This is a genomic window from Candidatus Arthromitus sp. SFB-turkey (assembly GCF_001655775.1).
GTDB lineage: Bacteria > Bacillota > Clostridia > Clostridiales > Clostridiaceae > Dwaynesavagella > Dwaynesavagella gallinarum.
Genome location: NZ_LXFF01000009.1, coordinates 1 through 57,671 on the forward strand (window position 1 = coordinate 1; position 57,671 = coordinate 57,671).

The 57,671-nt window shown below is 24.8% G+C and carries 49 protein-coding genes and 1 pseudogene (1 of these 50 running past the window's edge); 13 read left to right on the forward strand and 37 right to left on the reverse strand.

Features of this window, described 5'->3' with window-relative positions; translation table 11 throughout:
* Window positions 1-157: 157 nt before the first annotated feature.
* The 7 genes from A6P36_RS01120 to A6P36_RS01150 form a co-directional block, all read right to left on the reverse strand.
* Window positions 158-1,141: an ABC transporter permease gene (locus A6P36_RS01120; RefSeq protein ID WP_242861605.1), complete on the reverse strand. Its 984-nt coding sequence runs from the start codon at window positions 1,139-1,141 to the stop codon at window positions 158-160.
* Between the two features lie 192 nt (window positions 1,142-1,333).
* The gene (locus A6P36_RS01125; RefSeq protein ID WP_066760371.1) at window positions 1,334-1,795 is read right to left on the reverse strand and encodes a DUF2383 domain-containing protein; all 462 of its coding nucleotides are present in this window, start codon (window positions 1,793-1,795) and stop codon (window positions 1,334-1,336) included.
* A 67-nt stretch (window positions 1,796-1,862) separates the two neighbouring features.
* Window positions 1,863-3,062 (reverse strand): ABC transporter permease, encoded by a 1,200-nt coding sequence (locus A6P36_RS01130; protein WP_066760372.1) that lies wholly within the window; start codon window positions 3,060-3,062, stop codon window positions 1,863-1,865.
* Between the two features lie 32 nt (window positions 3,063-3,094).
* The gene (locus tag A6P36_RS01135) at window positions 3,095-3,754 is read right to left on the reverse strand and encodes an ABC transporter ATP-binding protein (RefSeq protein ID WP_066760373.1); all 660 of its coding nucleotides are present in this window, start codon (window positions 3,752-3,754) and stop codon (window positions 3,095-3,097) included.
* Window positions 3,751-5,073: an efflux RND transporter periplasmic adaptor subunit gene (locus A6P36_RS01140; RefSeq protein WP_066760374.1), complete on the reverse strand. Its 1,323-nt coding sequence runs from the start codon at window positions 5,071-5,073 to the stop codon at window positions 3,751-3,753. The genes A6P36_RS01135 and A6P36_RS01140 overlap by 4 nt, the downstream gene beginning before the upstream one ends.
* 202 nt (window positions 5,074-5,275) lie before the next feature.
* Window positions 5,276-6,169, reverse strand: a complete 894-nt coding sequence (locus A6P36_RS01145) for a hypothetical protein (RefSeq protein ID WP_066760375.1) — start codon at window positions 6,167-6,169, stop codon at window positions 5,276-5,278.
* Between the two features lie 74 nt (window positions 6,170-6,243).
* Window positions 6,244-7,092 (reverse strand): YitT family protein, encoded by an 849-nt coding sequence (locus tag A6P36_RS01150; RefSeq protein ID WP_066760376.1) that lies wholly within the window; start codon window positions 7,090-7,092, stop codon window positions 6,244-6,246.
* Between the two features lie 151 nt (window positions 7,093-7,243).
* Between A6P36_RS01150 and A6P36_RS01155 the strand changes: the two genes are divergently transcribed.
* Window positions 7,244-7,603, forward strand: a complete 360-nt coding sequence (locus tag A6P36_RS01155) for a DUF1540 domain-containing protein (RefSeq protein ID WP_066760377.1) — start codon at window positions 7,244-7,246, stop codon at window positions 7,601-7,603.
* A 115-nt stretch (window positions 7,604-7,718) separates the two neighbouring features.
* Window positions 7,719-8,333 carry a hypothetical protein gene (locus A6P36_RS01160; RefSeq protein ID WP_066760378.1) on the forward strand — a complete coding sequence of 205 codons (615 nt, stop codon included), beginning with the start codon at window positions 7,719-7,721 and terminating at the stop codon, window positions 8,331-8,333.
* 23 nt (window positions 8,334-8,356) lie between these two features.
* Here A6P36_RS01160 and A6P36_RS01165 read toward each other — a convergent pair.
* Together A6P36_RS01165 and A6P36_RS01170 are read right to left on the reverse strand one after the other, a co-directional pair.
* Window positions 8,357-8,674, reverse strand: a pseudogene (locus A6P36_RS01165) (Spx/MgsR family RNA polymerase-binding regulatory protein); the annotation flags it as partial.
* Window positions 8,675-8,791: 117 nt separating this feature from the next.
* Window positions 8,792-9,532 (reverse strand): DUF3298 and DUF4163 domain-containing protein, encoded by a 741-nt coding sequence (locus A6P36_RS01170; protein WP_242861606.1) that lies wholly within the window; start codon window positions 9,530-9,532, stop codon window positions 8,792-8,794.
* Between the two features lie 247 nt (window positions 9,533-9,779).
* Here A6P36_RS01170 and A6P36_RS01175 point away from each other — a divergent pair, with 247 nt between their 5' ends.
* The 3 genes from A6P36_RS01175 to ispF are packed head-to-tail and all read left to right on the forward strand — an operon-like array spanning window position 9,780 to window position 12,018.
* Window positions 9,780-10,712: a hypothetical protein gene (locus A6P36_RS01175; protein WP_066760380.1), complete on the forward strand. Its 933-nt coding sequence runs from the start codon at window positions 9,780-9,782 to the stop codon at window positions 10,710-10,712.
* A gap of 53 nt (window positions 10,713-10,765) precedes the next feature.
* On the forward strand, window positions 10,766-11,503 hold the full coding sequence (locus A6P36_RS01180; protein WP_066760381.1) for a pseudouridine synthase: 738 nt from the start codon (window positions 10,766-10,768) through the stop codon (window positions 11,501-11,503).
* Between the two features lie 29 nt (window positions 11,504-11,532).
* Entirely contained in the window at window positions 11,533-12,018 is a 486-nt protein-coding gene (gene ispF / locus A6P36_RS01185) for a 2-C-methyl-D-erythritol 2,4-cyclodiphosphate synthase (RefSeq protein ID WP_066760382.1), read from the forward strand.
* Window positions 12,019-12,033: 15 nt separating this feature from the next.
* Here the strand turns inward: ispF and A6P36_RS01190 are convergent, their stop codons facing one another.
* The 4 genes from A6P36_RS01190 to A6P36_RS01205 form a co-directional block, all read right to left on the reverse strand.
* The gene (locus tag A6P36_RS01190) at window positions 12,034-13,338 is read right to left on the reverse strand and encodes a M18 family aminopeptidase (protein WP_066760383.1); all 1,305 of its coding nucleotides are present in this window, start codon (window positions 13,336-13,338) and stop codon (window positions 12,034-12,036) included.
* 21 nt (window positions 13,339-13,359) lie between these two features.
* Complete coding sequence (locus A6P36_RS01195; RefSeq protein WP_066760384.1) at window positions 13,360-14,499, reverse strand: hypothetical protein; 1,140 nt, start codon at window positions 14,497-14,499, stop codon at window positions 13,360-13,362.
* A 70-nt stretch (window positions 14,500-14,569) separates the two neighbouring features.
* Window positions 14,570-15,856 (reverse strand): diaminopimelate decarboxylase, encoded by a 1,287-nt coding sequence (lysA, locus tag A6P36_RS01200; protein ID WP_066760385.1) that lies wholly within the window; start codon window positions 15,854-15,856, stop codon window positions 14,570-14,572.
* Window positions 15,857-15,869: 13 nt separating this feature from the next.
* A complete protein-coding gene (locus tag A6P36_RS01205) occupies window positions 15,870-17,069 on the reverse strand; it encodes an aspartate kinase (RefSeq protein WP_066760386.1) in 1,200 nt (399 codons plus the stop codon).
* Window positions 17,070-17,219: 150 nt separating this feature from the next.
* Here A6P36_RS01205 and A6P36_RS01210 point away from each other — a divergent pair, with 150 nt between their 5' ends.
* Both A6P36_RS01210 and A6P36_RS01215 read left to right on the forward strand, forming a co-directional pair.
* A complete protein-coding gene (locus A6P36_RS01210; RefSeq protein WP_066760387.1) occupies window positions 17,220-18,395 on the forward strand; it encodes a cation diffusion facilitator family transporter in 1,176 nt (391 codons plus the stop codon).
* A 70-nt stretch (window positions 18,396-18,465) separates the two neighbouring features.
* Window positions 18,466-19,461: a hypothetical protein gene (locus tag A6P36_RS01215; protein WP_066760388.1), complete on the forward strand. Its 996-nt coding sequence runs from the start codon at window positions 18,466-18,468 to the stop codon at window positions 19,459-19,461.
* Window positions 19,462-19,468: 7 nt separating this feature from the next.
* On the opposite strand, the gene A6P36_RS01220 is transcribed toward A6P36_RS01215, so the two are convergent.
* From A6P36_RS01220 to ftsE, 23 genes are all read right to left on the reverse strand, one after another.
* Window positions 19,469-21,553 (reverse strand): HelD family protein, encoded by a 2,085-nt coding sequence (locus A6P36_RS01220; protein WP_066760389.1) that lies wholly within the window; start codon window positions 21,551-21,553, stop codon window positions 19,469-19,471.
* An 87-nt stretch (window positions 21,554-21,640) separates the two neighbouring features.
* On the reverse strand, window positions 21,641-22,216 hold the full coding sequence (gene lepB / locus A6P36_RS01225; RefSeq protein WP_066760441.1) for a signal peptidase I: 576 nt from the start codon (window positions 22,214-22,216) through the stop codon (window positions 21,641-21,643).
* Between the two features lie 213 nt (window positions 22,217-22,429).
* A complete protein-coding gene (locus tag A6P36_RS01230; RefSeq protein WP_066760390.1) occupies window positions 22,430-23,887 on the reverse strand; it encodes a hypothetical protein in 1,458 nt (485 codons plus the stop codon).
* Window positions 23,888-24,041: 154 nt separating this feature from the next.
* Window positions 24,042-25,412: a 23S rRNA (uracil(1939)-C(5))-methyltransferase RlmD gene (gene rlmD, locus A6P36_RS01235; protein WP_066760391.1), complete on the reverse strand. Its 1,371-nt coding sequence runs from the start codon at window positions 25,410-25,412 to the stop codon at window positions 24,042-24,044.
* A gap of 197 nt (window positions 25,413-25,609) precedes the next feature.
* On the reverse strand, window positions 25,610-27,031 hold the full coding sequence (gene pyk / locus A6P36_RS01240) for a pyruvate kinase (RefSeq protein ID WP_066760392.1): 1,422 nt from the start codon (window positions 27,029-27,031) through the stop codon (window positions 25,610-25,612).
* A gap of 19 nt (window positions 27,032-27,050) precedes the next feature.
* On the reverse strand, window positions 27,051-28,010 hold the full coding sequence (pfkA, locus tag A6P36_RS01245; protein WP_066760393.1) for a 6-phosphofructokinase: 960 nt from the start codon (window positions 28,008-28,010) through the stop codon (window positions 27,051-27,053).
* Between the two features lie 19 nt (window positions 28,011-28,029).
* On the reverse strand, window positions 28,030-31,572 hold the full coding sequence (locus A6P36_RS01250; protein ID WP_066760394.1) for a DNA polymerase III subunit alpha: 3,543 nt from the start codon (window positions 31,570-31,572) through the stop codon (window positions 28,030-28,032).
* A 96-nt stretch (window positions 31,573-31,668) separates the two neighbouring features.
* On the reverse strand, window positions 31,669-33,510 hold the full coding sequence (gene asnB, locus A6P36_RS01255) for an asparagine synthase (glutamine-hydrolyzing) (protein ID WP_066760395.1): 1,842 nt from the start codon (window positions 33,508-33,510) through the stop codon (window positions 31,669-31,671).
* A gap of 125 nt (window positions 33,511-33,635) precedes the next feature.
* Complete coding sequence (locus A6P36_RS01260) at window positions 33,636-34,529, reverse strand: hypothetical protein (RefSeq protein ID WP_066760396.1); 894 nt, start codon at window positions 34,527-34,529, stop codon at window positions 33,636-33,638.
* Between the two features lie 45 nt (window positions 34,530-34,574).
* Window positions 34,575-35,510 (reverse strand): DNA-binding protein WhiA, encoded by a 936-nt coding sequence (gene whiA / locus A6P36_RS01265; RefSeq protein ID WP_066760397.1) that lies wholly within the window; start codon window positions 35,508-35,510, stop codon window positions 34,575-34,577.
* A gap of 26 nt (window positions 35,511-35,536) precedes the next feature.
* Window positions 35,537-36,520, reverse strand: coding sequence for a gluconeogenesis factor YvcK family protein (locus A6P36_RS01270; RefSeq protein WP_066760398.1), 984 nt, complete (start codon window positions 36,518-36,520; stop codon window positions 35,537-35,539).
* A 22-nt stretch (window positions 36,521-36,542) separates the two neighbouring features.
* Window positions 36,543-37,409, reverse strand: a complete 867-nt coding sequence (gene rapZ, locus A6P36_RS01275; protein ID WP_066760399.1) for an RNase adapter RapZ — start codon at window positions 37,407-37,409, stop codon at window positions 36,543-36,545.
* 2 nt (window positions 37,410-37,411) lie between these two features.
* Window positions 37,412-38,338 carry a UDP-N-acetylmuramate dehydrogenase gene (murB, locus tag A6P36_RS01280; RefSeq protein WP_066760400.1) on the reverse strand — a complete coding sequence of 309 codons (927 nt, stop codon included), beginning with the start codon at window positions 38,336-38,338 and terminating at the stop codon, window positions 37,412-37,414.
* Window positions 38,339-38,358: 20 nt separating this feature from the next.
* A complete protein-coding gene (gene uvrC, locus A6P36_RS01285; RefSeq protein ID WP_066760401.1) occupies window positions 38,359-40,230 on the reverse strand; it encodes an excinuclease ABC subunit UvrC in 1,872 nt (623 codons plus the stop codon).
* 24 nt (window positions 40,231-40,254) lie between these two features.
* Complete coding sequence (locus tag A6P36_RS01290) at window positions 40,255-41,667, reverse strand: peptidoglycan D,D-transpeptidase FtsI family protein (protein ID WP_066760402.1); 1,413 nt, start codon at window positions 41,665-41,667, stop codon at window positions 40,255-40,257.
* Window positions 41,660-42,874, reverse strand: a complete 1,215-nt coding sequence (locus A6P36_RS01295; RefSeq protein ID WP_066760403.1) for an FtsW/RodA/SpoVE family cell cycle protein — start codon at window positions 42,872-42,874, stop codon at window positions 41,660-41,662. Before A6P36_RS01295 ends, A6P36_RS01290 begins: the two co-directional genes overlap by 8 nt.
* A 10-nt stretch (window positions 42,875-42,884) precedes the next feature.
* Window positions 42,885-43,319: a hypothetical protein gene (locus A6P36_RS01300; RefSeq protein ID WP_066760404.1), complete on the reverse strand. Its 435-nt coding sequence runs from the start codon at window positions 43,317-43,319 to the stop codon at window positions 42,885-42,887.
* Between the two features lie 21 nt (window positions 43,320-43,340).
* Window positions 43,341-46,157 (reverse strand): excinuclease ABC subunit UvrA, encoded by a 2,817-nt coding sequence (gene uvrA, locus A6P36_RS01305; protein WP_066760405.1) that lies wholly within the window; start codon window positions 46,155-46,157, stop codon window positions 43,341-43,343.
* Between the two features lie 15 nt (window positions 46,158-46,172).
* Window positions 46,173-48,149 carry an excinuclease ABC subunit UvrB gene (uvrB, locus tag A6P36_RS01310; protein WP_066760406.1) on the reverse strand — a complete coding sequence of 659 codons (1,977 nt, stop codon included), beginning with the start codon at window positions 48,147-48,149 and terminating at the stop codon, window positions 46,173-46,175.
* 29 nt (window positions 48,150-48,178) lie between these two features.
* Window positions 48,179-48,886: a hypothetical protein gene (locus A6P36_RS01315; RefSeq protein WP_066760407.1), complete on the reverse strand. Its 708-nt coding sequence runs from the start codon at window positions 48,884-48,886 to the stop codon at window positions 48,179-48,181.
* Window positions 48,886-50,178 carry a S41 family peptidase gene (locus A6P36_RS01320; RefSeq protein ID WP_082917531.1) on the reverse strand — a complete coding sequence of 431 codons (1,293 nt, stop codon included), beginning with the start codon at window positions 50,176-50,178 and terminating at the stop codon, window positions 48,886-48,888. The genes A6P36_RS01315 and A6P36_RS01320 overlap by 1 nt, the downstream gene beginning before the upstream one ends.
* Before the next feature lie 75 nt (window positions 50,179-50,253).
* Window positions 50,254-51,144, reverse strand: coding sequence for a permease-like cell division protein FtsX (gene ftsX, locus A6P36_RS01325; RefSeq protein ID WP_066760408.1), 891 nt, complete (start codon window positions 51,142-51,144; stop codon window positions 50,254-50,256).
* Window positions 51,144-51,821, reverse strand: a complete 678-nt coding sequence (gene ftsE, locus A6P36_RS01330) for a cell division ATP-binding protein FtsE (protein ID WP_066760409.1) — start codon at window positions 51,819-51,821, stop codon at window positions 51,144-51,146. Before ftsE ends, ftsX begins: the two co-directional genes overlap by 1 nt.
* 182 nt (window positions 51,822-52,003) lie before the next feature.
* On the opposite strand from ftsE, the gene A6P36_RS01335 reads away from it, so the two are divergent.
* From A6P36_RS01335 to bioA, 6 genes are read left to right on the forward strand one after another with little or no spacing between them, the layout of a single operon-like run.
* Window positions 52,004-52,480 (forward strand): hypothetical protein, encoded by a 477-nt coding sequence (locus A6P36_RS01335; protein ID WP_066760410.1) that lies wholly within the window; start codon window positions 52,004-52,006, stop codon window positions 52,478-52,480.
* 19 nt (window positions 52,481-52,499) lie between these two features.
* Window positions 52,500-53,261: a 6-carboxyhexanoate--CoA ligase gene (locus A6P36_RS01340; protein ID WP_066760411.1), complete on the forward strand. Its 762-nt coding sequence runs from the start codon at window positions 52,500-52,502 to the stop codon at window positions 53,259-53,261.
* Window positions 53,254-54,438 (forward strand): aminotransferase class I/II-fold pyridoxal phosphate-dependent enzyme, encoded by a 1,185-nt coding sequence (locus A6P36_RS01345; protein ID WP_066760412.1) that lies wholly within the window; start codon window positions 53,254-53,256, stop codon window positions 54,436-54,438. Before A6P36_RS01340 ends, A6P36_RS01345 begins: the two co-directional genes overlap by 8 nt.
* Window positions 54,435-55,421, forward strand: a complete 987-nt coding sequence (bioB, locus tag A6P36_RS01350) for a biotin synthase BioB (RefSeq protein WP_066760413.1) — start codon at window positions 54,435-54,437, stop codon at window positions 55,419-55,421. The genes A6P36_RS01345 and bioB overlap by 4 nt, the downstream gene beginning before the upstream one ends.
* Complete coding sequence (gene bioD, locus A6P36_RS01355) at window positions 55,418-56,083, forward strand: dethiobiotin synthase (RefSeq protein WP_066760414.1); 666 nt, start codon at window positions 55,418-55,420, stop codon at window positions 56,081-56,083. The genes bioB and bioD overlap by 4 nt, the downstream gene beginning before the upstream one ends.
* Before the next feature lie 12 nt (window positions 56,084-56,095).
* Window positions 56,096-57,439, forward strand: coding sequence for an adenosylmethionine--8-amino-7-oxononanoate transaminase (gene bioA, locus A6P36_RS01360; RefSeq protein WP_156507947.1), 1,344 nt, complete (start codon window positions 56,096-56,098; stop codon window positions 57,437-57,439).
* A 25-nt stretch (window positions 57,440-57,464) separates the two neighbouring features.
* Here bioA and A6P36_RS01365 read toward each other — a convergent pair whose 3' ends face one another.
* On the reverse strand, window positions 57,465-57,671 hold the 3' portion of the coding sequence (locus A6P36_RS01365) for an alpha-N-acetylglucosaminidase TIM-barrel domain-containing protein (protein ID WP_066760415.1). It continues 2,502 nt past the right edge of the window; only the last 207 of its 2,709 coding nucleotides appear in the window; its start codon lies off the right edge, out of view; its stop codon occupies window positions 57,465-57,467.

Genomic DNA, 57,671 nt, shown 5'->3' on the forward strand with positions numbered 1-57,671 from the left:
CAAAAATATTAATATCAAAAGAATACTGGTATGAAATTATAGTGAATGATAATAGTTCATCTTACAATTTAAAGGGATGGATAAAAGATCATGGAATAGAATTTATATATCCTAAACATCAAAACTTAACTAAATCTATAAATAATAAGTATATATTCTAAATATACTTATTATTTAGAATATATCTTTTATACATATATATAAAACCAATCAAAATCATAATAAACAATAATAAAATTAAAAAGAAGGTAACATTAAAAAATTCTTCACCTCTATAAACAAATTCATACCCCCTCATGACATCAAAAAATTTTCCATAAGACAAAAAAGAAACTCCTGAATATTTAGTAAATTTTAATCCTAACATTCCTAATAAAAAACTACCAATACTTATAACTCTAAAACAATCTGAATCACAAACCAAATCAATAATCCTCATAATTCCCACAACAAACAAAATGTATATACATTCAACTAAAAATGTATATATAAAAATTTTATAAAATGGCATTACCCCATCAAAAAACATATTTTCTAAATTACCATACTTAACTTTAAAATTATCGACAACTCGAACTGGATAAAACATATCTACTTTTCCATCTACAACTATCCAAATAATCAAATTTAAAATTTGTATTAAAACTACAGGTAATATAATTATAAAAGATGTCTTAAAAAATCCACTATAAACATGATTAATAGAATTCATCTTTATAAAACAAATACTCAGAATTATACAGGTAAGAAAAAATTGATGAATCCCACTGTTAAATATAAATGTAAAATATCTTATAAATAAACTTTCTACATAATCAATAGGTTTTTGTTTTAAATTATAATAAAAATTATATTCATCAATTTCATTTCTAAGTTTTAAATAATTTATATCTTTCTGAAATGTATAATCTCTGTCAGAAAAGTTATTAAAAAGCATCTCTTCTTTTTGCCTTATTAAATTCTTCAAATCAACTAACCAAAATTCTCCCTCTCTATTTACACTTTCAAGTATCTCTTCCTTCATTTCCTCTAAATATAATATTTCCCTATTATTTTCCTCAATATCTCCAAATGTCATATTTTTTATTAAATAATCATATTTAATCTGTATATTTTTATATTTATCCTGTATAAAATTCAAATTTTTTTTCTCACTATACCTTAAATTACCTATTCCATTAGTTAATAAAAAAATAAAATATGAAACAAACAAACACCATATGAAACTATTAACATTAAAACCTCTTCTCACCCATACTTCACCTTCTTAACCAAAAATAAAACGTAGTTATTTCTGACAAACTACATTTTATCAAAGACATTTTTCAAAATATCATGCTTCTAAAATATTCACCGCTTCCTTTAAATGACTTATATGATGTGAATATTCACTTACTATGGCATTCATTATATCCAGAGTCCTATTATCTATGTAATCTTTTTGTTCTTCTATAAATCTAAGAGCATTCTCCTTACCTATGGAAATAGATTTTATACAATGCTTTATAAGATCTTTATCTCCTTTTATCAAAAGATTCTTAACATTATTAAAAAGCTCTAAAATTTGACCTTCAATTCCAACAGAATGAGTTGGAAATGAACCAAAATCTTTAATTAAATTTTTTACATATATCTCATGTCTCTCATAAGACTTTAATATATGGTCAAGTTTACCTTTTGCAAAAGTATCTTTAACTTTCTCTCTATAAGAATTTACTATATCTTCTCCCATGTATATTCCCTCTAAAAAATTGTTTAATTCATTAACAATACCATTTTCATTACTGTTATGCATTATACAATCACCTATCCTCATCTATTTATGTATCAATATAGTTTATTTTCTCAATTAATTAATAATTTTATTCATATTTCAAAATATCTATAGGATCAATTCTACATGCTTTCATAGCTGAAAAGCTTCCAAAACATATTCCTATAAAAAAATAAATCAACAAAAATACAAAAATATCTAAAATATTTAATTTAAATTGTATATTAGTGAAAAATTTAAGAAAATTAAAAATTATACTACCAATAATTATCCCAATAATTCCTACTAATAAAGATAAAATACAAGACTCTACCACAAACTGCATAAAAATATCATATCTACTAGCACCTACAGATCTTCTTATTCCTATTTCTTTAGCTCTTGCACTTATATTAAAAGACATAAAATTCATAATATTTATTCCACTTAAAAAAATAAAAATATAAACTATAAATTTGACAACTTTTATAAAAATATTGCTCATATTTTTTATATGATTCTCTTGCTTTATAAAGTTTTCAATTTGATATACATCTTTTGAAATATTATTCTTAACTTTTAAAAAATTAATTATAGAATTAGATACATTATAAATATCTTCAGTATTTTTAATCGATACATACACATATTCAAAAAATGAATTCGTTTTAAATTTATGTATAAAATTATCTACTGGTATTATACAAAAAGAAGGCACATTAGAATTTTTTTTCCAAATATTAGAAGGATATTTCATAACTCCTATAACTTTATATTTATCTACAATTTTAGAGTCACCTATGTAAATTTCTCTTCCTAAAGAGTTTTCAACCCCAAATAATTTCATACTTGTAAAATTATCTATAATAATAACGTTTTCTTTATTTATACATTCATGTTTAGAAAAAAACCTTCCAAACATCATATCCATAATCATAAAATCTCTATAATCTTCAGTTCCACCTATTATGTAACATCCCAAATTCGTAAATTTATTACTAATAATTCCTTTAAAATAAACTTCTGGTGAAACAGACTCTATAGATAACTCTGAATATTTCAAAGATTTTATATCATCAAAATTTAAATAATATTTCTTATCTTTATTAAAATTTAAAGTATGCACTTTTATAAAATTGCTTCCTATTTTTTGATAATTATGCAAAAAAATATTTTTATCATATTTTAAAACACAAAACAAAATCACAAACAAACTAATTCCCATTATTATTCCAAACAATGCAATAAAATTTTTAAACATATTTTTAAAAATTATTTTAAGAGATAAATTAATATTATTAATAACCATAACTACCTCCTAATAATTTCATATAAATATCATCAAACAAGTATACCATCATTTAAATTTATAATTTTATTTACTTTTATAAAATCACTAACTTTATTCCCACTAACTATTACAGTAAAACCACTTCTATTCAAATCATAAAATATATTTAATATCTCTTGTGATGAACCTTCATCTAAAAATTTTGTAGGTTCATCTGCTAAAATAATTTTAGCGCCACCAACAAGTGCACGAGCTATACATATTTTTTGTCTACACTCTTTAGACACTTCATTTACATAACTATACTTATATTTCTCAAGCCCTATCATATCTAAACATTCTAGAACCCTTTTTTTCCGATCCTTTTTAAAATCACGTGAATATAAGAGTGGAAGCTCAACATTTTCAAATAAATTAAGTTCTGGTATCAACTTTGTATACTCAAACACAAATCCAAAGTTTTCATTTCTAAGCTTTGATAACTCAAAATCATTCATAGAAGATATATTTTTACTACCAAATATGTACTCTCCTTCATCATATTTATCTATACATCCTAAAACATTTAATAAAGTTGTTTTTCCACATCCTACTTCTCCAGATATTAAAACATAATCACCAAAATTAATATCAAAAGAAACATTATAAAGCGCTCTATATTTTAAATTTTTATTTATGTAAAATTTGCTAATATTTCTAAAACTTATCATTTCCCACCCACAACCTTTACTTTAGTTTTATCCGTTAATTCTTTAGGTGGATTTACAATAACATTTTCAGAAACATTCAATCCTTCAACAACTTGAATATAATTATTAGACACTCCTCCTGTTACAATATAATTTTTATACGCTACACCATCTTTTACAACAAAAACATAAGGCAAATTTTTTTCATCATAAAGTACACTTTCTATTGGAACTTTTAAAATATCTTTCGTATCTTCAAGTAAAATTTTTCCATCTAAATCAAAATCTATTTTTAATCTATCATTAGGATTTAAAATTTCAATTTCAGCCATCAAAGAATTATCTTTAAAATCTACACTATTTCCGAAATTTAAATAATCACTTGAATTAATTGCAAGCTCACTTATCTGTGAAATTTTCCCTGTATACATTCCTATAGGATCATTTATTACAACTTCCTGACCAACTTTAACTTTAGAAATATTTTGTTGAGAAATTAAAGAAATACCTTTAATATTTTGAGTATCTTGTAAAATAAGTATAATTGACCCCGGTTGAGAATAACTTCCCTCATTTATATTGATATCTGTAACAACACCATTAAAATCAGCTTCAACATCTTTATACATATCTAATTTTTCCTGAATATTTTTCAAATTATTTTCAGCTAAAGTTATTGAATTATCTAAAAGTTTTATTTGATCATCTGTAATTTCTGGAATCGCGTCTCTTTGTCTTTCTAACTCTGACAAAACTTTTTTAAACTCCTCTCCTTCTTTAACAAGCTTATCTATTTCATCACTATAATCTGATATAGTCAAACTACTTTTAGAAGACAAAATTTTACTATCTTCAAAAGATTCTTCTAACTCCGCAACAAAACTTTCATTATCTTCTTGTGCCTCTTTTATTCTATCTATTTCATCCTGTATATTTTGTTTTTGTTTTCTAAAATTTTCACTACTAATAACCATCTGATTTTTTTGAAGTATTGCATTTTCCAATTGAATTTGTGCTTGAGTATACTGAGATAACATATCATTATTATCAAATACTATAAGTTTCTGACCTTTTTCCACGTAATCTCCACGCTCTACATATATTTTTTTAACTCTTAGTTGATTTCCATAATATTCTTTGTAATTCTGAGATTTTATAATAACTTTCACATCTAAATTGTTTTGTATATTTCCAGCACTAACTTTAGATACTTTAACGCTAATACCACTGGAAGAACGTATTTTACTCAATACTCCTGATGATAAAAATACAATAGTTGCTCCCAAAATAACGATTATAATAACTATAAATAAACTGGAACTAGTTCTCCTAAAAATCACCTCTACTCCTCCTAACTATTATAGTTATTACCATATATACCATTTATTGTTTTCAATTAATTTTAGTATTATACTAATAACTTAATTATTTAAACTATATTAATAATTAAGCTTTAACTTAATATTTTGATATTTTATCCAAATACGTATAATTTATGTAAATATAAAATAAAAAGGATGTTATTACACATCCTTTTTTAAACTATATAATCTTTACATTACTTACTTTTTGAGAAATATCTATTATAGTTTTGTTCCTCTTCTTAAAACAATTACTAACATAAGAAATAATTGCAAAATTATTTTTCCTAATAAGTCTACAAAGAACACCAACTATTGTTAAATTCATATCTTTCCCTGCATCTAAATCGGGCAACTTAATAATAACTTTATTTTTATCCAAATACATATCCTTTGAACATAATCTACACCCATTTAAAAATATACTCTTTTCACATACTAAAATATTTTCAGGAAATATATCTTTAAACAAAATCTTTTGCGCTAAATTAGTTCCATTATTCAATAAATTAAAATTAAATAAAACATAAGCTCTTCCACATCTATTCAATAAATATGCTCTCTGGTTAATACAAATATTAGCATTCAATTCATCACACGCTTTTGTTAGATTATTAAAATTTTCAATATTATACATAATCTCTGATAATTTAAATCCATAATTCTCATCTATAAATAAATTATTTAAAGTATTACATCTACTACTCTCACTGTCCAATAAAGTTAATTTTAATAATCTATTTTCATCATTTGAATAAACTTCTGTAAAAAGCCCATTTGTATTAAAATCTGGATTAAAACCATTATTATCAAAATTAGCTGTTCCACTAACATAAGAATATCTTTTACCAACATTATCTAAAATTAAATTATTTGTTATACCATTATTGCAATTATGATTTCCAAACAACTTAATCCTCAACCTATAATAATCTGTATTACTACATGAATTACAATTTAAACTTCCTTGAATAAATTTATCAACATCATTACTGGAAAAAGAAACCAACTCCTCGTATGAAGGAATAAATTCTGTAGACATTTTATTTGTGTTAATATTATTTAATTTATCCATATTTTCATCCTCAAAAATAAAAATAAAATATATTTTATTTTTTACTATATGAATACACTAATAAAAAGTTACAATCAAACCTCAGAAAAACCATTTCCATACACACTTCTTGTTTCCATAACTGATAAAAACGCATTTGGATCAAGATAAGATATTTTATTTCTAAGTGCAACATATTGGTTTATATCTAAAACAGTGTAAAGTATATTTTGTTTTTCCTTAGTATAACATCCTTCAGATTCAATTGATGTAACCCCTCTATTTATAACATTCAAAATATATTCTTTTATTTGCTCTGGAGATTTGGTTATTATAAGTACCAAATATTTTTTATTAAATCCAAATATTAACTTATTTAAAACAACAGATGTTATATACATGGACATTAAAGAATAAAGAGCTTTAGATACATCTTTTAACAAAATAACCGAAAGAATAACTATACCAAGATTAACAATAAATGTTATATCTCCTATATTTACTGCTGGATTTTTTTTTCTTATTATAACTGCTAAAATATCTATCCCACCTGTTGAAGCTCTAACCTTAAACATCTGCGCATATCCGACAGCCGCTAAAACTCCTCCAAATATTCCTCTTAACAAAGTATCATTTATATTTAATGCGTCCTTAAATCCACTAGTTAAAAATAAAAACAATGATAATAATACACTACCTAAAATAGAATACAAGGTAAATTTTAAAGATAACTTAAAATAGCTAAGTATAAACAATGGAATATTTAAAATCAAATATAAAATACCCGCATTAAATCCTGTTACATATTCCACAAGAAATGAAATCCCCGTAAGTCCTCCACTTAAAAGTTTAGCATTAGATAAAAACAAATTAAGTCCCACAGCAATTAACATACTTGCAAAAAAAATAGTACATAATTCCAAAAATACAGTTTTAACCTTCATCAAAACTCTCCTACTTACTATAATTTTGAACTTTATTTTATCACATTAATTTGTATTTATATTATTAACTTTGTAAATAAAAATTAGAATATTATTTGAGAATAAGTTAATAATACTAAAAGGTTCATTTTTAAAATTAGGGGTGATAATTATGAATGGTCCTTTAACCTGCTCTGCAAACAATTGTGTTCACTACGCAAACAATTTATGTTCTGCAAATAAAATCCATATAAGCGGATTAAATGCTTCAATAACTCCAGATACTCATTGTTCAACATTCCAAGAAAAAAACCTAGAAAATTCTCTAAACTCTCTTTCAAATATAAATATAAATGGAGAAATTAAACAATTTTTCTCAAATTCTGGTATAGCAATGTATCCAGAAATAGAGTGCGATGCAAAAGCATGTAAATTTAATAATTCTGGTACATGCTCATCAAATAGTATAAACATAATAGGAAATGATGCTATGAATTCAAATTCCACTTATTGCAATACATTCTGCAAATAAAACAACATACCAAAAACGTATGTTGTTTTATTTTTACCAAAATATTTAAGAATAATTAACTACATTAAACAAACAATAAAATATATTATTAAAACAATAGAAGGAGCTAGGTATAATGAAAAAATTTATGTTATCAATATTAATTCCCTTATACATAATTTCAGTTTCTAGCGAAGCCCACTCTCTAAACAAAGGAAAAGTCAAAAATTCATGCGAAGTATGTATAGTTGATGATTCAAACACAAACGAAGAATCTTCAAACGAATGTAACAATAATGAAAATGATCAATTAATAAACCTTGAAAATTTTAAAAAAGTGTATTTAAAAATAATTGAAAACCTAAGTTTTAGAAATACACTTTGGGAACAATCTTCAAATTTCATTAAAATCTCAAACAAAGATGAAGTAGCATATTTATGGGCTAATGGAATTAGAGATAAAAATGGCACTTTATTATATCTAATATCAAATGACAATATAAAAACTCAATTAAAAAACTTATTTAAAGATAATACTTCTTGGGTTATAGAACACGATAAAAACATTATAGAATCTTTCGAAATATCAAAACCCAAAAAAATATCTAAAAATATTTACTCTTACGAAATAATTTATAAATCAATGCATGTAGATGGTTATTCTCAAATATTAAAGCAAGTTTTATCTGTTGAAAACGATGGAAACTCTTTTAAAATTTGTGAATTTTCAAATATAATTCCTCAAAATTAAAAAAATAAAGCTACTTTATAGCTTTATTTTTTTAATAAAAATTCTTCCCATTCCTTTTGCTTAAACCCAAAAAGTATAACTTTATCATCCATATATATAGGTCTTTTAATAAGCATCCCTTCTTTTGATAACATGTCGCAGCATTCATCAATAGATAAACTATCTATCTTATCTTTTAAATTATTTTCTTTATATATTTTTCCATTAACATTAAAAAATTTCTTTACATCAACATCATACTTTTGAATCCAAGCTTTAATTTCATCTTTACTTGGAGTATCAGATACAAGAGATCTAAAATCAACTTCTATATTATTATTTTTAAGCCAATCCTTAGCTTTTCGAACACTTGTTCACTTTGAATAATCCAAAAATAATCCTTTCAAAATTTTCACCTCTAATAATTTTATTTTCTACAATTATACACAATATAAATAAAAAAAGTAAGAGAAAATCTCTTACTTTAAATTATCAATAATTAACTCATCTTTAAAAACTGAATAAGGTATTTTAAATTCAGGAATACCTGCTGAATAAGGTGCTATTTCATACAATTGGAAAAATATAACAATATCATCTTTTGTTAAATAATACTGAACGTTATCCCCAATACCTTTAAAATCATCTATAAAATAATTTTCAGGACTTTCATTCATTTTATCTAAAATTATTTTATCTATTACTTCTTTATAATTTTTCTTACCTTCTTCATTAAAAATGTCTTCAATTTTTAAAACTTCTCCTGTATTTAAATCAAAATTATAATTTTTCACAAATGCCATAGGATGAGCTCCACCTGTAAACTGAATTAGTGTAACTCTTAGAGATAATATATTATCAACTATTTCATAATCAAAAGTAGACATTCCTTTATAGTTAAAAGACGGCGAAGTTTTTACAATTTCTTCTGGATATATATTAATAGACTCATTATAAATATCTTCTATATATTTCTTAAACTCGTAAATATCCCCTTTAATTAAAATGTTTATTTTATTTTGAACATGCTCATTTCCCATTTTAACTTCTGGATACTTAAAATCAAACTCAATTCTTTTATTATTTTCTTTTAAATTTAAAGTATTTACAACAATGCCTTTATTATTAACTTTAGCAAAAGAAAAATTTAACCCAAAACACAAAGTTAATAACATAAAAATTAAAATAAAACCCCCAAATTTAAAAATACTTAATTTCAATTCAATCCCCCCTAAATAAATTATGTTTATTAATATTTATATCCATTTTTAATCATTATAAACGATTTTTCAAGTATTTATTGAATATTTCAAAACAAATTTATTTTTAATTTTTAAAATCACAAACTCGTATAAAAATCAAAAATAAAAGTAAACTAAATAAATGGTTATTCTTTTATTTACATACATAATTAATAATTTTTCCCAAGATTTAACCATATATAGATTAAACAAAAGGAATTTATTTATGAATACTACTCAAACTTTAAATAAATGTAATTTAAAATGCAAAATAATAAAAGATATTTTTACATTTTTATCCCAAAGCATATACTTTAAAAATATAAATTTTAAACGTTTTAAAAATGTATCATCATACGAAAAATCAAAATGCTTAATTATATCTAAAAATTTATCCAATTACTTACGTCAAAATAAAATCAATAAAATAAATAATTCCACACTACTTTCAATAATAATAAATAATGCCAATAAAAATAATTTAAAAATCTATAAAAAGAATATAGAATTAATTAAATTTTACACAATACTATTTACAGAAAAAAGTTGTTCTCACTTAACTTTCTATTTATTTAACAACCTAAATAATTCCATAAACGAAGAAAATAAAGAATGTTTATCAATTATAATTGATAAAACTCCTAAACGTACAATTATACTTAATGAATATTTAGATATTATTACAAAAAAATATTCTAAAGAAACAAAGGGAGAAATTTTTTTATACAGAGAAGAAAATAATATTTTCAAAAATATAAAACATAAAGTATCTTTATGCTTTTTTTCAATAATTATAGGATATTTACTAATTTACAACATACCAAGTAACTATATAGTAATGGAAATGAATTTAACAATGCATATGAAAATGAATCATAATGGAAATATTATTTCATACAAACCTAAAACAAAATCCGCAAAAAACATGATTAAAGAAACTAAACAATTAAATAGAAAAATGAATGACACAATACCTTATTTTATAAATTATGGACTTGAAAACAATATATTAAAACCTGGAGAAAAAGTTAAAATATACATAATGGGACCTCCTTTAAATAATAGATTTTTTGAAAGTTTAAAAAATTCCTTACAAGGCATACCTTTAAACATTATAATAAATAACTCAGGAAATTTAATAAAAATAAATAGAACTTAAACTTACTTATATGATAAAATCATCTTAAAGTTCATTTAAGAGGAGTTTTTAAGGTGGATGATTTTTTAAATTCAAATGATGAAAAAATACGAATAAATAGATTTTTATCTAAATACGGTTGTTGTTCTAGACGTTATGGAGATGAACTTATAAAAAAAGGGTTAGTATTTATAAATGACAAAGTGGCAACTCTAGGTTCTATTGTAAATAAACAAGATAAAGTGTACATAAAAAATGATTCAGGATTAAAAGAAATAAAACAAAATGTGGATTTTGTTTACATAGCACTAAATAAACCTTTAGGTATAACTTGTACAACATGTAAAAAAGATAAATCTAACATCATTGATTTTATAAATTATGAAAAGAGAATCTTTCCTATTGGACGTTTAGATAAAAATTCCTATGGACTAATTCTTTTAACAAACGATGGGGATATAGTAAATAAAATTTTAAGATCTGAAAATAATCATGAAAAAGAGTATGTAGTTAAAGTTAATAAACCTATAACTCCTTATTTCATAAACAAAATGAAATATGGTGTAAAAATACTTAATCAAATTACAAAACCATGTAAAATAACTCAATTAAATGAATTTTCATTTAAAATAATTTTAACTCAAGGTTTAAACAGACAAATAAGAAGAATGTGTGAATATCTGGATTATAAAGTTTTATCTTTAAAAAGAATACGAGTTTTAAATATAAAACTAGGAAATTTAAAAATAGGTGAGTATAGACATCTTACAAAAAAAGAGCTAAATGAATTATTTTTATCAATAAATAAATAATTTAATTTTTAGATAGAGGGGATTTACTTTTGAGAGTAGGAATTGGATATGATGTACATAGACTTGAATATAATCACAAATTAATTTTAGGTGGAGTATTGATTCCACATGAAAAAGGATTAATTGCTCACTCTGATGGAGATTGTTTAATTCACGCTATAATAGATTCTATTTTAGGAGCTGCTGGGCTCTATGATATAGGTACTTATTTTCCAGATAATAATGAAAAATTTAAAAATATAAGTTCCCTTGAACTTTTAAAAGAAACTTATAAATTAATAAGCAAAGAATCTTATGAAATTATAAATATAGATAGTGTTATAATTTGTGAAAAACCAAAAATTAAACCTTATATAAATCAAATGAAAGAAAACATTTCAAAAATTATAAATATCTCTACATCTTCAATAGGTATAAAAGCTACAACAGAAGAAAAACTAGGATTTACAGGAAAAGAAGAAGGAATTGCTTGCCAAGCTATATGTCTTATATATAAAAAAGGAGTCAATATTTAATATTGACTCCTTTTTTTATTTAAAATATTCATCAAAAACTTTACTCATATAATAATGATCAAATACTCCAGCAGTTTCTCTACAAGAATGCATAGCAAACATAGAATTTCCTACATCAACGCCTTTTATAGAAACATACTTTGTAATAATTGGACCAAGGGTTGAACCTCCCAAAATATCTGACCTATTAAAATAATTTTGATAAGGAATTCCTACCCTATCACATAAAGATTTAAAATAAGACGAAGTTTCTCCAGTTGTAATATAATTTTTATTACAATTACTTTTTATAACTACCCCTTTATTTACAATACATTTATTATAATCATCAAATTTTTCTCCATAACTTGAGTTATAAGCATGTGCCATATCTGCAGAAATTATAAAGCTATTATCTAAAGATATATACATATCTTCTTCTGAAACTTCCAAACACTTATAAATCCTATTTAATATGTTAAGTAGCGTTTTAGAGTACGCTCCTTCAGGTATAGAACTACCTATTTCTTCTCCATCAAACAAACATATAAATTTATTTCCATTAGATTTTGAATTAACGAATGAATAAACACTTGCTTCAGCCATAGCTAAATCATCAATTTTTTTACTTTGTATAAACTCATTATTTACTCCTATTATTTTCGCTTCTTGAACATCATATAAATATAGATCAAAATCTATTATATCTTCTTCATTAACATCTAAATATTTTGAAATTAATCCTCTAAAAGAATTAATTTTTCCTACACTAGTTGTAAGTATAAGTGGCATCATATGTTTTTGTCTATTTAAAGCAAATCCAGAATTTATTTCTCTATTTAAATGAATAGGACAATTAGCTATAAATGCTATTTCATCTTTAAAATCTACTATCTTTTCACAAACATTAAAAGACACATTGTAATCTTTTGATTTAATAAAAACTTTTCCTGCAATAGAAAGTCCTCTATCTAGCCAAGTATTTAAAATAGGTCCTCCATATACCTCAACATTTAAGTATAAATTACCATCTGAATTTAAAAAATCACTTCCAGTTTTAATTTTTAAACATGGAGAATCTAAATGTGAAGCAATAAATTTAAAACCATTTTTTATAAATTCTTTATTTAAGTTAAAAGCAAAAATAGAAGAATCATTAAACTTTAAAAAACCTTTAAAATTTTCTCCAATATTCCATTTTTCCTTATAATTAAGTTCAACAAATCCATTTTCAAGAAGTATTTCCCTAACATTTAAAACAGCATGATAAGGAGTTACCCCTTTATTTAAAAAATTAGAGAGTTTCTTAACTCTCTCCAAAACTTCATTAATATTTTCCATAAAATAAATCCTCTTCAAAAATCATAAATCATTACAAATCTTAACACAGGAAAATTTACTTTTCACATCATAACTTAATAATTTTAAAAATTCTTTACATCCATCAAGATTTAAATTAGTTGGTGAAGAAAAATATTTATCATCTAAATCTAAATTAAAATAATCAAATACAAATAAATTTTGATTTAAATTTTTATTTAAAACCATATAAAATTCTTTTCTTAATGTATTATTTATATATGTTCTATATTCTTTATAAACTGGAGGGATTATAAAAAATACATTTATATTATTTTCATGAAGAATTTTAAGTTTTTGAGCCATAATATTTTTGTTCATTTTAAATGCCACAACATTTGAATCTTTGTAATTAATAGTTTCTACTTGAGTATCATATCTTATTTTTTCAATTGAATTATTTGAAATTTTAAAATTATCTATAGAATTTAGATCACTTAAATTAATTTCTTTAAAAACTTTACTTGAATTATCTTTAAAATTCTCATAACAAACATCAAAATATGTACTATTTAAATTAAGATTTTTATGTACAGAAAATATTTCTTCAAATATTTTTATAAAACAATACTTATCTTCCAACAAATCTATATTTTCATATAACATAGAATAATTCATAAATATTCCAACATTAACATTTTCATTTATTTTATTATTTTTTATAAGATAATAAAGCAAATGATAATTATAATGTACATCTAAAAATTTATTTGAAATATTTACATAATCACCAAAATACTTTGAAATAAGCTCATCTTTTATGTAATTTCTACCTAAAAATAAAGTATTAAAATTTAAAAAATCTCCCTCTTTACAACACAAAAGCTTTTCTTTAAAAGAATTTTTAATAGAATCATAAGAAAAAAATAAAACATCTAAAATATTTTCAGGAGAAATTCCACACTCTTTTATTTTTTCATAAAAAACACTTGAATATCTGCTATTTACAATTACATAATCAAACTCTATACTTTTTAATTTTTCTTTTATATCACTTATTGTATAAACTTTTATATCATTTATGTACTCACCAAAATATTCAATGCTATTTTTCAAATACCCAACAATTTCAACATCATCTCTTAAATATTCTTCTATATTTAAAACTTCACAAGCTTCATCATATATAATAACTTTAATCATTTTTTCTCCTTAAAAAAATAATTTTACAGTATAAAACTATTATTTGAATATTTGGTAAAATTATTCATTCTTAAACATCAAGCCTTATTAAATCCTCAAAACTCTCTCTTTTTGTTACAAGTTTTAAATTATCATTATAAAAAAATACAATAGGAGGTTTTCTAAGTTTATTATAATTACTACTCATAGAATGACAATAAGCTCCAGTAGAAAAAATAGCTAATATATCTCCTCTTTCTGGTTTAGATATAAATGCATCTCTAATTAAAACATCTCCAGATTCACAACACTTTCCACTTATTGTAGCTTTATAACTCTTCTCTTCACACGCTTTATTTGAAATTAAACATTCATAATCTGATCCATAAAGTGCCGTTCTTATATTATCTGTCATACCACCATCAACTGACACATAATTTCTAATTCCTTCAATCTCTTTTATATTTCCTATTTCATAAATAGTCATTCCAGCATTTCCCACAATACTTCTTCCTGGCTCAATATATAATTTAGGTACATTAAAATTAAATTTAGAGCAATTATAATTTACTCTATCTACTATACATTCTACATATTCTTCAATGGTAACAGGAGTATCATCTTTTGTATAATAAATTCCAAATCCTCCACCTAAATTCAACTCATTTATTTCAAAATTTTTATCAATCACTTTAATATCATTTATTAATTTAAACATTTCATCTACTTCATCAATAAAAGCTTCTTTTGAAAAAATCTGTGAACCTATATGACAATGAAACCCTACTATTTCTATATTGCAACTATTTCTATATTTAAATAAAATATTAGAAATTTTATCTATATCTTTAGAAATTCCAAACTTTGAGTCAATGCAAGAAGTTTTTATGTACTCGTGAGTGTGTGCATCAATTCCTAAATTTACCCTTATAAAAACCTTACTTTTTCTATTAAACTCCTTAGAAACATTCTCTAAAATTTCTAATTCCTCAATAGAATCACACACAAATCTTCCAACTTTTAACTGAACTCCCATTTTAATTTCATCATAACTTTTATTATTACCGTGAAATACAATTTTTTCCATATTAAATCCGCTACTATGAGCTATGTAAAGTTCACCATCTGAAACAACATCTAAACAAATGTTTTCTTCTTTCAAAATTTTTACCATGTGAGTATTTAAAAAAGTCTTTCCTGCATAAACAACTTTATTTTCATTTCCAATAGAGTTTTTAAATCTATTAATATTTTCTCTTATAAGATTTTCATCCATTACATAACAAGGTGTATTAAATTTTTTTGCAATATCTACAACTTTAATATTTCCAATAAACAAATCATTTCCTTTAATATTTAATGAACCATGTAATTTCATTAATATCTCCTACCTACAAATTAAATTCTTTTGCAATAAGATTTATTGCCTTAATTTTATCTTCCTTATTTATAGCACAAGTAATTCTTATTTCTGAAGTTGTTACCATTTTAATTACAATATTGTTTTCATTAAATATTTTAAATACCTTAGCTGCAACTCCAGACGTTGACTTCATCCCAATACCAACAACTGAAAATTTACAAATAGATTTATCAATTATTATGTCTTCTCTTTTTACATGTTTAAGTAAAATCTGCTCACATTCTACTAAATCTCCTTCAGGTACAGTAAAAGACACATTAATTTTATTATCAATTGGAGTAGTTTGACTTATCATATCAACATTTATATTATTTTCCCCAATTTCACTAAATATAGACGATATAATATTTTGATTATTAGATATATTCTTAATACTTAAAGCAACATCATCATCACTAGTAGCTATTCCCGTAACAGGTTTACTTTCTAAATTCATATCCTTAACCTCCATAATATACGTTCCGTTCATTTCACCTAAACTTTGTCCAACATAAATTTTCGTACCGTACTTTTGTGCAAGTTCTACACTTCTTGAATGCATAACTTGAGCTCCAAGACTTGCAAGTTCCAAAATTTCTTCATAATCAATTTTATCAATCTTTTTGGCACTTTTATAATTTCTAGGATCAACACTATAAATTCCATCAACATCTGTATAAATTTCACATTCACCTTTAAGTTTTACAGATAAAGCAACAGCAGTAGTATCAGACCCGCCTCTTCCAAGTGTAGTTATATCTCCTTTGTTATTTACTCCCTGAAATCCTGCAATAACAACAACTTTATTTTTATTTAAATTATCTATGATTATCTTTTCATTTAAATCATCAATTAAAGATTTACCATGAACACCTTCAGTTTTTAATTGAATTTGAAAAGAATTAAAACTTATAGAATCATATCCAAAAGATTTTATGGCCATACTTAAAAGAGAGCTAGAAACTATTTCGCCAGTTGACAATAATGAATCAAGCTCTCTTTTATCTGGATTATCACTTATTTGTTTCGCCATACTAAGTAAATCATCTGTAGTATCTCCCATAGCAGAAACTACAATCACTAATTTATTTCCTTCATTTACACGTTTTATAGCATTTTTAGCAATATTTTTAATTTTTTCAATAGAACTAACAGAACTTCCTCCATATTTTTGTACAACTATAGACACGAAAACACTCCTTAATTAAACAATAAATTTTTAAAAAAACTTCTATTTTCAATGTTATATTCTTATATAATTTTAGTCAATAATTTTCTTGTTTAAATCTACATTTTAAAATGTTATACTTGATTTAATTAAAATTTTAGGTAGGTTAAAATGTTTAATTTATTACTAAAAGTTTTCATTAAAAATCCAAAGGATACAAAAGATCCTAAAGTACGTTCAATGTATGGCCTTTTATGTAGTTACATAAGTATATTTTTAAACTTTATTTTATTTATAATAAAATTAATTATAGGATTAATTTTAAAAAGCGTTTCAATTACAGCAGATGCTTTTAATAATCTATCAGACTCTGCCTCATCTATTATAAATTTAATTGCATTTAAATTTTCTCTTAAACCTCCAGATAAAGAACACCCTTTAGGCCATGGAAGATATGAATACATTTCCTCACTAATAATCTCATTTTTAATTATTTTTGTTGGAATAAGCTTTATAAAATCATCATTTGAAAAAATATTAAGTAAAGAAACTACTTCATTTAACTGGGTATTATTTTTTATTTTGATAATTTCAATTTTCATAAAAATTTGGATTGGATTTTTAAATTTAAAAATCTCTAAAAAAATAAATTCCCAATCATTAAAAGCAACATCTGTTGATGCTCTATATGATGCTTTAATAACAACTGTGCTAAGTTTATCTATTTTATTATCAAATTTTACAAATTTATCTTTAGATGGCTACGCAGGTATTATTATATCAAGCTTTATAATTTATTCGGGAATTAAATTAATAAAAGAAACTTTAAATCCTCTTTTAGGTGAAGCACCTAGTGAAGACTTTGTACAAAATCTTAAAAGTAATATACTAAAGCATGAGAACATTTTAGGACTACATGATTTGATTGTTCACAATTATGGACCAAATAGAACTCTTGCATCAATTCACGCAGAAGTTCCTTCAAACTTATCACTTATAGATGTGCATATTTTAATAGACAAAATTGAAAAACAAATTGAACAAGATATGGGTATACACCTAGTAATACACATGGATCCTATTGATATACATAATCAGGAATCCCTTGAAATTTTTAAGAATATTAAAACTTTAATTAAAAAAAATATTTACGAAGTGAACAACATTGTAGATTTTAGAATTTTAAATACAAATGGAAAAAATACAATTTTTTTTGAAATTAAACTTAAAAATGAATTTTATGATAAAGTGGATTTTGATAACATTTTAAAAAGTTCAACAGATCTTATAAATAAAAATTATCCAGATTTTGATTGCAAAATATTTAAAAATAATACATTTAATTAAGGTATGTATGTTACATACCTTATTTTTTTTACTATTATATAATGTAATTATTTTTAAAGGAGCTTTATAATTGAATTTCTACGTAAAAAGATTGTTTCTAAATTCAAATTATAAATCAAACAAATCTGTAGAGAAAACGATATATATAAAATCAAATAACTGCTATATAAAAAATAAATTTTTAAACACACTATCAAATAAATTCTACAATATAAAAACAAACTATTTATATTTTCACGATGACTTCAAAACAAATTATATAAATACTATTTTAATGCCTGAATTAAATTTATATATAAGCTCTACAATAACCAAAGACCCAAAACACACTATAGATTTAAATTCTACCATAAAAAACTATTCCAAAGAAAATATACAACTAACTAAAAATATAATTAATTCTACAAAACAAAAATTTTTTTCAACCATTTTTGAAATAAACAAACTTTTCACAAAAATATGTAAAAAATCAAGTAATAACTTAGATATTATAAAATTTAATAATTTCAAAAATGATTTTATAGATTGTATTTTTAAAAATTCAGAAAATAATAATAATTTCAAAATTTCTGAGTATTTCATATCGTCAATTGGAATAGAAGGTTTTAAAACATTCTCAAATCACTTACCAAATGGAGAAAATAAAGTTTTCGTTATAAATGATAATTTTAATTTATTTAAATGTTTATTAATAGACGAAATAATAAACAAAGCAAATTTTTTAAATATTTCATATGAAATTTATAAAAATCCTTTAAACCCACGCATTATAGATCACATAAAAATTCCATCAATAAATTTATGTATTATTTCAAATACATTTTTATTTAAGGAAAAAATACCAGGAATTCAAATAAATGAAGAAAATTTTTTGAAAAATAAGTTTGAAAATGAAAAATTATTAGAACAAAAAAGAGATTTAAATAATTTAATAGAAATTTTAAATTCATTATGTAAAGAGCTGAGAAAAAATTACTCAATATTGGATGATTTTTTTGAAAATTGTATAATCGAAAATAAATTTAATAATTTAATAGATGATACATTAAAAAATGTAATACGATAAACACGTATTACATTTTTAATTTAATATGAACAGCATTGTGCATAGCTCTAGTTAACATTATATATAAAATATTATCATCTAAATCATTATCTAAAACTATAACTGAATCAAACTCAAGTCCCTTAGAAAAATATACAGTTGTTAAAAATATTCCCTTATCACTGTATAAATTATCCTCATTATTAATTAATTTTATATAGTAAAGATCTTTTATCAAATCATAAACTCTACGTAAAACCTCTTTATCTCTAACAATTATTCCAATATTAAAATTTCCCTTTAAATTAAATCCATTTATTTTATTTTGAATTACGCTTTTTAAATCTTTAAAACCACACTCTAAAACTTCTACATCTTCACCATCTCTAATTGAATTAACTGAAATATTTTCATGTAAATACTTTATAGAATAATTAATTATATTTAAAGTAGATCTATAAGAATCTCTCATATTTATTTCTTCTCTATTTTCAAATATGTTAGTACTTTCAATAAAACTTTCATCAAAATTAACAATACTTTGATTTAAATCTCCAACAATTACATACGAAGAAGCCCTTGTATACTCTTTAATAACCTCATAAAACATATATGAAAAATCTTGCGCTTCATCTATTACTACTAATTTAAAATCTTTTATTCTTTTAACATTACAAACCTTCAAATATATATACTTTATTAAAATTAAATCTGCAAAATCTAAATCTCTCAATTCCTTTACAAAAAAATCCTCATAAAATTCTTTATATAATTCATAAGGAGATTCAAGCTTTAAAAAATGAAGTGATGATTTTATCTCCAAAGATTCTGAAATTATTTCATATATCTCGTTTCTTTTTAACATATCATAATGATTAACCATATCATCATCAATGTTCATTTTTTTATATTTATCTACAATTTCATATACAAAAGAATTTCTAATCTTATTAATTTTATCAAAAATTCTCTTTCTTATAAGATTAATTCTAACCTCTAAAACTCTACTTTTAAATGATTCATAAAACAATCTATTAATTTCATCACTTGTTATTACAACCTTATCTCTAAAATAAATATCCGCTCCAAGATTTATATTTTCTTCAACATACTTTAAAAAGTCATCAATTTTCTCTTTCATGTGAGAGGTTCCCTTAAATTTAAATTCCTCTAAATAATCAAAATCATTTAACATCATCTCCATATGATTATCATAAGAATTAAAATTTAACTCCTGATTTAAATTTAAATATATAAAATCTTCACTAGTAAAGCTGTAAACCCCTCCATATTCACCAAGTGAAGGTAAAACTGAAGAAATATATTCCATAAATATTTTATTAGGACATAAAATTAAAACCCTATCTTTAAAATAATCTCTAAAATTATACAATAAATACGCAACTCTATGTAAAGCAACAGAAGTTTTTCCACTACCTGCAACACCATTTATAACAATACATTTATTTTTATCTGCCCTTATTATTTTATCTTGATTTGATTGAATAGTTTGTACTATGTTTTTAAGCTTATTTGATGCTTTGAGAGATAGCATTTCTTTTAAAAATTCATCTTTTACATATATTTCAGAGTCAAACATTGAAATAATTTTTCCATTTTTAATTAAAAATTGTCTTCTCTCTAACAATTCAACAAATATTTCTTCTTTAGATGGAATAATATAACTAACTCTTCCAAGTTTTCCTTGATAAAATAAAGAAGCTATAGGAGCCCTCCAATCAATTATAAGAGGAACATCATAACCAACATCAAATCCATAAGCACCTATGTAAAATTTTTCTTCTACTCCATCTTCACATATGTTTATTTTTCCAAAATAAGGACTCTTCTTTAAATACAAAAACTCTTTTATTCGTTTTTCAATAGTATTAAAAATTTGCTCATTTTTGTGATTTTCATGATCAAAATATTCAATTACCTTATCATCATCATCTCTATACTCTTCTACAAACTTTCTTCTATGCTCAACAATAACATCAGATACTTCTTTTCTCCTATTTAAATAATTATTTATCTCATTATTTAAATGAATAAACACATTATCTAAATACTCCTTCTCTTTTAAATACTCCTCATTTAAATTTTTATCCATTTTATTACCCAATCCTTTATAAAAAATAAAGCCATTCTTTAATTATACTCTTTAAGAATATTTTTTAAAAGAATGACCTTATATAAATTATTTTAAAATTCTTATTCTATTAAATGGATATATAATTATTCTTGCTTCCCCTCGTATATCTTCAAAGTCTATATAAGGTTCGCTCCAATACCTACTATCTAATGAATTTGCCCTATTATCACCTAAAAAGAAATATTTATCCTCGGGGACTTTAAACTCTAAATCAAATATAGCAGTTTCATCTTTTTGAACCACATATGTTTCTTCAAGAACTTCTCCATTAACTAAAACCTCTCCTGAAGCTTTAACAACAATATCATCTCCAGGTAATCCTATAACACGTTTAATCAAAAGTTCATTAAACTCATCAGAGAAAAATACCAAAATATCTCCTCTCTGAATACTATCTCTACCATACATTTTAGTTACAAAAAGCTGATCCTTAACTTTAAGTGTTGGATACATAGATTCAGATGGTATATACACCTTAAAAATTAAAAACTTATTTATTAAAAAGGAAATAATAAGTGCTGCAACAATTGTTATTAACCATTCAAGTATGGTTGATATAAAACTTCCCTTTTTCTTTGAATCACTTCTTCTCCTTTTTTTACCTTCATTATCTTCATCAATTACAACATCATCTTTCTCATCTTCTTCATCATCTAAAAGATAGGAGTATTCATCATCATAATCATCTTGCTCCTGCTCATCATCATAAAACTCTTCCTCATCAAATATTTCTTCTTTATCATCATCTTTACAATTATGCATACCCAACCTACCTTTCAATTCTTAATGCTAAAAATATTATATTAAATAATGATTCAAATTTAAATACTAATTTTAATTTACTATGTTTTTACTATTCTCTTTCTTAGCTATATCTTTTTTAATTGCTTCAATATCCAACTCATTTATATCAAGACTTGAAGGTTTTTCTCCATTTTCTTCATAAATCTCTTCCAATAAATTTTGTAATGAAAATTTATCATCTTTTTTAACAGTTTTCTTAGAAGAATTCTTAGAAAACTTACGTTTCTTATTTAAACTTTCAAATTCAATTCTTATAGAAGAATTTATTCTATTTAAATCCATATTTATAGCATTTAAAATTTCTTGTGAATCTATGCTATGTTCCTTAAACTTTTTAAACTGTTCAATTCTTTCATCAAGGGTTTCAAAAAATAACTTTTCTTGCAATTCTTTTTGTTCTTGCTTTTTCTTTTGTTTATTCTTTATAACTTCCCTTATACTTACTTTTTTACTTATACCTTGATTTAAATTAAAGTCTGGAAGCATCCCCTCTTCCATAGCATTTTCACTACTTACATCATAACTTTGAATTTCCTCAACTTCAAAAGAATTTAAACCATCAAAAGGTGAAAATGAATCATCATCTGCATTTTCCTCAACAACAACTTTAGGTACTTCATAATCTTCTATTTCTTCAAAAGGAGATTTTAATATTACTTCATCTTCTGGCATACTAGATAAATAATCTTCAAAATCCATAATAGTTCTAAATTTACTTAATTCATCTTTTTTATTTTCATTAACACTTTCTACTTCAAATACATCATTTTTTTTTTCACTTTCTCTTTCGTATTCTTCAAAAGAAGAAAAATTATACTCATTAGAGGAATCTATTTGAGAATTATTAGTTTTTGGTTCAGAAAATTGTTCCTCAACATTATTAAATTTTTCATTTATCCTTTTTAAAATTTCTTCATCACTTTGTTTACTTAAATCAATTAATAAATCCTCAGCTAAAATTTTTTCTTTAGTTTCTTCAATTTTTTCTTTACCTTCATTTAAAACAACATTTTCAAAATTTTCTAATGTAACATTTTTATTTTCTTCTTTAGAAATTAAATTATTATTTTTAGCTCCATTAACAATATCTTTTTTATCTATATTTTTTAAATTCTTATCTAAATAATTTCTAAGTTTAAATTTTTGTTTATTTAAATTTTTATTTGAATTAATCTTATTATTACGTTCCTGTACAGAATTTTTTTTATAATTATCTGAATTATTTAAAACATCTACAGATCTTTTATAATCAAAAAAATCATATTTTATATCACTATCATAGGTATAAATTCCATCTGAATTGTCGCTATATTTTTTTGAAAATACTTTACCTGTACGTTTATCAAGCATAACTCCAGTTTTTTTATTTCCAACAACTCCAGATTCATCATCTACAACAAAATATGTATTATTCTCATCTAAAAAATCTAATAATTCACTAATATTGTACTCTTCTTTATTTATATCTCCATTAAATTTTTTATCCATATTCCATATTTCTACCTTTCAAAATTATTAACTTGAACCAAAACCATCAACTTAAAGATTATTATTACCCTAAATAAAATTTTTACAAATAGAAAATATTGTATTAAATTAAATAATAAATTTTTTATCTAAAAAATTATTATTGTTTAAATTACTATAACTTAAAACAAACGATAGTCTCAACATGATGAGTTTGACAAAACATATCCACTCCACGAATTTTTGAAACGTTGTATCCAAGTGAAACGAGTATTTTAGCATCTCTTGCCAAAGTTCCAACATCACAAGATATATAAACTATTTTTTTGCATTTTATTTCCCTAAGCGCATGCAAAACACTTTCTTTTACACCTTTTCTAGGTGGATCTAAAATAGCTACTGTTATATTTATCCCATTATTAACTAAATTTAAAATTTCTTCTTCCACTTTACCATGTATAAACTCAACATTTTTTATATTGTTTAAAACTTTATTTTCATTTGCATCTATAATACTTTCTTTAACTTCCTCTATACCATAAACTTTCTTTACTCTTCTACTTGAGCATATTCCAATAGTTCCAATTCCACAATAAGCATCTAATAAAATATCACTATATTTTAGCTCTGCCATATCAATAGCTGATAAATAAAGCTTTTCAGCTTGTTTTGTATTAACTTGAAAAAAAGATCTACTGTGAATTCTAAAAACAAAATCATTAATTTTATCCCTTATATAACCATCACCATATAAAACTTTTTCATAATTTCCAAGAATAACATTTGTGATATTATTATTAACATTTAAAACTATGGTTTTTATATTTTTGCAATGTAATAATAAATATTTAACATAATTATTTAAAAACTTTTCATTTTCTTCTGTTAAAACAACAACAACCATAATTTCATTTGTATTATACCCTTTTCTTATTAAAAGATGTCTAAATAATCCAAAATCTTTTCCAAATTTATAGTGAACAACTTCATCATAAGGAGCTATATTTTTTTGTTTCATATACTCTCTCGTTTTAACCACTATATCATTGGCCTCTTTAAATTGTATGTGGCAAAAATCCATGTTAATAATTTTATGACTTTTATTTTCGTAAAAGCCTGCTGAAACAAATCCATCTACAATACCAAATGGAACTTGAACTTTATTTCTATACTCATAGGGAATTGACATACTATAAAATTTATCTATTTTAACATTTTTTAAATTTCCAATTTTTTCAAGTGATTCTATAATTTTATTTTCCTTAAAATTAACTTGCTCTTTATATTCCATATGTTGAAGATTACATCCACCACATTTTTTATATATATCACAAACAGGCATAACTCTAAGATTAGATACAGATAATATATCAACAACTTCTCCATATCCATAATTTTTATTTACTTTTTTTACAATAATCTCAACAATTTCTCCAATTATAACATCTGGTATAAATACAACAAACTTGTCAACATGGGCAATCCCACTTCCTTTATGATTGTATCCCTCAATTTTTACTATGTACTTCTTTCCAACTTCTATCATTAAAACTAAACTTCCTCCTTAATTTAAAAAACATTAGCATCTATAATTTCTTATAGATGCTAATGTTTTTTTGAATCAGTTGCCTAAATAAAAAATAAACCACTTAAATTTTTGAAACCTCTCTATAATAATATACTTACTACAAAAAAGTTTTGTTAATTTTAAATTATATATTTGTTAATTTTAAATTAATTTTTTTATACTTCATGTACCTTTAACATATTTGTATGACCTTTAAAATTAGCTGGTACACTTGCTGCAACAACAACTAAATCCCCTTTTGAAAGATTATATTCTTTTCTCGCTTTATCCACCGATAAATCAATTAACATATCTGTATTATCAATAGTTTCTTCTATAGTTTGAGGATAAACCCCCCAATAAATAGACAATATTCTCGCAACCTTTTGAGTTTGAGTAATAGAAATAATAGGACATTCAGGTCTAAATTTAGATATAAATTGAGCTGTTGCTCCTGATTTTGTACAAGCAAGTATTACTTTTGCTCCAACTTCATTGGCCGTTGTACAAGAAAATAAAGCAATTGTTGTAGGAACATCTTTATATTCAATTTTCGAAAGTCTTTTTTGTAGTTTACCTTCATAATCTAAACTTTCTTCAGTTGTTCTCGCTATTTTATCCATTGTTTCATATGCTTCAATTGGATATTTACCATTTGCAGTTTCTCCACTAAGCATTACAGCATCTGTTCCATCATGAATTGCATTTGCAACATCTGAAGCTTCTGCTCTTGTTGGTCTTGGATTTCTTATCATAGAATCAAGCATTTGAGTTGCAGTTATTACTACTTTTCCTTTATCATTGCACCTTTTTATAATATTTTTTTGCCAATATGGAAGATTCTCTATAGGAATTTCAACTCCTAAATCTCCACGTGCAACCATTATACCATCTGAAGCATCTATTATTTCATCTAAATTATCAAGCCCTTCTTGATTTTCAATTTTAGATATTATTTTTATTTTATCCCCACCATTTTCATTTAAAAAAGACCTTATATTTTTAACATCATCTGCTTTTCTTATAAAAGAAGCAGCAACATATTCAACATCTTTCTCTATTCCAAATAATAAATCATTTTTATCTTTTTCAGTAAGTGCTGGTAATTTAATTTTAGAATTAGGTAAATTCACACCTTTATTACTAGAAACCTCTCCTGTATTTAAAACAATACATTCAATTTTTCCATCTCCTACTTCCTTAACTTCAAGAGCAACTAAACCATCATCAATAAGAATTTTACTTCCAACTTCAACATCCTTATAAAGATCCTCATAAGTAACAGAACATTTAGTAGCATCTCCAACTAAATCTTCTTTAGTGTAAATAGTAAAACTATTTCCTTGATTTAAAACAACCTTTTCACTAAACTTCTTAGTTCTAATTTCTGGACCTTTAGTGTCAAGCATTATTCCTACATTTTTTCCATTTTTAGCACAAATTTTTCTTACATTATCAATTCTCGCTCCATGTTCTTCAAAATCTCCATGTGAAAAATTGAGCCTCATAACATTCATTCCTTTTTCTATGAGTTTTTCTAAAACCTCATATTTTTCACTAGAAGGACCAATTGTACAAACTATTTTTGTCTTTCTCATAACAAACACTCCATATTTATTAAACTAATTTATTAACAAGATCATATAAATCTTTATCAAAATTTTTCTCAATCTTTAAGGCTTCTTCAATATCCATGTCAAACACAAGATTATCTTTTATTCCAACAACTTTAGCACATACACCATTTTTTAACAAAATATCCACTGCCTTTTTTCCCATTAAAGATGCCATAACCCTATCTCTTGCTGTTGGAATTCCTCCACGTTGTATATGTCCAAGTACTGTAGCTCTTGTATCTAATCCTATTTTTTCTTGAATGTACTTTGTAAGTTCTTCTGCACTTCCAGCACCTTCTGCTAAAATTACCAAACTATGAAGCTTGTTATTTTTTTTACTATCTAAAATTCTTTGACAAAGCTCCTCTCTATTAAATGGATATTCTGGAACTATTACAGCTTCCGCACCACCTGCAAGGGCTGAATATAAAGCTAAATCTCCGCAATTTCTTCCCATAACTTCAACTATACTAACTCTTTCATGGGAACTTGAAGTATCCCTAAGTTTTCTTACTGAATCTAAAATAGTATTTAGGGCAGTATCAAAACCTATTGTATAGTCTGTATAAGGTAGATCATTATCTATTGTTCCTGGAATTCCAACAGTTGAAATTCCAAATTTTGATAATAAGTAAGCCCCCATAAATGATCCATCTCCACCTACAACTACTAATCCTTCAACTCCCTTCTCTTTTAAAATTTCATAAGCTTGAGCTCTAACTTCCTCATGTTTAAATTCTAAACATCTAGCAGTTTTAAGAAAAGTTCCTCCTCTATCTATAATATCTGAAACAGAGCGTCTATTTAAAACTTCTATTTCTCCATGTAAAAGCCCATGATACCCTCTATGTATTCCTAAAACCTCTACACCTTGACTTAAAGCATATCTAACAACTGATCTAACAGCTGCATTCATTCCAGGAGCATCTCCTCCACTTGTAAGCACTGCTATTTTTTTCATAATTAACACTCTCCATTTTTCATAATTTATTCATAATAACTATTTTCACAAAATCTTGAGAAAATATTTCATTTAACTTGCAAATAAATTCATTATTTAAACTTACGTTATACTCTTCATTTAACTTAAAACTCTTTTTTTCACGAGATGAATAAAAAAATACACTAGTATCTCCCTTATTTTCACCTAATAATGTTTTAATTTTAACAAACTGATTCTCAATACTGTCTATATTTTCAACTAATATATAAAGTTTAAATCTATGTTCTTCATCAATCCCAACTATATCATCAACTATAACTTTTACTTCATCTCCATCTTTTTTTAATACACCTTTTATTATAACAATATTATCACTATTTATTAAATAACTAAATTTTTCATATATTTTAGGAAAAACCACGCATTCAATAGATAAATATTTATCTTCCAAATAAACAAAGGCCATAATGGAATTATTTTTAGTTATTATTTTTCTAAAACTCCTTATAACTCCTCCAAGAACAACATTTTCCTCCCTAAATGAATCAAAAGTTTCTTTACACTTTGAAATAGAACTACTACACAATTTATTTAAAAACTCATTATATTTGTCAATAGGATGTCCAGAAATATAAAGTCCTAAAACTTCTTTTTCAAAGGATAAATTCCTATTAATATCATCTTCTACATCATAATAAACTGGTTTATTTATAATCACATTATCTTCAGCAGAGTTAAACAAACTCATTTGTCCATCTATATTTTTTTTAAGATCTAAACTTATTCCATCAATTATTTTTTCGAAATTAAGTAAAAGAGCTTTTCTAGAAACATTAAATACATCAAGTGCACCAGACTTTATAATACATTCAATTGATTTTTTGTTTATAGAATTTTTAACACATACTTTGAAAAAATCATACTCATCTTTAAATTTTCCATTTTTTTCCCTATGATAAACAATTTTTTCACAAGCACTTTCTCCTAAATTTTTAATTGCAGAAAGTCCAAAGAAAATATCTTCATTATTTACAACAAAACGTTTATAACTATTATTAACACATGGAGGATAAATTTTTATATTAAGACTTTCAGAAAACTTTATATACTCACAAACCTTATCTGTATTATTTATTACACTATTTAAAAGAGCACATATATACTCACTTTTATAATATTTTACTAAATACGCAGTTTCATAAGCAACAACCGCATATGCCGCAGCATGACTTTTATTAAAAGCATAGGAAGCAAAATGAACCATTTGATCAAAAATTTTGTGGGCAACCTCTTCTTTTATACCATTATTTATACATCCTGGTATATTTTCCTCTCCTTCTACAAATACTCCATAAACAAAATTTTTCCTTTCAAGTTCCATAACATCATGTTTCTTTTTAGCCATAACTCTTCTAACTAAATCACTTCTTCCAAGAGAATATCCTGATAATTTTTGAACAATCTCCATTACCTGCTCTTGATATACTATAACCCCATAAGTTACATTTAAAATATCCTCAAGTTCCTTAGTTAAATATTTTATATTGTTAGGTGAATTCTTATTTTTTATATAATTAGGAATCTCATCCATTGGTCCTGGTCTATATAAACTAATTCCAGCTATTATATCCTCTAAAGAATTAGGTTTTAATTCTTTCATAAAATTTGTCATACCTAAAGACTCAAGTTGAAAAACACCGCAGGTTTTTCCTTCTCCAAGCATTTCAAAAACTTTCTTATCATTAAATTCAATTTTATCTAAATCAATATGTATTTTTTTATTTTTCTCAATCATATTAATGCAATCGTTTATAACAGTAAGAGTCCTTAAACCTAAAAAATCCATTTTAAGAAGTCCAATTTCCTCAAGATTAGCCATAGGAAACTGAGTAACTAACATATTATCACTTTTTTGCATAGGAACAATATTAGTTAAGTTTTCAGGGCTTATAATAACTCCAGCTGCGTGAATAGAAGTATGCCTTGGAAGACCTTCAAGTTTTTTAGATATATCTATAAGTTTTTTAATTCTAGGATCTTCCTTATAAATATCATTTAATTCTTTATTATATAAAAGAGCTAAATCAATTGTTATATTAAGCATGTTAGGAATCATTTTTGCAATTTTATCAACTTCAGAGTAAGAATAATTCATAGCTCTTCCAACATCACGAATGCACGCTCTAGCTGCCATAGTACCAAAAGTTATAATATGAGAAACATTATTTTTACCATATTTATTTATTACATAATCAATTACTTCTTCTCTTCTCTCATTACAAAAATCCGAATCTATATCAGGCATTGAAATTCTTTCAGGATTTAAAAATCTTTCAAAAATAAGTCCATATTTTATAGGATCTATCTTTGTAATATTTAAAACATAAGCAACTATAGACCCAGCTACACTTCCCCGTCCAGGTCCTGTTGGTATTAAATTTTCATTTGAGAATTTAATAAAATCCCAAACAATTAAAAAATAATCAACAAATCCCATAGAATTTATAAGATTAAGTTCATAGTTTAAACGATTAAGTAAATTTTTTTTATTTTTATCGTGAATTTTTTCAAATACTTCTAATAATTTTTTAAACTCTTCATCATTTAAAATATCTATTTCTTTAAAATCATTTAACTCTCTGTAAAACTCCTTATACTTAAAAATAAGACCAAAATAACAAAGTCTTTTCAAATACTCAAAAGGTTCTAAATCTACATCCATAATATATTTAGGCGGCATATTTTTACCGAACTCATATTCAAAATTACACTTATCACTTATTTTTAATGTATTTTTTAAAGCATCTTCATAAGTGCTAAATAAATTATACATTTCTGAAGGAGACTTTAAATAAAACTCCTCACCTTCATATTTCATTCTATTGGTTTCCTCAATATTTGAAGCTGTTTGTATACAAATTAAAACATCATGTGCTTCAGAATCTTCTTTATTTATGTAATGAACATCATTTGTTACAACAAGTTCTACAGAAAATTCTTTAGAAAATTCCACAAGAAATTTATTAACTTTTAATTGTCTACTTATGCCATGATTTTGAAGCTCTAAATAAAAATCATCCTTAAAAATTTCTTTATATGTACAAACAAGTTTCTTAGCTCCCTCAATATCATCTTTTAAAATATATTTTGAAATTCCTCCACTTAAACACGCACTTAATGCAATTAATCCCTCTGAATGTTTTCTTAAAAATTCAATATCAACTCTTGGTTTATAATAAAATCCTTCTAAAAATGACGCACTAACAATTTTTAAAAGATTTTTATATCCTATTTCATTTTTAACAAGTAAAATTAAATGACTTGTAAAATTATCTTTATCAGGATTTTTTATATACATAGATTTATTAGCTACATAAATTTCACAACCAATAATAGGTTTAATTCCATATTGCTTACAAATTTTATAAAATTCAATACATCCATACATAACACCATGATCTGTTATAGCAATAGATTTCATTCCAAGTTCTTTAACTTTTTCAACTAAATTTCTAATCTTACAAGAGGAATCAAGTAAACTAAATTCCGTATGTACATGTAAATGAACAAAATCATTCATAAAAAGTTTTATCCCCATCTTAATTAATCAATACAATTTGATTCTATCATAAAAAACATAAAATCCTAAATGATTTTTCATCTAGGATTTTGATTTTTAAATTTCAATATTTACATTATATTTTTTCATCCACATATTTAATTGAATTAAATATGCCATAAGCTGAGGCCCTCTCATAAGTTGACCAAACCAAGGTTTATTAAAAGATTCTCCTTTACTTTCTAAAAGATATCTAACACTTTTTTCATCTATAATATCAAAAATAGGATTAGATCTATCATTTAATATATTTTTAAGCTTAGAGCAAACTAAATCCCTATAAATTAAACTCTGAGTTTTAGGGTAAGGACTTTTTTTCCTATCAACAACAGAACTTGGCAAAAATTTCCTAGCTACCTCACGAAGTATTCCTTTTTCTCTACCATTTACAAATTTAATTTTAGAAGGAATATTATAAGCATATTCTACAAGATCCTTATCAGCAAAAGGAACTCTCACTTCTAAACTATTAGCCATACTCATTCTATCTTTTCTATTTAAAAGAGTAACCATAAACCATTTTATATTAAGAAGTGTCATTTTCCTAATTAAAACATCAAATTCTGAATCTACATCTAAATAACTAAAATCTTTAAAAGTTTCATCAAATTTATTTTTAACATAGGAATCAAAATCAAGTTTTTTTATAGAATCATTAAATAAATTTTTACGAGATTGTGAAAACCTACACCAAGGAAAAGTTTCCATTTTTAAATCTTCACTATTTAAGTACCAAGGATATCCTCCAAAAATTTCATCTGCACACTCTCCAGAAAGTCCAACAGTTCCATATTTTTTAACTCCACGACAAAACAAATAAAGAGAAGTATCAATATCTGCCATAGCTGGAATATCACTAGCAAATAACCCTTCTTCTAAAAAATAAAATAAATCCTCATTTTTTATAGTTATAATTCTATTATTAGATTTAATTTTTTCATTTACAATTTTCACAAAATCCTTATCACTAGTAACCTCAAATTCATTTCCTTTAAAATCCTTATCATAATCAACATAATCAACTGTAAAAGTATCTAAGATTTTATTACATTTCTTAAATTCATTACTTAAAATAGAACATATTAAAGAAGAATCAATTCCACCAGATAAAAACGCAAATATTCCCCTATCAGATACCATTTGATTTTTAATAATATTTTCTAATAAATATGTTAATTCTTCCTTAGTTTCCTCTAAACCCCATTTATGTTCTTTAGCTTCAAGATTCCAATATTTTTTAAGTACAACTTTATGTTCAAATACACATAAATAATGGGCAGGTGGAATTTCTTTTATATCTTTAAAAATTCCGTTCCCTAAACTTCTACTAGGACCTAAACTTAAAAGATCAAGTATACCTTCTCTAGAAACCACACTACTTACTAACGGATGTTTTAACATAGATTTTATTTCAGAACCAAAAATTAAATAATCATCTTTAATAGCATAAAAAATAGGTTTAACCCCTAAATGATCTCTAGCTATAAAAATACATTTTCTTTCTTCATCAAAAATTGAAAATGCAAAAATTCCATTTAAATGTTTTACACAATCCTCTCTATAATGAATGTAACTTAAAAGAACAACTTCAGTATCTGAGTAAGTAACAAATGTATAACCTTCATCTAATAAATTTTTCTTAACAATATGAGTGTTATAAATTTCTCCATTATAAACAATAGTATAATTAAATCCATTTATTTTTTTAGTCATAGGCTGACTCCCACCAAATGGATCAACTATAGAAAGTCTCCTATGACCAAATATAACATGCTTATGCTTATAATATCCACGACTATCTGGTCCCCTATGAATCAAACAATCATTCATTTCAATTATATTATTAAATTCATTTTCAATACTTTTTTTAAAGTTAGAAAAACCAGTTATTCCACACATATATAACTCCTCTATATATTAGCTTTTAACTTATTAATTATTTTATGTTATGAATTTATAAAAATTTTGATACTAAAAAACTCCTTGTAAATATATACAAGGAGTTTTAAAACTAAAAAATTTTTTTAATTTTCATAATTATCTATAAAAGTATCTATAAAATCTAAATTAACATCTTTATGTAAATCCCAAATTTCTAAATGTTCAACACACTGATTAGTTGAAATAGTATAAAGTGGAGAATTTGTTTGCATCTCTATATAGTTACTTCCAATAAAAGATTCATAACAACAACCCATATGAGGATAATTAGAATTGTTTTTATCTCTTTTAAATTGTTTAACAAATAACTCATTCTCATTATAATACAGTGCATAACTTAAATTTGTATTAAATCCAATCTTAAAATTCTCAGAAATATTTTCACACACTTTCATTGCAACATACCTATCTCCAAAATAAACTCTAGAATCCTTTATATTTGAATACGGCCAAAATACAAACGATTTATTGGGGCTTATACCCGATTTTCTCTTTTCAAGAGGAATTATTTCTATTCCACCTTTACTCATAGCAGTAATTCCTGATACTGAAATATTAATATCAAACGCATTTAAAGAAACTATTTTATGTAAAATATTTACTTTAGAAGATGATGATTCAAAAATAATTTCAATAATTTTTTGAACCTGAGTCCATTTTTCAATTTCTTGAATTAATCTCACACCATTAAATATTGATTCGTATTCAACTTTTTTGTTATCTGGTATATAAGTTCTATCTTTATTTTCTGGAAGATGCCAAAATCTATGCCCCCCAATAATGTAATAATCACCATGAGATGTAGAAATTTTATTATTTATATCTTCTGCAAATTGATTCCTTCCATTAACATATCCATATTTTACAATTCTAGGTCCATATTCAATAGTAATAATAATTTCAACTACACTATTTGTTATTTTCAAACACTTACCATAATGTTTATAATTTATTTCTAAAATATTAACCACATTCATAATCATTCTCCTAAAAATCATAAAAAATAAAATATTATTAAATTTTCACATCTTACTTTTCAAATCCTCAGCTATCTTCTCAATTTTTCTCAATCTATGTAATACGCCTGATTTACCCAAAGGAGGTTTTAAAAACATCCCCAAATCTTTAAGTGACATCTCCTTATATTTTAATCTTATCTCAGCTATTTCTTTCAAATTTTTAGGTAACTTATCTAACCCAATCTTATCATCAATAAACATTATAGCCCTAACTTGCCTTACAGAAGTTATTATAAGTTTATCTTCATTAGCTTCTATGCAATTTCTAAGTCGATTTTTATTATTACTATATTCTTTTTTTACCCTAATATTTTCAAAATCTAAAACCGCATTACAAGCTCCTATTGTACCTAAAATTTTCGAAATATTATCAGCTTCTTTAATATACACTACATAATAAATTTTTCTTTTAATTATTTTACTATTAAAACCATGATAATTTAAAAAATCTCTAAAATAAATAGAAAAATTTAAATTTTGAATAACAAATTCTAAATGATATCCTTTCTCCGGATTACTCATGCTACCACAACCAATAAAAACACCTTTTATAAAACTTTTATATTCTATAAAATCATAATCAAATTTATCATTTACACTTATACTATCACTATTTAAATTAAATATATCTATTTCCTTAAAAAAATCAACCATAAATTTACTATTAATTTTTAAAATATAATTATTTATCTTAGAAAAACATTCTATTCTTTCAATATTAAATATAAATTTGTTACTAAAATATTCTAAAAACATATTTTGAACATAATCTATTATATTTTTATTTTCACTAGAAATTTTAAAACTAACTTTATTCACATCACTTAAATCAAATATCCCCATAACTTTTATTATTCCTATAACTTCACTTAAAGCTTTTTCATAAGTTTTAGGAAAATTAGAGCAAAGTTCTTTTTTTATACCAAAAGAAAATGTCATAGTGAATCCCCCAATAATTTTAAAAATCAATTTATATTAACAATATCTATTATAAGTTTAGAAAGTTTTTCCCCATCATGTCTTATAAAATTATTTTTAATTTTAATTAAATTTTTTTTTATTACTTTGGTATTAATTTCACATAACTTATCATCATCACAAATAACTTGTTTCGAATTCTTACAATTATATTTTTCAAGAACGTAATTATTTAACGTTTTATTATTAGCTATTACATAATCTATATTTAAAATATTAGTATTCTTAAAAATACTAATAACATGATCATATAAAGTATAATCATCAGTTTCACCAGGTTGAGTCATTATATTAGATATATAAATTTTAACCCCTTTATTAATATTTATCGCATCACAAATGCTACATATTTTTAAATTAGGCAAAATACTAGTATAAAGACTACCTGGTCCTAAAATGATTGCATCTGCATCTAAAATTTCAGCAATACAATCATCTAAAGGTTTTACATTATCAGGAGTTATAAATATTTTTTTAATTTTTGTATTATATTTAATAACCTCATTAGGTATTTTAGATTCACCTTCAACAATAATTCCATTTAAAAGTTCTGCTTTTAAAACTACACTCTCAGTAGTAACTGGTAAAACCTTTCCTGTTATAGCCAACACTTCACTAACCTTTTTTATAGCTTCCTCAAAACTATTTGTAATTCCAATCATTGCTGCTATAAAAAGATTACCAAAATTTTGATTTTTTAAATTTCCTTCTTTAAATCTATATTTTAAAAGTTCTTTCATTACAGGTTCAGTATTGGCAAGTGCTATTAAGCAATTTCTTATGTCTCCAGGAGGTAATATTCCTAATTCACTCCTAAGAACCCCTGAACCTCCACCATCATCTGCAACAGTAACAATTGCAATAACATTATTTGTAAATTTCTTAATTCCTCTAAGTATATTAGAAATCCCTGTACCTCCACCTATAACAACAATTTTAGGATTATCATTTAACTTATCAATTACACCCACATTAAATCTCCTAAATAAAATATTAACTAATATTTCTATCTAAATCTCTATGTTCAATAATTAACTTATATTTATCATACTTATGAAATCTTAAATAAATTTCTTGCGATATGGCAACAGATCTATGCCTACCACCTGTACATCCTATACCTATTACTAATTGTTTTCTACCTTCTTTTAAATAATTAGGCAATAAAAATTCTATTAAATCACACACTTTATCTAAAAAAATATTTGACTCATTTCTACTTAAAACAAACTCTTTTACATCTTTATCTAATCCAGAAAAATTTTTTAAATGCTTTATATAAAATGGATTTTCTATAAATCTAACATCAAATACTAAATCACATTCTATAGGTATTCCATACTTATAACCAAAAGAAATAACCTCTATTATAAAATCATTATCTAAATGCTCTCCCAACATAAATTGCTTTATTTTTTCTTTTAATTCTCTTACTTTTAAATTCGAAGTGTCTATAATTAAATCTGCTTTATTTTTAAAAAACTCCAATTTTTTCCTTTCTATTAATATTCCATTTAAAATTTTTCCATCGTAAGATAGAGGATGAAGCCTACGTGTTTCTTTAAATCTCCTAATTAACACTTCATTTGAGCAATCTAAAAATAATATTCTATAATTTATAGAACTAATTTTAAACCATTCTAACATATCATCAATGTAATCAAAAAATTGTCTTCCTCTTATATCTATAACAAATGCTATTTTAGAAACATTTCCATTTGTATATTTACAAATTTCTCCAAATTTTTGTATAAACTGTGGAGGCATATTATCAATACAAAAATATCCTAAGTCTTCTATTTCTCGTATTACTTCAGTTTTTCCCGCTCCAGAAAGTCCAGTAACTATAACAAATTCCATAATCAATTCTCCTTATCTTCTCCTATAATCCTAACTTCAAGCTCCAATTCAACTTTAAAATTTTCATAAACCTTTCGCTTTATAATATCTATCAGTTCTAAAACATCTTTTGAATTTGCACAAGATCTATTTACTATAAAACCACAATGTTTATCAGAAACCATAGCATTCTTGTGTATATATCCTCTAAGATCTGAATCTTCTATTAATTTACCTGCAAAATAACCCTCAGGCCTTTTAAATACACTACCTGCAGATGGATAATCTAATGGCTGCTTTAAATTTCTTCTAATTGTAAAATCATTAATATTTTCCTGAATTTTATTTTTATCACCAAATTGGAGCAATATATCACAATCAATAACTACATATTTTTTTTTCATAATCACAGTACTTCTATAACCAAAATCCATATTTTCATTATATATATCAAATATATTTCCTTCATAATCCATAACTTTTACCTTATGTATAACATGACTCATTTCACCGTCATAAGCTCCAGCATTCATAGTAACAGCTCCTCCAATTGTACCTGGAATACCACAAGCAAATTCAAACCCAGACAATGAATTCTTACATGCAATATTAGAAATATCACATAATTTTGCTCCAGCTTTGGCATTTATTATATTTTCTTTAACACTTATTTTATTAAACTTAGTTAAGTTAATTACAATCCCTCTAATTCCACCATCTTTAACTATAATATTAGAACCAGATCCCAAAATAAAATAAGGAAATTTTTTATCTATAATTTCTTTCATTGACTTAATAAATTCATACTCAGATTCAGGAAAAATCATAATATCACATGGTCCACCAATATTAAAAGTTGTATGTTTTTTCATTGATTCGCTTATTTTAATATTCTCATCTTTTAAAAAATTTTTTAAAAAATATATCAGCCTTTCATAATTACCATGCATATAAACTTTCTCCTTACATTTTATTTATTACTTTTAAAAAACTCTAAAATAGAATTACTAGATTTTTTATCCATGCTAGGAACCTTCAAAAGTTCATCAAAAGATGCTCTTTTTATAGAATTTATATCTTTAAAATATAACATCAGTTCTCTTCTTCTTTTACTTCCTATATTAGGAATTTCATTTAATATAGATCCAAGTCCTCTCTTATCTCTAAGTGTTCTGTGATATGATATAGCATATCTATGAACTTCATCTTGTACCCTTGTTATGAATTTCATTACACTAGAATTAATATTTATATTAATTTCTACATTTTTATAAATAAGTCCTCTTGTCCTATGCTTATTATCCTTAACCATACCACAAACTGGTATATTGATATTCATTTCTTCTAAAAGCTCTTCAACTAAATTAACATGTCCTCGTCCACCATCAATTAAAATTAAGTCTGGAAATACACAAAACTTTCCACTAGTATATACCAAACTTCCTTCTTTTAACTCTTCTATTTCTCTAATGCCATGTTTAACTCTTCTTAATACTACTTCTTTCATACTTTCATAATCATTAGATCCTTGAACACTCTTTATTCTAAACCTTCTATATTGCGTAGTATAAGGCAATCCATTATTAAAAACAACCATACTACCAACAGAATCAAATCCACTAATATTAGATATATCATATGCCTCAATTCTCTCTAATTTTGAATTAATTTTTAATATCATAGCTAACTCATTTAAATATGTTTTATCTTTACTTTCCAATCTCAAATTCTTTTTAGATTTAAATTTTCGAAGCATCATTTTCGCATTAACTTCAACCAAATCAAATAAATTTTTTTTATCTCCTTTTTTAGGAATCCTAAATTCAACTTTTCTACCTGCTTTTACATTAATCCATTTTTCTATACTATCTTTATCAAAAAATTCAGGAGAATATATAAAATTTGGAATTTGAGCTGTACCTCCATAGAAACTTTTTATAAATTGTTCAATTATACTTTCTTTAAATTCACCATAAATATTTTCAAATATAAAATGATCTCTTCCTACAATTTTACCATCTCTTAAAAAAAATATTTGAACACAAGCATCATTATCATCTTTAAAAATATTAATATAATCTTCTGATTTATGGTTACCTAAAAAAATCCTTTGTTTTTCAAAAATTAAATTTATATTAGATATTTTATCTCTAATTAATAAGGCTTTCTCATATTCAAATTGTTCATAATAATAAGTCATCTTCTCTTCTAAAGATCTAATAAATTCATTTTTATTTTTTCCAGATAAAATTTCTATAACTTGATTTATTATATTGTTATATTCTTCTTTAGATACAAGACCAAAACAAGGTGCATTACATTTTTTTATTTGATAATACATACATGGTTTACAAGATATAGTTCCTTCTTTTATAAACAACTTACAATTTCTAATAGGAAAAATATTTTTCAAAACACTAATAATTTCATTAACAGCACTGCTTAAAGTAAAAGGCCCAAAATATAAATTACCATCTTTTATATAATTTTTAGTGGAAAATAATCTTGGAAAATCTTCATTTACTGTAATTTTTATAAACGGATATGTTTTATCATCTTTAAGGAGGATATTATACGGTGGATTATATTTTTTTATAAGATTATTTTCAAGTATTAATGCTTCAATTTCATTTTGAGTAACAATATATTCAAATTCTTTAATATACTTTACAAGTGTTTTTGTTTTTTCTGAATGATTTTGAGATTTTTGAAAATACTGAGAAACCCTCTTTTTTAAATCCTTAGCTTTTCCTACATATAAAATCTCTAACTTATCATTTTTCATTATATAAACACCTGGAGAATGTGGCAAAATACTAACATTATACTTTAAATCAAACATAAATAATCTATTACTCCATTTAAATCATTTTAATAAGTTAATAGCTTTTTCCATAACTTTAGCCGCAATATAGGAAGCAATTCCTCGTCCTTCTCCACCCTCTTCAACTATAACAGATACAGCTACAATTGGATTATCATAAGGAGCAAACCCAATAAACCAAGAATGAGGAATTCCATCTATACCATTTTTTTTATAATCTGCAGTACCTGTTTTACCAGCAGCATTTATAGTTAAAAATTCTTCAATATGGGATAAATTTTCATTTACTACACCCCTCATATAATCTTTTAAAATATCAGATGTATCTTGTTCCATAACCTTAGAAAGTACATAAGGTTTATTTTTCTTTATAATATCCAAATTATAATTTAAAATTTCAGATATTATATATGGATTATTTAAAATTCCATTATTCGCTACAGCACTAGCCATCATAGCCATAATAAGTGGTGTTGATAATACCCCTCCTTGACCTATACCACTTTGAGCTATAAGTCCAACCTCATTTGATTGTAATTCTGGAAAATAACTTTTTAATACACTAAATCCTTCAATATGTATATTTTTATTAAAATAAAATTTTTCAGCATATTCTTTAAGCAATTTATTTCCTAATTCAATAGCAAGCTCTCCAAAAACAACATTGCTAGAATTAACAAAAGCTTCCTTCAAATTAATCTCTCCATAAGATTTTTCGTTCTGATTAGAAAGTTTTTCCTCTTGATTAAATGCTATATATCCTTTATCTAAGAATATTCTATTTTGAATATCTTCAATGTTTTCAATTGATGCAACTGAAGTTAAAACTTTAAAAGTAGAACCTGGAGCATATCTACCATTTATAGCTCTATTATAAAGCGGAGCATTATCATCTTTAGAAACTTCATTCCAAACTTCGTCTATATTATTAGGATCAAATGAAGGTTTACTAATCATAGAATATATCTCACCAGTACTTGGATTCATAACTATAATAGCTCCTTTATTATTACCTAAAATATCATAAGCATATTGTTGTATTTCTTTATGTAAAGTTAATTTTACATTACTTCCCATCAAGTCATTATTATCAAAAATTTTTAAAATATTACTTACAAATCCTCTAGGTTCTCTCAAATATTCATCCATATAACTTTCAATTCCATCCATACCATACTTATTATCAAAATATCCTATCGGATGTAAAAACGCTTCCCCATAATTATATATACGTTCTTGATATCTATCATTTTTTTCACTATAAACTAATATTTCATTATTTCTATCTAGAATTCTTCCTCTAATAAATTTGTTTCTATCTTCATATACCCGTCTATTTAATTCATGTTTAGCATAATATTCAGATTTAAATACTAAAAAATATACAAGAGATGAAAGAATAATAAAAAATAATATTGAAAATATAAAGAATACTATCTTTACACTTTTAATCATAAACTTTAATCCCTTCCAATACCTTTTGTATTATAGCAAACATAATAAACATACTTATTATAGAACTACCACCATAACTTATAAATGGTAGAGTAACTCCAGTAAGTGGAATTAAATTAAGAATACCTCCCAATATTAAAATAGCTTGAAATGAAATTAAAACAATTAAACCTAAAATTAACAAAACACTTTCAAAATTCTTTTTAATTAAAACACTTCTTCTAAATACTCTAATAAAAAATAAAAAATATAATGTTACAATTAATATCCCCATAATAATTCCAAATTCTTCAACTATAGAAACAAATATATAATCTGTATAATTAACTGGAATAAACTCCAAATTCCCTTTATATAAACCTCTACCTAAAATACCCCCAGATCCCATAGAAAAAAATCCTTGTAAAACTTGATATGATGCTCCATTAGGATCTCTTTCAGGGTTTAACCATGCACTAATTCTAACCCTTACATGACTAAATTTATTATAAGCAACTACTCCTCCTATTAAAGTAGATATAAAACTAAATAACAAAAATTTATATTTAAAAGTTTTCATATAGTACATAAGCATGCTTACCAAAAAAACAATTAACGCAGTTCCCAAATCTTTCTGCAAAACCAAAAATAAAATAATACATAAAAGTAAAAACATAGATACATATTTATCTTTCTTACTTCTATTATCTCTAAGTACTGATGAAATATAAAATATTAAAAATATTTTTCCAAATTCAGAGGGTTGAAATGTTATACCAAATAAAGAAATCCAATTTTTAGATCCATTAACATATTTTCCAAATAAAAAAGATAAACTCATTAAAAAAAATGTTAAAATAAAATATATCCATTTAAATTTATAAAATACACTTATATCCTTAACAAAAAACATAAATAAAAAATAAATAAAATACCCAATTATAATAAATATCATTTGCTTTAATGCAACATTATTACTTATTCTATATAAAATAACTATACTGATTAAAATAAATATATTTATAATTAAATTTAAAATTTCATCAACATCAAATAATAAAGAATTTAAAATTCTATTTATAATTACTAGAAAAAAATACGAAATAATTAAAATAAATAAGTGCATATCTATTTTTTTCTTAACTATTATTATGTTTAAAAACATAACAAAGGCCATAAGTAAATTTAAAACAAAAAATATTTTAGGATATGTAAATTCTTTTTTCATGTAATCACCATCATTCTTTTACTAATTTAAATGAAGTATTTAACACAATTATTTCTTCATTTCCTTGAAGTTTAACTTTACCTAAAATATTATTATTACCAATTTTTATACAATCTGTATTATTTAAATTTTCTGCATATATTTGATTATCATGTACAAAAATAACCAATTTTACTAAATAATCGTATATATTTTCTAATACAATATCGTTATTAGCTTCATTTCCTATGGATATATATTTATTTATTAATATTTTATCTCCTAAAATCAAGTTATCTTGATCAGAACTTTTTATCTCTAAAAATAAATTAAAACATGAATTTTTAAAATTAAATATAGTTAAAAAATCATAAACATAATATTTTATAACAATTAAAACGATTAAAAACAAAATAAAAGTAGCAATTATTGAAATAATTCTTGAAATCAATTCCCAAAAATTCATACTACCTCTGCTTAAAAAATTTTATAAATATTTCCTTAAATATTTACCCGTATAAGACTTTTCTACTAAACAAATTTCTTCAGGAGTACCTGTGGCAACTATAGTCCCACCATTAATTCCTCCTTCAGGTCCCAAATCTATTATATAATCCGCATTTTTTATAACATCTAAATTATGCTCAATTACAACTACCGTATTTCCACTATTAACTAAAATCTTCAAAATATCTATAAGCTTACTCACATCATAAATATGTAATCCAGTTGTAGGCTCATCTAAAATATATAACGTTTTACCTGTACTTTTTTTAGATAATTCATTAGCAAGCTTAACTCTCTGAGCTTCACCACCTGAAAGAGTTGTAGAACTTTGCCCTAATCTTATATAAGATAAACCAACATCATTTAAAGTTTTTATTTTGTTATATATTCTTGGTATAGCTTCAAAAAATTCTAAAGCTTCACAAACTGTCATATTCAATACATCTGAAATATTTTTTCCTTTATATCTAACTTCTAAAGTTTCTTTATTATATCTACTACCTTTACAAACTTCACAAACAACATATACATCAGATAAAAATTGCATTTCTATTTTTATCATACCATCACCTTGACAAGCTTCACACCTACCACCTTTTACATTAAAACTAAATCTTCCTGGTTTATACCCTCTAACTTTTGAATCATTTGTATTTGAAAATAATTCTCTAATAATATCAAACACTCCAATATATGTAGCAGGATTCGATCTAGGTGTTCTTCCTATAGGTGATTGATCTATATCAATTATCTTATCAATATTATCTATACCTTCTATTTTTTCAAATTTATTTAACTTTTGATTATGTCCATTTATGTATCCTTTCACACCTTTATATAAAACCTCATTAACAAACGTGCTTTTTCCGGAACCTGAAACTCCTGTTACAATTGTTAAAGTTCCTAAAGGTATTTCTACAGATAGATCTTTTAAATTATTTTCTCTAGCTCCAAATACTTTTATAAAATTACCATTTCCTTTTCTTCTCTCTTTTGGAGTATCAATAAATTTATCTCCTCTTAAATAAGCTCCAGTTATAGATTCATCACAACATAAAATTCCATTATAATCGCCCTGATAAATTATATTACCACCATTTTCACCGGCAAATTTTCCTACATCAACTATAAAATCTGCTTCTTTTATAGTATCTTCATCATGTTCAACAACTACAACAGTATTTCCAATATCTCTAAGATTCTTAAGTGTTTTAATTAACATATCATTATCTCTTTGATGAAGTCCAATACTCGGCTCATCTAAAACATATAATACTCCAACAAGACTTGAACCTATTTGAGTTGCTAAACGAATTCTTTGAGATTCCCCACCTGAAAGAGTGGATGCTGTTCTTGATAAACTTAAATAAGATAAACCAACATTGTTTAAAAAAGAAAGTCTACTTGTAATTTCATTTATAATAGGATCAGCTATAATTTTATTTTTATCTGTTAATTCTATATTTTTAAAAAATTCAAGAGAATCAACAACACTCATACATGTTAATTCATAAATATTAACTCCTCCAAATTTTACAGATAAAACTTCTGGTCTAAGTCTAGCCCCATTACAACTTTCACAAACTTTATTTGTCATATATTTTTCAATTTCTCGCTTAACATAATCAGAGCTACTTTCTTTATACCTTCTTTTTAAATTATTTACTACACCTTCAAATTTGTGTTTATATGTATTTTCTACCCCTTCCCTTTCATACTTAACAAATATTTCATCATCTACTCCAAATAATATTTTTTCTTTTAAATCCTCACTCAAATTCTTAAATGGTTCTTTTAAAGAAAATTCAAACTTCTTACTCAAAGCTTTAAATATACTAAAATTCCATCCTCCTTCTTTAAAAGAATTTTCCCCAAAAACTTTTATTGCTCCATCTAAAATAGACAATTCATCATTTTCAATAATAAGTTTAGGATCTATCTCAAATTTCCTACCTAATCCATCACAATTATTACATTTTCCAAATGGTGCGTTAAAAGAAAAACCTCTAGGTTCAAGTTCTGATATACTAACCTGACATTCAATACAAGAAAATTTTTCAGAAAACAGTAATTCTTCTCCTCCAATTACATCTATTAAAACAACTCCTTCTGAAAACTTTAAACTAGTTTCAACAGATTCAAAGATTCTAGCTTTTGATGAATTTTTAATTACAATTCTATCTACTAATATATCTATAGAATTCTTTTTATTTTTGTTTAAATCTATATCATCACTTAATAAATCATAAACATCTCCATTAATTCTCACCCTAACAAATCCATGTTTTTTTATATTTTCTATTAATTTTTCATGTTTACCTTTTTTATTTCTAACAACAGGAGATAAAATCTGAATTTTAACTCCTTCTCCAAGATTCATAACACTATCTACTATTTGATCTATAGTTTGACGCTTTATTTCACGACCACATTTATAACAATGTAAAACTCCAACTCTAGAATACAACAATCTTAAATAGTCATATATTTCAGTTACTGTACCAACTGTTGAACGTGGATTTCTAGATGTAGTTTTTTGATCTATAGATATAGCCGGAGAAAGTCCTGTTATAGATTCAACATCTGGTTTATCCATTTGTCCTAAAAATTGTCTTGCATATGTAGAAAGTGATTCTACATACCTTCTTTGCCCCTCAGCATAAAGAGTATCAAAAGCTAAAGAAGTTTTTCCAGATCCAGACACTCCAGTAAATACGATTAATTTATTTCTTGGAAATTTAACATTGCAATTTTTTAAATTATTAGCTCTAGCACCTTTTATCTCAATATAATCCATAAAATCCTCTCAAAATCAAAATATAGTTTTTCTAATCTCTTTTACAAAATCTCTAATTTCCATTGCTTTTTCAAAATCTAAATTTTTAGCATGCTCCTTCATCTCTTTTTCAAGTTTTTCAATTAATTTGCTTCTTTCTTTAAAATCTTCAGGAATTTTTATATTAATTTTACTCCTAGTTTCTTCATTTGATATTTTAGTAGCTTGTATAACTTCTCTTATATCTTTAACAACAGTTTTAGGAACAATATTATTTTCATCATTATATTTAATTTGAATTTCTCGTCTACGTTTTGTCTCATTTATAGCTCTTTCCATAGATTTTGTAATAACATCTGCATACATTATAACTTTACTTTCAGAATTTCTAGCTGCACGTCCTATTGTTTGAATCAAACTTGTTTCAGATCTTAAAAAACCTTCTTTATCTGCATCAAGTATAGCAACTAACATTACCTCAGGTATATCAAGACCCTCTCTTAAAAGATTTATACCCACTAAAACATCAAATTTACCAATTCTAAGATCTCTTATAATTTCCATTCTATCAATAGTTTTTACATCAGAATGCATATATGTAGTTTTCACATTTAATCCATTTAAATAATCAGTTAAATGTTCAGCCATTTTTTTAGTAAGAGTTGTAACAAGAACCCTAAATCCTTTTTCAATAACTTTTACAATTTCCCCATATAAATCATCAACCTGACTTTCCACAGGTCTAACATCAATAACAGGATCTAAAAGTCCAGTAGGTCTTATTATTTGTTCTGCAATAACTTGTTGGTTCTCCTCTTCATATTTAGAAGGAGTAGCAGAAACAAAAATCACTTGATTAACCTTGTCTTCAAACTCTTCAAACTTTAAAGGTCTATTATCATAAGCACACGGAAGCCTAAACCCATACTCAACTAAAGAATCTTTTCTAGACTTATCTCCTGCATACATAGCTCTTATTTGTGGTATGGTTACATGTGACTCATCAATAAAAATTAAATAATCCTCAGGAAAATAATCAAATAAGGTATAGGGCATACTCCCTTTTTCTCTACCATCCATAATCCGTGAATAATTTTCAATTCCGCTACAATATCCCATTTCCCTAAGCATTTCTATATCATAATTAGTTCTCTCTTTAATCCTCTGAGCTTCTAATAATTTCCCATTATTTTCAAAATATTTAACTCTCTCATTAAGCTCAATATTTATCTCATTAATAGCATTTTCTACTCTTTCTTTTGAGGTTGCAAAGTGAGACGCTGGATAAATGGATATATGTGAAATTTCAGAAAAAACTTTTCCAGTTAAAATATCAAATTCATTTATTTTTTCAATCTCATCTCCAAAAAATTGCACCCTTATTCCAACACTAAAGGTAGAAGCAGGAACAATATCTAAAACATCTCCTTTAACTCTAAATGTTCCCCTTGAAAAATCTATTTCATTTCTTTCATATTGAATTTCAATTAATTTTTTTATAACTTCATCTCTATCTTTAATCATTCCAACACGAAGATTTATAACAAGATTTTTATATTCATTAGGATTACCAAGACCATAAATACAAGAAACAGACGCAACTATTATAGTATCTCTTCTTTCTATTAAAGAAGAAGTAGCAGAGTGACGAAGTTTATCTATTTCTTGATTTATTGAAGCATCTTTTTCAATAAAAGTATCAGTGTGAGGTACGTACGCTTCAGGCTGATAATAATCGTAATAAGACACAAAATATTCAACTGCATTTTCTGGGAAAAACTCACGAAATTCAGAACACAATTGTGCGGCTAAAATTTTATTATGAGCAAGTACTATAGAAGGTCTTTGAAGACGTTCTATTACATTTGCCATAGTAAATGTTTTTCCTGATCCTGTAACTCCTAAAAGGGTTTGAAATTTATTACCTTTATTAATTGAATCAACTAAAATGTCTATTGCTTTAGGTTGATCACCCATAGGTTTAAACTTTGAATTTATTTTAAATATTCCCATATATATCCTTTCATAAACATGAATTAAATTTACAAAGTAACTTGATTTTCTATTAATTTAACTCTCTCAATCTTTTTAAATATAAATTTTTCAACAAAAATTATTAACTCATGTAAAACCCAAATTAATATTAAAGATACAATATTTTTTTTAAGTAAACTAATAAATAAAACAATTATACCATAAACAAAAATCAAAACACCTGAAACAAATTTTCTGTATTTAAATGAAATATTATAAAATTTTCTATTATAAAATATCATAAAAATTATAGGAAATTTATTTAAAATAAGAGGTAAATATAATTTACCTTTTAAAAAATTATTCTCTTTCATACTAAAAACTTCAACTTGCTTTAAAGAAAAAATTATAAATAACCCTTCAAAAATATGTAAACTAGATATTAAAAACATAATTTCATTTAAAGAAATTTCAATATTTAAAACCTTACAAATTAAATAAACTAAAGTTCCACTAAAACTTATACAAATATATTTTCTTTTTAAAAAATATAACAAAATACTTATAATAAAAATTAATACCAAAATTTCTATATTTAAAAACGAAATCCTAAAAATTTTCATCATAAAATTAAATATAAAATTAAATATAACAACAAAAACTACATTTCTAAATATAAAAAAAAGGGAGTAATAAATACTCCCATTATAACTTTTTGAAAAATTAAAATAATTTAAAACAAAAGCTAAAGAATAAACATAAAATTTTAAAATCATTAACTATATACCTTCTCCTTTATGATTTGAAGTGCCTTTTGATACTGTGGATCTAATTTTTTCAAAAGCTCCTTATCTCCCTTAGCACCTTCTCTATTTTTCACATATTCATCTTGAGTATAATCAATTTCTATATCAGGTTTAATTCCAATCTCATTAATATATTCACCATTTGGAGTATAATATTTTGAAACTGTAACTTTAAATCCACTTCCATCACCAATTTCAAAAACTCTTTGAACAAGACCTTTACCAAAAGTTTTTTCACCAACAAATGTAGATCTACCATGATCTCTTAAAGCTCCAATAAAAACTTCTGATGCACTTGCACTACTTGCATTTCCTAATACAACCACATGAACATCTTCAGCAATTCCTTTTTTAGCTTTAATCACTTCACTTCTTCCGTATTTATCATCTGTTGAAACTATAACAGATCCTTCAGATAAAAACTCCGATACAATATCAACACATTCATTCAAAAGCCCACCTGGATTACCTCTTAAATCAATTATTAACCCCTCAGATTTTAAATTTTCTAAAGCCTCTCTAACCCCTTTAGCTGAATTTTCATCAAAAGAATTTATTTTAATATATCCAATTTTTTCATCAAGTTTTTCATACTCTACAGGCAATATAGTAATTTTTTCCCTTGTAATATCAAAATTAATTTTTTCTCCATTTCTATCAATTACAAGAGAAACAGTTGTTAATTCCTCACCTTTTATAAGACTAATAGCTTTATCAATATTGTCAATATCCTCTCCTGAAACATTTGCTATAATATCTCCAGGATAAATTCCAGCTTTATATGCAGGAGAATCATCAAATACAGATACAACTACAACCTTATCATCTTTATACGCAACTTGTATTCCAATTCCAACATATTCTCCCTTGCTTCTTAAATTAAACTCTTCAAATTCTTTTTTATTCATATAAACAGTATAAGGATCACCTAGAGAATCAAACATTCCTTTTATAGCCTCATCAACTAAAAGCTCACTATCAATCTCTCCGTTATAAGTCTTTTGAAGTACATCTTTAACTAAAAAAATCTTCCTATAATCATTAGCATCCTCAGATAAAGAGCGTATACCTCCTAAAGAATAAGGACCAAAATTAAAACCAAATATGTAGGATACAACATTTGTAAGTAGCAAAATAATAATACCTAAAATAATAACTAATGTATGTTTTCTCTTACCTTCATCTTTAACATCAGAAGATATTTGTTTAGGCATATCACTCTTAATATCTAGTTCACTACCATTGTTGTCATTAATATTCATAAAATCCTCCAAATCTTAATTGACAATACATTTATTATTTCATTAAACATGTTTAAATATTCAAACTCAAAATATTTAAACTTTTAGAAACTTTCTAAGAGATACTATACTTCCAACTATACCTACTAAAATACCTATTGATAAAAAATGAATTACTAACTGAATCAAAATAAAATTAGGAGAAACCAAATAAGAAAACAAATTTTTATCTATCAAAACTTTATAAATAGACGAATATACATAATAAACAATTCCAATGGATAAAACTCCACCAATAGCTCCTAAAATCATACCTTCTATAACAAAAGGCCATCTTATAAACCAATCAGTAGCACCAACAAATTTCATTATATAAATTTCTTTTCTCCTAGAATAAATAGTAAGCTTGATTGTATTCATTATTAGAAACAAGGATACTAAAATTAAAATAAAGGATAACACCGCCCAAGCTACTTTAATAAATGAAGAAATTTTAGAAACTTCTCTAACTAATACCTTATCACTACCTATGTCATCAATCCCTTCAAAACCTTCCAATTTTTCTTCAATTCTGTACGATATTTCTGGAGAAGTTATCTTTACAACATAAGAACTTGGAAGTGGATTATTAGTCTCATCATATCCTTCAATCATCCACGCATAATCTTTAAGTTGCTCCCTAAAATTTTTAAGAGCCTCACTTTTACTTTCATAATAAACCTCACTAATACCTTCTACAGACTCAATTGCCTCTTTAACCGCTTGTTGCTGCTCTACAGTTATTGAATCTTTTAAATATACTTTAAGCTGAAGTCTAGATTCTACATCATTAACATTTGTAACAATAACATTCATTATAATTAAAAAAATTCCATATATAGTAAGCGTAACTACAATATTTACAATAGTTGCTATACTTATAGTTTTATTTCTAAATAAACTTTTGACGGCATCAATTGTAAACCCCTTAAAACTAGAAACTTTCATTATTCATATTTTCCTCTCTTCTCATCTCTTAATAACACACCACGTTCAATTGCAATAACACGCCTTTTCATTCTATCTACAATATCTTTTGCATGAGTAGCCATTAAAACCGTAGTCCCTCCTCTATTTATGTCTTGAAGAAGTGCCATTATTTCAAGAGCCGTATCTGGATCTAAATTTCCTGTAGGCTCATCTGCTATCAAAATAGAAGGGTTGTTAACCATAGCACGAGCGAGTGAAACACGTTGTTGTTCTCCTCCAGATAATTCATGTGGAAACACTTTATATTTATCTGAAAGTCCCACTAAACTTAAAACCACAGGAACTCTCTTTCTAATTTCCTTTTCATCTGCTTCAACAACTCTCATTGCAAAAGAAACATTTTCATAAACATTTAAATTTGAAATTAATTTAAAATCCTGAAAAACCATTCCAATACTTCTTCTGTGATAAGGTATATCCCTTCTTTTTATAAGACTTAAATCTTTATTATTTATTATAACCTTTCCGCTTGTAGGTTTTATTTCTTTCAAAATCATTTTTATAAAAGTAGACTTTCCAGCTCCACTAGAACCAACTAAAAAAACAAATTCTCCCTGTTCAATAGATAAACTAACATCAACTAATGCTTTAACATTTTTTTCGTATATTTTCGAAACTTTTATAAAATCAATCATAACAAAATTTCTCCCATTTTACATGATAAAAAACATTATAACACACATTTAAATTAATATTTATTCATTTTTATTTTAAACATATTAAAAAAAAATTAAAAATATAATTTGCACTTTTAATATTAAAATCTTCTCTTTATAATTCTTAATATCAGAAAACTTTAAACAAAAAAAGGAGTTATATGAATACAAGAAATATAATCAAAATTAGTTTTTTAGGTATTTTAATTACAGTTTTTAGTTTTATAAAATTACCTGGAATAATTCCAGGAACTGAGTTTCAAATTTCAGCTCCTGTTGCCGTTGCTATTTGTGCTGTATTTGGATTTAAAAATTACATACTTGCAGGAATTCTCTCAAGCACACTTACATTTTTCTTAGGAACTCATAACCTTTTAAACATTTTAAACGCATTTATATTTAGAGTTGTTGCTGGAGGAATAATTCACTTTTCAAATAAAAACATATTATTTATATCAATATCAGGTCCCATAGGATCTTTTGTATCAAGAATTATGCTTTCTATTATAACAAAAGCAAATTTTTTATCACTTTTAGTTCCCTCTATACCTGGGATGATTTACACTTTATTTACAGCATACCCAATTACAAAAATATTTGAAAAATTAGTTAAGAAAGAAGGTATTAAAAATAAATAAAAATTTATTTTCAATTAAAATGCGTGGTGCATCTCCTGTTGACCATAATCTTGGGGGAGTTCATATATCTGGCGCTGAATGTATAACTCATGAAAGTATGATAAAAGAAGAGGCTTTAAATTTAATTCACAGAGCACTTAATCATCCAAAAGGAAAATCAGATTTTATAAATATATCAATACAAAAAATACATGAACATACTCAAATAAATTATATACCTCCGCTTACTATAACCACTCTTGACAAAAATGAAAATGAATTATACCCAAATTTAATTTTAGAAAAAATAGGATTTTCTAAGGATAAGATACAAAAAACCCTAAACACTTTATTAAATTTAAAAAATTTAAAAGGAGCTCTTATAATTTCTTTTGATGATTTTTTTGAATTTAGAGATAACATTGTAAGATGTACTAACATGGATTATGATATTTCAATAAAAAATGAGCTTAATGATTTTTTAATCAAAAATAATTTTAATGGAAAATATTTAAAAGAAGCTCTTTGTTTAAGTTCTAAAATATGTAATGACCCTAATGTACTTTGTGAAGTTTGTATATCTGATGATAAAAATTACACTACAGGATATATTTCAAGCAAAACTTTTGGGTATGTTAGAATTAAAAATTTCAAACCAATAAACCATGATTTTGGAGGACGAATTATTTTTATAAAAGACAAACTTAAATTAAATTCAACTATAGAGTATTTAAAAAATTCTGTGGTACTAATAAATTCAATTCCTAAAATTAACTCAAATTGTTGGTGGAAAAATGTTTGATTTAAAAAATAAACTTGAAAATATAAAAAACAACAACCTTTTAAGAAATTTTTATGAGTTTTCCTCACCTCAAAATAAAAATATAACTTTAAATGATAAAAACTTTTTATTGTTTTCATCAAATAATTATTTAGGATTTTGCACAGATTCAGAGCTAAAAATTTCTTCTATAGAAACTATAAATAAATTTGGAGTAGGATCTGGTGGGTCAAGACTTACAACAGGAACAACAACTCTGCATAGAGAATGTGAAAATTTAATTTCAAAATTTAAAAATAAGGAAGATTCTATTTTATATAGTTCAGGGTACTTATGTAACGTAGGTTCAATTTCTTCGTTATTTTATGAAGACTTTGTTATTTTTTCAGATGAATTAAACCACTCAAGTATAATATCTGGAATTAAATTAACTAAATCAAAATGCGTCATTTACAAACATTCTGATATTAATGATTTAACCAAAAAAATAAAAGAAAATTCATCTATTGAAAAAAAAATAATAATAACTGATGGTGTTTTTAGCATGGACGGGGATATTTGTAAACTAAATGATTTAATGGAAATTTGTTATAAATTTAATTGCTATTTATACATAGATGATGCTCATTCAACTGGAGTTCTTGGAAAAACAGGTGCTGGTACTTGTGAACATTTTAATATATCAGATGAAAAAATTATATTAATGGGAACAGGAAGCAAAGCCCTAGGATGCGTTGGAGGATTTATTTCTTCAAACTCTTTAATTATAGATTATTTAAAAAACACATCAAAAACATTTATTTTTTCAACTTCTCAAACACCTGAAAATGCAAAAACTCTATCAAATGCAATAATTAAATGCACTGAATATGAATCTCAAAGAGATTATTTAAAAAAGTTAAGTGTATACCTAAGAAACTCTCTTAGAGATATTGGTTATTCCGTCATAGATGGAATAACACCAATTATTCCTTTAATTTTAAAAGATGAAAAATTATGTTTAATCTTTCAAAAAGAGTTAATGAATAAAAATATATTTTTAACTCCCATAAGGCCTCCTTCTGTTCCTAAAAATACAAGTAGGCTAAGGATAACATTATGTTGTAATCACACATACGAAGATATAAACTATTTAATAGACTGTTTAAAAAGTCTTTATTTAAAATATGAAAAACAAATAAAAGGGGAAATTTTATGATAAATAAAATATTAAGTTTAAGAGACAAAATAATAAATGGATATGAAATAACCTTTGAAGAAGCAAAAGAGTTAATAGAAATTGATCACGTAAATGATTTAAATTCTATGAATGCTCTTATAGATTCAGCAAATGAAATTAGAAAAACCTTTTCTGGAAACAATCTAGATCTTTGTACAATTATGAATGTTAAAAATGGAAATTGTTCAGAAGATTGTAAATATTGCGCTCAATCAGCACATTATAAAACAAATATAACTCCTTATGCTTTCTTAGAAGAAAAAGAGATAATTGAAAGAGCGAAAGAAGTTGAAAAAAAAGGTGCTCACAAATTTTCAATGGTTTCAAGTGGACGTGGCCCTTCTGACTCTGAAATTAATAAAATATGTTCAATATATGAAAAACTAAAAGAAGAAACAAATATATCTCTTTGTGGATCATTTGGAATCCTAAAAGAAGGACAAGCAGAAAAATTAAAAGAAGCAGGAATAACAATGTATCACCACAATCTAGAATCTTCTAAAGAATTTTATAAAAATTTATGTTCAACCCACACTTTTGAAGATAGAGTAAACACAATAAAACTTGTTCAAAAAGCAGGTCTTAAAGTATGTAGTGGCGGAATACTTGGAATGGGTGAAACTCCAATAGATAGAATAAATTTAGCATTTGAGCTTAAAAAATTAAATGTTGATTCAGTTCCTGTAAATATTTTAACAAAAGTTCCTGGAACTCCTTATGAAAATAATGAGCCATTACATAAAATGGAAATTATTAAAACAATTGCCGTATTTAGACTTATTCTTCCAAAAGCTCAAATTAGATATGCAGGAGGAAGAATGCAACTTGAAGAACTTCAAGAACTAGGACTTAAAGCTGGAGTTAATGCAATGCTTACTGGAGATTTTCTAACAACAACTGGAAGTAATATAGATAAGGATAAAGAACTTGCAAAGCGTATGGAGTTTTCAATAACAAAATGAAAAAATTCTTTATAACAGGAACAGATACAGACATAGGAAAAACTTTTGTAAGCTCACTACTATTTAACAATTTAAATGAAAACACTTGTTATTACAAACCTGTACAAACAGGATGTGCATTTGAAAAAGAAACTTTAATAATTCCAGATTTAGATTTTGTAAAAAATAATTCAAAATTTAAAAAAAGTGAAAATTTTTATTGTTCATACCCACTAAAATACTCCCTATCTCCCCACCTATCTTGTAAAAAAACAAATACAGAAATAAATGTTTCAAAAATTATAAGTGATTATAAAAATCTTGAAAACAAATTTAAAAACATAATAGTGGAAGGAGCTGGAGGGGTTTTTACACCTATAAACGAAAACAATTATTTCATTTATAATTTAATAAAAGATTTAAATTTAAATACAATTGTAGTTACAAGTACAAAAATAGGAACTATAAACCACACAATATTAACCTTAAACCATTTAAAACAAACTGGTATTAAAATTTCTGGAATCGTGTTTAATAAATTTAAAAATACCTATTATGAAAAAGATAATATAGACTTTATAAAAAACTACTCTAAAATATCAAACACTTTAATATTACCTGTGCAAGAAGAAAATTCAAATTTAATATGTAATGAAGTATTAAATTTTATAAACAGTATATAGGAGGAATGTATTTTGGATCCGCTTCAAAAAAAAGACTTAGAAAATATATGGCATCCCTGCTCACAAATGAAAGATTATGAAAATTTTCCACCAATAATAATAGACAAAGGGGAAGGAATTTATTTATATGACATACACGGAAAACACTATATAGACGCAATATCTTCATGGTGGGTAAATCTTTTTGGACATAACAATAAAAGAATAAATAATGCACTAAAAAAACAAGTTGATTCCCTTGAACATGTTATATTTTCAAATTTTTCACACAAACCTGCAATAGAATTATCTGAAAAAATACTAGAGGTTTCCCCAAAAGGATTATCTAAAATCTTTTTTGGAGATAACGGCTCTTCTGCTGTTGAAATTTCACTTAAACTAAGTTTTCAATATCATAAACAAATAGGATTTAAAAATAAAACAAAGTTTATTTCTTTAAAAGATGGATATCACGGAGAAACAATAGGTGCTCTTTCCGTTTCAAAAACCCCTCTTTATTCAGAAATATATAATGAAATTCTAATACAAACTATAGAAGTTAATTCACCTAACTGTTTTAGATGCCCTTATTTAAAGACTAGAGAAACTTGCAACACAGAATGTTTTCTAGAAATGGAGAAAACAATAAAAGAAAATCATCAAGATATAACAGCAGTAATTATAGAACCTATGGTTCAATGTGCTTCTGGAATGAAAATGTATCCTAAAGAGTATTTAATAAAATTAAGGGAACTAACAAAACTTTATAATATTAACTTAATTGCTGATGAAATAGCAGTTGGTTTTGGAAGAACTGGAAAATTTTTTGGAGTAGATCACGCAAACATAACTCCAGATATAATGTGCGTATCTAAAGGACTTACTGGAGGATACCTACCATTATCACTGGTCATTACAACAAACGAAATATACAACGCATTTTATGACGACTATGAAAAATTAAAATCTTTTCTTCATTCACACAGCTATTCTGGAAATCCCCTTGCATGTTCTGTAGCAATAGAGACATTAAACATATTCAAAGAGGAAAATACTTTAGATAAGTTAAAACATAAATCTAAATATTTAAAAAATTCCGTAGAAAATCTTTTCAAAGATTTAGATTATGTTGGAGAAATTCGATCAATGGGTATGATTTGTGCAATTGAACTTGTAAAAGATAAAAAATCCAAGGAACCTTTTGATTTTAAAGATAGAATTGGATATAAAATTTATAAAATAGCACTAGAAAATTCTCTAATATTAAGACCTTTAGGAAATGTTTTATATTTTATGCCACCATACATTATAACAAATCAGCAAATCGATGAAATGATAAATATAGCACTTTTTTCATATAAAAAATTTTTCAAATAAAAAGGTAGCCAATTAGGCTACCTTTTTATCTAAATAAAGAGCTTATTGCATAAATTATATTTGCTAAAAATGAAAATTTACTTTTTTTAACTGATGCATCTACTATAACAAGTTCTATTAACTCTTTTAAGCTTTTATTGCTTTTGTTAAACTCTAAGGATTTATCATCATATACCCAATTTAAATCAAACCTATAAGTGTCATATTTATCTCCACTATTATCAACATTTTC

Excerpts from the sequence above, each read along its gene's own strand:
- A6P36_RS01125 (WP_066760371.1), bottom strand. The coding sequence starts at position 1,795 with ATGCATAACAGTAATGAAAATGGTATTGTTAATGAATTAAACAATTTT.
- A6P36_RS01130 (WP_066760372.1), bottom strand. The coding sequence starts at position 3,062 with ATGGTTATTAATAATATTAATTTATCTCTTAAAATAATTTTTAAAAAT.
- A6P36_RS01135 (WP_066760373.1), bottom strand. The coding sequence starts at position 3,754 with ATGATAAGTTTTAGAAATATTAGCAAATTTTACATAAATAAAAATTTA.
- A6P36_RS01145 (WP_066760375.1), bottom strand. The coding sequence starts at position 6,169 with ATGGATAAATTAAATAATATTAACACAAATAAAATGTCTACAGAATTT.
- A6P36_RS01150 (WP_066760376.1), bottom strand. The coding sequence starts at position 7,092 with ATGAAGGTTAAAACTGTATTTTTGGAATTATGTACTATTTTTTTTGCA.
- A6P36_RS01155 (WP_066760377.1), top strand. The coding sequence starts at position 7,244 with ATGAATGGTCCTTTAACCTGCTCTGCAAACAATTGTGTTCACTACGCA.
- A6P36_RS01160 (WP_066760378.1), top strand. The coding sequence starts at position 7,719 with ATGAAAAAATTTATGTTATCAATATTAATTCCCTTATACATAATTTCA.
- A6P36_RS01175 (WP_066760380.1), top strand. The coding sequence starts at position 9,780 with ATGAATACTACTCAAACTTTAAATAAATGTAATTTAAAATGCAAAATA.
- A6P36_RS01190 (WP_066760383.1), bottom strand. The coding sequence starts at position 13,338 with ATGGAAAATATTAATGAAGTTTTGGAGAGAGTTAAGAAACTCTCTAAT.
- A6P36_RS01195 (WP_066760384.1), bottom strand. The coding sequence starts at position 14,499 with ATGATTAAAGTTATTATATATGATGAAGCTTGTGAAGTTTTAAATATA.
- lysA (WP_066760385.1), bottom strand. The coding sequence starts at position 15,856 with ATGAAATTACATGGTTCATTAAATATTAAAGGAAATGATTTGTTTATT.
- A6P36_RS01210 (WP_066760387.1), top strand. The coding sequence starts at position 17,220 with ATGTTTAATTTATTACTAAAAGTTTTCATTAAAAATCCAAAGGATACA.
- A6P36_RS01220 (WP_066760389.1), bottom strand. The coding sequence starts at position 21,553 with ATGGATAAAAATTTAAATGAGGAGTATTTAAAAGAGAAGGAGTATTTA.
- A6P36_RS01230 (WP_066760390.1), bottom strand. The coding sequence starts at position 23,887 with ATGGATAAAAAATTTAATGGAGATATAAATAAAGAAGAGTACAATATT.
- rlmD (WP_066760391.1), bottom strand. The coding sequence starts at position 25,412 with ATGATAGAAGTTGGAAAGAAGTACATAGTAAAAATTGAGGGATACAAT.
- pyk (WP_066760392.1), bottom strand. The coding sequence starts at position 27,031 with ATGAGAAAGACAAAAATAGTTTGTACAATTGGTCCTTCTAGTGAAAAA.
- pfkA (WP_066760393.1), bottom strand. The coding sequence starts at position 28,010 with ATGAAAAAAATAGCAGTGCTTACAAGTGGAGGAGATGCTCCTGGAATG.
- A6P36_RS01250 (WP_066760394.1), bottom strand. The coding sequence starts at position 31,572 with ATGAATGATTTTGTTCATTTACATGTACATACGGAATTTAGTTTACTT.
- asnB (WP_066760395.1), bottom strand. The coding sequence starts at position 33,510 with ATGTGTGGAATAACTGGTTTTTCTAACTTTAAAAAAAGTATTGAAAAT.
- A6P36_RS01260 (WP_066760396.1), bottom strand. The coding sequence starts at position 34,529 with ATGAATGTGGTTAATATTTTAGAAATAAATTATAAACATTATGGTAAG.
- whiA (WP_066760397.1), bottom strand. The coding sequence starts at position 35,510 with ATGACATTTTCTTTTGGTATAAAAAAAGAACTTTGCTCTAATTTTCCT.
- rapZ (WP_066760399.1), bottom strand. The coding sequence starts at position 37,409 with ATGGAATTTGTTATAGTTACTGGACTTTCTGGAGCGGGAAAAACTGAA.
- murB (WP_066760400.1), bottom strand. The coding sequence starts at position 38,338 with ATGCATGGTAATTATGAAAGGCTGATATATTTTTTAAAAAATTTTTTA.
- uvrC (WP_066760401.1), bottom strand. The coding sequence starts at position 40,230 with ATGTTTGATTTAAAGTATAATGTTAGTATTTTGCCACATTCTCCAGGT.
- A6P36_RS01290 (WP_066760402.1), bottom strand. The coding sequence starts at position 41,667 with ATGATTAAAAGTGTAAAGATAGTATTCTTTATATTTTCAATATTATTT.
- A6P36_RS01295 (WP_066760403.1), bottom strand. The coding sequence starts at position 42,874 with ATGAAAAAAGAATTTACATATCCTAAAATATTTTTTGTTTTAAATTTA.
- A6P36_RS01300 (WP_066760404.1), bottom strand. The coding sequence starts at position 43,319 with ATGAATTTTTGGGAATTGATTTCAAGAATTATTTCAATAATTGCTACT.
- uvrA (WP_066760405.1), bottom strand. The coding sequence starts at position 46,157 with ATGGATTATATTGAGATAAAAGGTGCTAGAGCTAATAATTTAAAAAAT.
- uvrB (WP_066760406.1), bottom strand. The coding sequence starts at position 48,149 with ATGGGAATATTTAAAATAAATTCAAAGTTTAAACCTATGGGTGATCAA.
- A6P36_RS01315 (WP_066760407.1), bottom strand. The coding sequence starts at position 48,886 with ATGATTTTAAAATTTTATGTTTATTCTTTAGCTTTTGTTTTAAATTAT.
- A6P36_RS01320 (WP_082917531.1), bottom strand. The coding sequence starts at position 50,178 with ATGAATATTAATGACAACAATGGTAGTGAACTAGATATTAAGAGTGAT.
- ftsX (WP_066760408.1), bottom strand. The coding sequence starts at position 51,144 with ATGAAAGTTTCTAGTTTTAAGGGGTTTACAATTGATGCCGTCAAAAGT.
- ftsE (WP_066760409.1), bottom strand. The coding sequence starts at position 51,821 with ATGATTGATTTTATAAAAGTTTCGAAAATATACGAAAAAAATGTTAAA.
- A6P36_RS01335 (WP_066760410.1), top strand. The coding sequence starts at position 52,004 with ATGAATACAAGAAATATAATCAAAATTAGTTTTTTAGGTATTTTAATT.
- A6P36_RS01340 (WP_066760411.1), top strand. The coding sequence starts at position 52,500 with ATGCGTGGTGCATCTCCTGTTGACCATAATCTTGGGGGAGTTCATATA.
- A6P36_RS01345 (WP_066760412.1), top strand. The coding sequence starts at position 53,254 with ATGTTTGATTTAAAAAATAAACTTGAAAATATAAAAAACAACAACCTT.
- bioB (WP_066760413.1), top strand. The coding sequence starts at position 54,435 with ATGATAAATAAAATATTAAGTTTAAGAGACAAAATAATAAATGGATAT.
- bioD (WP_066760414.1), top strand. The coding sequence starts at position 55,418 with ATGAAAAAATTCTTTATAACAGGAACAGATACAGACATAGGAAAAACT.